Raw genomic sequence first — 57103 nt, forward strand, 5'->3', positions numbered from 1 at the left:
CGTCGTTCGCTCGCGCTCTCAACTACGAATAGGCAGACGGCGTCGACTATCGCGGACTAACCGCCTTCGCTTCGCTATCCATGGCGGTCAGCGTGTGAGGTTTTTGTTTTCTCTTAATTAGGCATGGAGACAAGTTTAGCCTCACAGCCATCTCAGTCGACATATCCCCTACACCCGCAGTTTTCACACACTCTCTTCTACTCTCATCAGATCGAGTTGGCCTGAATGAGGCCACATAGAACACGAAAAATTAACTCTGGCTTCATGCTTGAATGAGCAGCTCCGCATTGGCATGTATCAATATTGCACTGATGTTGCAATATTGATACTCTTGCCAACGAATACAATTTTCTCAAGGAATCATAATTCATGAATAGGAAGCTACTCTCACTGCTAGTCGCCAGCCTGGTATCTGCACCAGCCATCACATCTGCGGACGTCTCAATCTCTGGAACGATGCACATGTCTATCGATTCCACCGATGACGGAGGAACCTCCGATAGCGACAACTCATCTGTCTCAAGCAATTTTTCAAACATTGTTTTCAGCGGTGATGAGGATCTTGGCAGCGGTATGAAGGCCGTTTGGCAGGTTACCAGCGTCACTACTCTTGATGAACAGAGTGGTGACACATGGGCTACTGGACCCTCTTATCTGGGACTCTCCGGCAACTTCGGTACTGTTATTGCCGGTAAAGCAGACACCCCATACTTCACCTTCCAATCACAGTTTGACGTTTTCGACGGCACACTAGCCGACCTTGCCACCATAATGGGCACCGACGCAGAAGGTAATGAACTGTTCAGGGACGATTACGCCGACAATTTCAATTTAACTACCCCTAACACTGTCGCCTATATTTCGCCTGACATGGGCGGCTTTACAGTGGTGGGCGCTTATGTGACCGATTGGGCAGTTCCCGGTGATGAAGACAACAACAACCTTGATGCCTTCAGCATCAGTGGTACATATATAAGTGGTGGCCTGATGATTGGCGCAGCTTTTGAGCGTCATAACCACGATGCCTCGCTCTGTAGCAATGCGGACTATTGGGATAACGACCATTGGTCAGGCTGTACCGACGCTGTTAGTAACGACGCCATCCAGATTGGCGCCTCCTTTAACGCTGGTGACACGGGCGTTGGTCTCCTGTGGGAAAATATCGATGGCGCAGCCCCAATAGACCGCGATGCATGGGCCGCCTATATAACTCAGGGCTTCGGCAACAACACCGTGAAGGTGCTCTACACTACAGCGACACAATCCAGCTTGCCTGCGAGTGGCGAAGATCTCGATGAAGCCTCCATGTGGGCCATCGGCCTCGATCATGCACTGAGTCAGCGCACTACCGTTTACGGCATGTATGCATCACTTGAGAATGACGATGATTCAGAACGTTATCTCGGCGGTGTCGATCATGGCGATCGACTCGGTGATGGTGGTGGTCGCGATCAAAGTGGTTTCTCTCTAGGCATTGTTCACAGCTTTTAATATACCGTTGTAGTTATGCTGCGCAGAAGGCCCCTAACGGGGCCTTTTTTATGCCCATAACAAGTTGATGGTACTTCGGTAATAATCAGGTGCATCTGGAAATCTGGACAGGAGTTCAGCGCGACAGAACCAGAGAACAAGGAAGCTCGGTTCTGGTTCGACCAAAGATCGGCTTCGATGCTAACAAACCCTTAAACGTTAACTCAGAATAGAATCTGATCAGTTCACTCATCCTCAAGAGTTAAGCACAATATCCCTTCAACTCAGGTATCTTCAACTAGATTCCAATGAGTAATAACCTTTCATCCACCGTGACAATACAGAGTTGGTAATCACGGTTGTTCATATACCAATCTAATCTGCAATGACTACACTTAGTTCAGAAGGGCGTGTCTATGACATCTGCTTTTCTGTGGTATTTGGCTGGTGAGGGGTTGTAGCTGTTGTTGACGATTCCGGCACCAATGTTCAACGACCAGATACACAAAGGAGAGAATCATGAAGAAATTAGTCTCAACTGTTCTTGCCGTGTTCATGCTCTTTGGCTCTCTTCCACTCTACGCCTCAGAGGCTGGTCCGGCTCGAGTTAGCGGCACCCCAGTCACACAGGCTCACTCCTTGAGTGGCAGCGAATTGAATGCTCTCGCATCTCTGGAGCGAAAATCTCAACAGGCAGCTACCGTTAAGGCCGGCGAGATGAGCGACGAGGCGATCATCGCCGTTACGGTCATTTCTGTCGCCGTACTGGTGTACGCTATCTCCGAGTAGCAACCATTAAATATCTTCACTATTGGCCATCGTGTTGAGTCTCACCACGATGGCCTTTTTCAATCCACCACCCGAGTAGCCAGATCACGCCCATGACATTACGCACACTCACCCTTCTGCCCATCGTGTTGATCAGCCTGCTAATGAGTGGCTGCATCAATATGCCAATCAAAGAGAGCGGCGAGAGGGCGTTTCAGAGAGAGTTTGCTGGCATGACCTATATAAAGGTCCCTTACGTCGAACAGGAGAGCGCTGTGACCTGCGGTGTTGCGGTCATCCAGAGTGTTTCCGACTTCTGGGGCTCGCCCATCGATCAGCAGACCATGCTTGTGGATCACCCCCCTGCCGACACCGAAGAGGGTTACTCTCTGGCCGAACTCAAGACAATTGTTAAGAGGCACTCGCGTTTGAAGGCCTTTGTACTGAAGGCAAATGGTAAGTTGCTCGAACAGATGATCGCCAAGGGTCGCCCGGTCATAGTCGCCGTGCGCACCGAACCGAGACCATATATCGAGACCCCTTTCGAATTTACGCGCAGGCTGGTGCGCATTCTCGCCGAGGAGTACAACCACTACATTGCGGTGATAGGGATTAACAAGGAGAAGGTCGCCATCATGGACCCTGCGCAGGGCTTCTACGTGATGAAGCGTGACCGATTTAACACCATCTGGGCCGAACTCGGTAACGCCTCACTATTGATTGCGAAGTAGCGATAGTTTGATCTGCATATTATTAAAATCGCTCTAATAATCAGCAAGAGACTCACTCTCAACGACTCAATAAATAATACCTATGCAATCACGCACTCGAATCAAAATATAATAATCGCCTTCGCCAGCAAATCGACTGAAGATCAACTGCAAAGTTTGATAATGCTCTTTCTTGCCGACCACGGTAACGATGATAGTCGGTAGGGTGAAGGCAGGCGAAGCTCACCCTTGACACTCTCAAGATACTCAATGACACGCAGCCCCTTATCAAAGGCCTTTGCATTTCTCGCCAACATTAATTCCGGGGGTGATTCAGACAAACTTTTATAGGCGCCGTTTTTATAGGTGTAGGGATACTCTCTTCCCTTTTGATGGAGTAGGAATAATACCGAACCTCCAAAATAGGGAAGAATGTTTGCTCCACCACCCTGCACCGCCACATACACCTGTGCATCGGCGAGCAGGTTGAGTTTTGTACGATTGTAATCACCGCCAGACTCCAGCGTTGATTGCTCAAGGTCGGTCACATGATTATATCGATTTATAATCTCACGATCCGGATAGTGACAGGCCGAGTTATGATCATCGGAATAACCCGAAAGGGGAATTCTAGGACAACTATAGATCACTTGATAACGATCGGCAGTGAGATCCATCAATCGTTCAAGCGCATATAGCGGCATGTAATTTATCGGGCCAACATCCCACTCAACCGTGAATTTATTCTGAACAAACAGTGTCGGCCGCTCACCCCGGGATTGACTACTTCGGTAATGCCCTCGGTAATCGATATAGACTTTCCAGGGATTAACTACGCCATCAAACTCATTACAGTAAGGCCAGTATCGCTCGTGCACGGGCAAGCACCGACGGGGCTCATCCTTCTCCTCAAACTCATCCTCATCGAGAAAGAAATAGTATGGACGCATTCCATTGTAGGAAACTATTCTCCGCCCCCTGAGATGCCCCTCCTGCTTCAGCCAAGCGACAAAGGGGACAAACGTCATCATCTCAGAGCCATACTCACCTACATACTCAAGTCTCGACTCTTTTTTTAGTAGACCCAATGCATGATCAAGCAACCTATCATTGATACGGCGGTTATCTCTATTTTTCATTCGCAAATGCTTTACTCGTAGAGAGGCGTATCGGAATCAAAGCGTAGACGCCAGCTTCAAGGCTCTGGCGACAACCTGATCCATATTGTAATACATGTAGTCACCCAGTCTGCCCGCAAACAGCACAGACTCACTGATCTTTTCTGCCTCATCTTTATAGCGACGCAGCAGCGATCTATTTTCCCTGATTGGCATCGGGTAGCAGGGGGTATTCATGCCAGGTTCATGTTGAACTGGATATTCATACAACAGCGTAGTGGATGTGGATGATTGTCCCGTCAACTGGGTAAACTCTGTCACCCGCGTGTAGTCATGATCATTCGGATAGTTGACCACTCCAGCTTTTTGAAATCTGCTTATCGGCAGTGTTTGATATTTAAAGTCGATGCTCCGATAAGGCAGCCGTCCAAACTTGTAGCCAAAATATTGATCAATCGAGCCGGTAAAAACCAGCCGCTTATACTCAACCCTACTTTGTATCTCTTCCCATTCAGCCCCTAACATTACTTCGATATTCGGATGATCGAGCATATTATTAACCATCGCGGTATATCCACCCACCGGAATCGCCTGGTAGGTGTCTTGGAAGTAACCATCATCACGAGAAAGCGAGACTGGAACACGCGCTGTAACCGATGGCAACAACTGCTCTGGCTCCACCCCCCATTGTTTGAGTGAGTATTGCTCAAACACACGCTGATAGACCGATTCAGCGAATGCCCTAATATCCGAATCACTACTCTCCATCAACTGAAGAATCGGTACCCTTTCACCATTGCAATATGTGTTTAACAGCTTTTCGATGTAACGTTGCGACATCTGTTTGGGAAACAGCTTTTCTATACTATTCAGATTTACAGGTAACGGCACATACTCACCATCAATAGAACCAAGCACATGGTGCCTGTAGCTATGCCATTCAGTAAATTTCGAAAGATAGTCCCACACCACACGGCTATTTGTGTGGAATATGTGGGGGCCGTATCGATGCACGGTTATCCCACACTCATCCTCTTCATCAAAGGCATTTCCAGCCACATGATTGCGCTGATCGACAACCAGCACAGACTCTCCACGCCTGGTTGCAATCTGCTCTGCCAATGTCGCACCGGTCAAACCCGCACCCACGACAAGCCACTCTGTCTTCATCTGCCGTCCTCAACCGGATAAAAGATCATATCCACATCAAGCCCAGTCCGTTCTCGCCTTTTCCGACTCAGCAACTCGTTTCTGGATATCGGCCATTTGTTCGCCAAACTTCTCAACCAGTAACTTATGATTCGTAATTAGCTGCTGTTTACGCCTATCCAGATTGCCAAAGCTCTCTGTACCTCTAGCTCCGGCCTGACGAAATCCCGCGTCATACCATGCCACCTGGCCGCCCTGCAGCCATACCTGTAAAGAGAGCGCGACGTCAAAATGGATACCCGGCCAACCCACTTGAGAAAAATCCAGATCGAAACCCCCCATATCAACAAACGCCTTCCGGCGTATAAACACGGGTCCTACATTGATCGCCTCGACAAACCGGTGCATTGGTCCTCCACCTTCGCTGTGTAACGCCTCTTTTTTGTACTGGTTAGTAAGATCACCAGCAGACCAATACTGCTTCTGTTCAACACTATCTGACTCAATACCTTGAAAACCGAGCCAGCCACCGAGCACGATCAGATCTGGATAGCGATTGAATAACGATACCGCTTCATCGAACCAAGCGGACGTTGAGGGCGGGGCGTCATCATCCTGCAACAGGCAGACAAGCTCACCATTGGCATAACGAAGCGCACGGTCATAGGTTCTAATCTCGTGCAGATCGTTTGAGTGAATGACAAAGTCGTTCGGGCGGTTGAAATATTTCAGCCACTGCCGAAGGGAACCATCAACCGAGCCATCCTCACAGACGATGCACTCCTGATAGGGAAGACTCTGTAGCCTTTCGGCCAACATCTTAATATTGTCACAGTGGTTGAACGACTGGATAACGAAGGTGACTTTCGGTGCCTCAATGTAACGCTCCTCACTCTCACTTCGCTTTCGTTTCTTCTCTCTTACTTTGAAATCAAACCACAGTTTTTTTAAATTAAGCCATTTCTTAACCGTTCTAATCATTCAGTCTTACTCTTTCGGTAGCTCAGAAAAGAGACTCGGCCATGTTTTCGGTGCCACTTATCCCACTTACGAAGAATCTTGTATCTCTGTTGTGCCCAGTAGTGGCGAATCTTATCTACGAACGAAACGCCCATCATTTCATGATTCAAGTCGATGCAAGGCAATTCTGGATTAAAGTAGATTGCAAACTCTCCAACCGCAGAACAGCACTTCAACAAAAAGTCACAGCGCGACAGAAGCAGGCAATCTAGCAACACCTCTTCACCCTTGATGTAGCCACTCCCCTGCTTGCGTTGCTGGAATGCATTTATAGAGCGTCTTGAGCGCGACACATCGAGCGAGAGAACGCGATCACCATATCGCGTACGCATCTCATCTAGATATTGAACCTGATCGGTTGCAACAAATATTTTACATTCTGGATTTTCCAGGACATATCGATCGATATATGGAAAATATTGCTTAGGTGGAATGATTTTCATCAACTGCGTTGCAGAGTCAGCCGTGCCTTTATCGGTACCACGCATATGTATACCTAGCACTTTGTGACCCGCAAACAGCCGCTCTACGAACGACTCGAGCAGTTCAACCAGATGCGGCTTGAGATGGATGTATTTCTGAATAACAGCATGAGCCCGCTCTCTGTTGTCCCGATACCACGCCTCATCAAGCTCGACCTTATCTTTGAAGACTCCATACGGATAGGCAAAAACGCTTCGCTCATCGCCTGCATGCAGATGCCATAGCTCACTGTTCGTCAGCCGATGCAGATCACCACCCTGCAAAGAGTCATCCGGATCAACCAATCGCCGCTCAACATCCTCATAGGTAACGCCTGCCACCGGCTCGAAATAGTAGTCCCATGTGTTTTCGCCATACTCAGGATCGTAATAGGCATTGCTACCATTTTCAGACCATGAGCCAAAATGGACCACAGGCGTATACCCCTCACGTTCACAGTGGAGTAACTGGTTAATAACAAAAGTCACATACGCAAAAAAACCCGCATTAGCATGATTAATACGGATCTCGAACAAGCCCTGCTCGCAATCTTCCTGAATTTCACTACCACCCTTCACTACGGCACCTATCATAACGACTCATTGTTGCTTGCACTTGGAGCTGATATCACTTGCGTTGATCACTATACCGATCACGCGCCAAGTTACCACGCACTCTGAAACAATCATCTTATCTGTATCAAAACCGTGATATCAGTTAGGCTATCCGCTCGAAAAAAAAACATCATCCCATCTAAAATCGGAATAACAACATATGAAGAGTGCTCTGGTGTGCGGTGCTGGCGGATTTATTGGCAGTCATTTAGTCAAACGCCTTAAACGAGAGGGTTTTTGGGTTCGCGGAGTCGATCTGAAATTTCCTGAATTTGCAGCAACAGAAGCCGATGACTTCGTCGTCGGCGATCTACGCGACCCACACCTCTGCAGTCATGTAATTGATCGGCCTTTCACCGAGGTATACCAGCTTGCTGCCGACATGGGAGGGGCTGGCTTCGTTTTTATCGGCGACAACGATGCCGACATCATGCACAACTCTGCCATGATCAACCTCAACGTGCTCGAAGCCTGCCGTAAGCGCAACAATAAACACATCTTTTATTCATCATCAGCCTGCGTTTATCCGGAATTCAATCAGGAGACTGCCAACGACCCCACCACCGAGGAGAGCACGGTCTACCCAGCCCAGCCTGACAGTGATTATGGTTGGGAGAAGCTCTTTAGCGAACGCCTCTACCTCGCCTACCAGCGAAACTATGACATGCAGGTTAGAGTCGGCCGATACCACAACATCTTTGGCCCCGAGGGTTCATGGAATGATGGTCGCGAAAAGGCACCCGCCGCACTGTGCCGCAAGGTTGCCGAGGCTGATGATGGAGGTGAGATTGAGATATGGGGCGACGGGGAACAGACACGTTCATTTCTATATATAGATGAGTGCCTTGAAGCAACCACACGTTTCATGCGCTCAGACTGGGCGGGGCCAGTCAATATTGGCTCCGAGGAGATGATCACTATCAACGGTTTAGCTGAGATGATTATGGCGGTCGCTGGAAAATCATTAACGCTACGTCACATCGAAGGCCCTCTTGGAGTACGTGGACGCAACTCAGACAACCGACTCTATGAAAAAATGATTGGCTGGAAAGTGAGTGAACTGCTTAAAAAAGGCGTTGAACTGACCTATCCGTGGATTGAAGAGCAGTTACAAACCTCGTCATAACCGTGACGACAATAGAGACGCCACTCAGATCAAGAGCCTAAAGAGGCAGAACCGCTCAAATGAATGACTGGCATCGCTATTAATCTACCACCTCAAACGAGTACAAACTCACTGACATCATCCTCAAGGTCGCTGTAATCCAGGCTGGTTAAACCTAGCGCTTCCAACACACCATCCTTTACCCACAGCCACTCCGAATTCGAGTGAAAACGACGGGTTCGCTCAACAATATTCTCTGCCATCTTCAGAATGGAGTACATCGTGACAAAAGCCTCGTCACTCGACTGATCAAGCGCATCCTCTTCATGGTGTCGGAGGATCAGTTCGCAGAGTCCACGCGGTAGATCCCATGAATTAGCGATGAAGTAACCAACGACCGCATGGTTGGTATTATATCGCTCCTCCTCCAGCTCAGAGATCGTCGCATCGTGCTTCTCATTCGCCTCAATCAATAGACTCTTGTAGTCATCAAACCTGTTTGCCATTGCTGGGATACCACAATCATGGAAAAGCCCCACCGCATACAGCTCCTCGAATTGCACTTTTTGATCGGTCTTTTTGCCAATGTAAACCATGGTCTTTGCAACATCTGTCGCCTCATCCCAGAACCGCTCATGGGAGATGCACGACTTTTGATTCATTGCATGTCTGATCTCGTGGGTCGCAACCAGATTGGCCACTGAACGTGTACCCAACAGCATGACCGCCTGCTGGATATCGGAGATCATGCGTGAGAGTCCATAGTAGGGTGAATTAATAGTCTTCAGGATCGCGGCAGACAGGCCCACGTCACTCGCCACACACTCAGCCACCTTCGCTGACCGCCATGGATAGCGAAGCGAAGGCGGTTAGTCCGCGATAGTCGACGCCGTCTGTATATTCGTAGTTGAGAGCGTGAGCGAACGACGTAGATGCTTGGGCTTGGATGCCCAAAACAAACTTTCGCAAAAATAGCGACTCCCCGGGGATGGATCGGGGTTTCTTCATTCGCAAGCCGCTGAATCTGACTCAACACCTCGGGTTTTGCTGGAATATGGAAACCACGAATAATCTCTTCAGCCGTCTTGTCATCAATCAGCATTGCTGTCCTCCAACCTATCAAACAGAGCCACCCGTACGGCCCATGGCATCACGAATAGCGTGATAGAGAGCTGACCACAGTATTGGTCGCTCTAAATTTCACATGAAGATTTTACAACCCAGACAATCAACAGGTTGTAAACAAGCGTTACAATCCGCGCCCCGACAAATAACGCCTTACCAAACAATGCGTTGCAAACATCCATCTACCAGCAGCCTTTTACTTCTCACAGGGGTACAATCAGCACAGACATTTTTGGAAACACAACAATCACCATGAATCAGACATCTGAAATCTTGCGAAAACTTGGGAACTTACCCCAACTACTCACATACAAATTACATCGCAACTATCTACATACCAACCTTCAAGACATCATCGTAAATGAGTATCCAAGAAGCGGAGGTACATGGATAGCAAAACTAATATCTACCAGTACTCGCATTAATAAACTCACTCCATTCTCGCTCAAGAGGAGCGTACTTCACGAACACCTAATTGATTCATCCAATGCTAAACAGATATATGTATTGAGAGATCCTCGTGATGTAATCATCTCGAACTATTTTCACTGTTTTTTTACAAACGAAATGAACAACGCAGGTCGCGTTATAAAGATGAAGGAGGAGTTTTCGTTTGATAACTACGACAATGTAAAAGACAATCTCAAACAGTTCATTAGTCGTATGCTTACCAAGCCTTTTGCACCACCACTTCTCTTACAGGACTTTATTGACGCTGCACTATCCAACCCCAACGGCTTAGTCATCCGTTATGAGGATATGAAATTGACTCCGTTAGAGACAATGAGGCAGATAGTAGACTTTTATGAAATTGACCTTTCAGACGAAACACTGACAAGCGCTATTGAACAACATGACATTTCACATCATGCTACCGGCCGTCGTGATAGACATATTAGAAAGGGAATTATTGGAGACTGGAAAAACCACTTCAATGCAGATAGCGCCCAAGCATTCAATAATTTAGCTGGGAGACACCTAATCAAGCTAGGGTATGAAGAGGATGAATCATGGCTAAACCAAATTGAATAATACCAACCCGAACAACCCTAACCTCATCTCTATGCGACATCAAAAAAGGCTGCCGAAGCAGCCTTTTTTAACATTGAAGATGTAACTATCGTTCGAGCTGGAATCCCCAAATAGGATCGAGAAGCTCGCCAACACCGTCATAATCATCCTCGCTGGCCGCGACGAAGTTCTTGCGCTTAAAGGTCTCCAGCAGACCCGCGGCCTTTGCCAGACCCTCTTCACTCAGAAGCGCCGTGGTCAACTTTTCGTGAAGCTCCTCATCAACCTCATCGGTAATGGAGATGGTGCGTTCTGGGTAGCTGCGTTCAGGTGCGTAGAGCAATTTGAAGCCAGCCTGATCCATCTTTTCCCAGTGTTTATCACGAAGTACTGCTGCCTCGGCTTTGCCCGCCTTGAGACACTCGACCAGCCCCTTGAAGCCCTTCACCGAGAGCATTACTGGCTGACGCACCGGATTATCGAACTGTTGTAGGAAGGCCATAGTAAGCATGTTGGGTGATGCGAAAGAGCAGACCTTCTTGCCGCTCAATTTTTTGATGTCAGTAACACTAGAGCTCTCAGGCACCACCACTACGATTCGGATTGCGCCCGGCAGACGTACCAACGGTGCATGACCCAGCATCTCCATGCGCCAACCGACAAAGTGAGGACCATCAAAGACGATATCGTACTCACCCTCACGCATGTTATTGGTGTATTCGAGGTAGTTGCGAGCCGGTTCGATAGCGATCTTCTGTCCAGAGACCTCGCTCAGGTAATTAACCAGCGGCGTGTAGAGCTGCACCGTCTTCTCCGGCGAATGGGTCGGTGCGGTCGAGAAGACCAGCGCCTCCTCATCCTCCGCCTGTACGCCCTGTGAAACGGTGACAGCTACCGAGAGAAGTGCAAGAGAGAACCAGCGCGAGAAAAAGCTTCTTATCATTATCATCCCCATCCATCTTTATCTATTTTTATCGTGGTATCCGCCATCATTCAAAGACCCAATCCATGGCGGCGATTCCTATCAAATCGCGCGACATAGAACTGATACCGAGCGAGTTGTACACTTTTACCAATAATCGCTGTCCAAGGAAAGAGATGATTGCTACGCTCCCGGTAATAAGAAGAACCACCAGCCCTATGCAACGACTCATATACCTACTCACACTCTCAACAGCATTGCTGATCACTGCCTGCGGTGATCAGCAGGCCAATGGCGACAAAAAACGCCCCAAACAGGCGCATCTGGTCGAAACGATCGATGTCAGCCTTGAGACGGCGGGGCACCGCACCACCCTCACCGGCACCCTGCAGGCGCGCCGCCAGGTTGAGATACACAACCAGGAGGATGGTCGTATCGTTGAGCTACCTTTCTTTGAGGGTGATCAGATCAGCGAAGGCGATCGCCTCGTTAGCATGGAGCGCGATCTCCTCAAGGCACAGCTCGACAAGGCGAGCGCTACTCGCCGCCAGGCTGAACTTGATCTGAAACGCATTGAACGACTGGTAAAACAGAAGCTTGCCGCCGATGACCAACTGGCACGCACACGCACTGCGCTTGATGTCGCCCGCGCCGAGGAGCGAGTACTCGAGACACGCCTGCAGTACACCCTGATCAGCGCCCCCTTTGATGGCATTCTCAGCGCACGCCTCGCCTCACCCGGCGACATCGCACCTCGCCACACCCACCTGTTGACCCTGATCGACCCCGCCTCGCTGATTACGCGGGTAGCCGTCTCCGAACTGATGCTACCCGCACTGCAGACCGGCGATACGCTCGATGTACGCATCGATGCACTTGGTGAGCGCACCTTCCCCGGCACTATCCTCCGCATCCACCCCACCCTTGATGAGCAGAGTCGTCAGGGCATTATAGAAGTTGAGATCAAACCCGTTCCCGCTGGTGCGCGTGCCGGTCAGCTCTGTCGTATCACCCTCAGCACCAATCTCGCCGAACGACTGCTGCTACCAGCCACCGCAATCCAGAGTGGTCGTAGCGGCAGTTTCGTCTACCGTGTCGATGGCGAAGGCAAGGCTCGGCAGGTTGAGGTGGTCACGGGAATTCATCTCGGCAACCGTATCGAGATTCTCGACGGACTCGGCGCGGGCGACCAGATCATCACACGCGGTTTTCTCGGTCTACGTCCCGGCAAGGCAGTCATCGAACCCGGCAAATCGAAACCAGAGAAGGGTAAGGCAGCAAACTAGTGGCTACCATTCAGCGCGCCATCTCTGAACGAAGCGGCGGTCTCGCTGCCTGGGCGATACGCCATCCGATCGGCATCATCATGCTGGTATTAGCGCTAGTGGTTCTGGGCATGACCGCCCTGCAGCGCCTTGCCGTCGATCTGTTGCCGCATCTGATCTACCCCGAAGTAAGAGTACGGATTCTCGACAGCGGCGTCCCCGCCAAGGTGATGGAAGACCGTGTTACCCGCCAGCTTGAAGAGCAGCTGGCAATCACTGAGGATGCGATCAGCGTCCAGTCGCGCACCACTGAGGGACGCTCCTCAGTCGACCTCACCTTCCCCTACGGAAAAGATATCGACCTGGCGCTGCGCGATGCCAGTACCCGTCTCGACCGAGCCAAACGCTTTCTGCCCGATACCATCGATGCACCGGTGATCTACAAACGCGACCCGGCGCAGATCGCGATACTCGAATTCATTATCAGCTCCAATGAACGCAGTACCGTCGAGCTGCGCAGCTGGACCGACTACACCTTCTCCAAGTGGTTCCTCAATCTGCCGGGGGTCGCGGCGGCTGAGGTCGGTGGTGGACTGGTACGCGAGATCCAGATACTGCCCGACCAGGGACGTCTTGAAGGACTGGGGCTAAAACTCGACGACCTTATCGGCACCCTCGAGGAGGGCAACCTGGAGGCACCGGGGGGGCGTCTCTACCTACCGCAGCGTGAACTGCCGACCCGCACCAGCGCACGCTTCACCTCCATCGAGCAGATCACTGCCCTGCCGATAAGTCTGCCCGATGGCAGCACCATTCGCCTCGATGAGGTCGCTCAGGTGGTCGACAGCCACGAGGATGAACGACTACGGGTACGCCTCAATGACCGCCCTGGCCTCAAGCTCTCAATTCAGAAACAGCCCGGCGCCAATACCCTTGATGTCGCCGAGATGGTCCACACACGCCTCGACTGGCTCCGCTCGCAGCAGCTAATTCCCGAGGATATCGTCATCGAGGCGGTCTCCGATCAGAGCATCTACGTCAGTCAGGCGGTCAACAATACGGTCATTGCTGCTAGCAGTGGTGCGCTGCTGGCGATGATTGTCGTCTACCTCTTTCTTGGCAGCCTGCGCCGCACCCTGATCATCGGCAGTGTGATTCCAATTGCCGTCTCAGCAACTTTTATATTGATGGACGTCGGTGGACTGACCCTCAATATCATGACCCTGGGTGGCCTGACCGTCGGTATCGGAATGCTGGTCGATAACACCATCGTGATGCTGGAGAACATCTACCGCCATCAGCGCGAGGGGGAGCGGTGGGATGAGGCAGGCCGCCATGCTGCCGGTGAAATCAACAGCGCCATCGTCGCCTCCACCTCAACCAACCTCGCGGCGATCCTCCCCTTTCTCTTCATTAGCGGTCTGATCGGGCTACTATTTCGCGAGCTGATCTTCACCATCTCGGCGGCGATCTTCGCCTCACTACTGGTAGCACTCACGCTGGTACCCTCACTTGCGGTGCGGGTGCCCCTCGGTCAGATCAGTCCTCTGCGAAAACACATCGATACCCTGATCAGGGCGCTGCAACTACGCTACGGCAACACCCTGGAGCGAGTCATCGCGAGCACTGGACGCAGAGTGTTCATGGTCGCACTCTTCTGTTCCGCCCTCTTCATCTCGCTGCAGGGCATCCTTGGCGAGAATCAGACCTTCCTGCCGCGCCTTGATGATGGCAACGTCAACATCCACATCACCGGTGACAGCGGCATCACCATGACTGAGATGGATCAGCAGGTCGCCACCATTGAGGCGCTACTCAATGAGCAACCCGAGGTGGTCTCAATCTTCTCTACCGTCGGTGGTTTTATCTTTGGTCGCTCACAGTATGAGTCGAGTAATCGCGGCAGCCTGGTGGTACAGCTCACACCACGCAGTCAACGCGACAGCAACACCGATAGCTGGGTGGCGAAGATGCGCAAACTGGTCGCCAAACAGCAGCTGCCCGGCATTAAGGTGCGCATCCGAACCCGAGGGGTACGCGGCATCCGCATCAGCAGCGGCGATGACGACATCAGCATGCGCCTGCAGGGACCCGACCTTGATCGACTCGATGAGCTCGCCTATCAGATCGTAGATCAGCTGCAGGGGGTTGAGGGTATCAGCAACCTGAGCCACTCCTCTGAGGAGCTGCGCCAGGAGCTGGCAGTCACCATTGATCGTGACCGCGCTGCTACCCTGGGGCTAAGTGCCAAAGAGATCTCCGATGCGATCCAACTCGCTATCACCGGGCGTATCGTCACCGACTATCTTGAGGGCGACCGCAGCTACGATATCCGCGTACGACTTCCACGCAGCGAGATCAGCGGTATCGAATCGCTTCAGCAACTCCTGCTCTACACCAATAATGGCGAACAGCAGGCGATCCATCTGCGTGAGGTGGCACAGATCGCGCTGGTCCCTGCCGCCGCTCAGATCATGCGCGACAACCAACAGCGCATCGTCGAGGTAAGCGCATCACTAAGTGGCAGCGCCACGCTGGGCGAGGTGTTGCAGCATATCGATTCACGACTCAGCGAACTTCAGCTACCCGAGGGTTACGTGATCTACGAAGCGGGCGCCTCTGAAACCCTTAAACGCGGTCAGACAACCACCACCATGCTGCTCGGTCTGGCGCTATTTCTCGTCTTTGTGGTGATGGCGGTCCAATATGAGTCGCTACGTAATCCACTGATCATCCTGCTCGCCATCCCCTTCACCCTGATCGGTGTCGCCACCGGCATCAATGCGCTTGAGCTGCCCCTTTCAATGCCGGTCTGGCTCGGGGTGATCATGCTGGTCGGTATTGTGGTCAACAACGCCATCGTGCTGGTGGAGACCATTGAGCTGTTGCGGCAACAGGGAAGCCTGCTGCTGGAGGCGATTGTTGAGGCGGCTCGCATCCGCCTGCGCCCTATCCTGATGACCACCCTCACCACCATAGTCGGCCTGCTTCCGTTAGCACTCGGGCTCGGTGAAGGGGCTGAGATGCTACGCCCTCTGGCGGTCTGCATCGTCTTTGGTCTCTCCTTCTCGGCACTTGTAACCCTCTTTCTGCTACCTGCTATCTATCACATACTGCACAGCGACAACGAGGCTGCATACCAGCGCTGAGGATCGTGCTATATCTATAGTCAGCCACACCTATTGAGAATGGAGATCACATGAGTACACCCGAGATACGAGACGATCCACTCTACCAGCTACTACGTCACGGTAAGGTCGAAGAGTTCAATGAACAGATCCGTGCCGGTGCAACGTGTGATCTCACCGGCGCAGACCTACGCGGACTCGATCTGCGGGGAATGATTGCCGACGGCCTTGATCTCTCTGACAGCTACCTGCGCCAGTCGGATCTGCGCGGCATCGATTTCCGAAACTGCAACATACGAGGCACCAGTCTGTTTGGCGCCAAAATCTCCGGTACCTACTTCCCCAAGGAGCTACGCGCGGAAGAGATTACCCTCTCTCTGTTACACGGTATTCGCATACGTTACGAGGATCAATCGGAGCGGTAATTTGCCAGCAGGTCGATTTGGCTTGCATACCAGAAGGGCGAACCTTTCATCTCACCGTAACCCTTTCCAAGGGCCTGCTCTGCACGCTGTAGTAACGCTCGACTCTTTAACCGTTTGGCGACCTGTAGCGTCACCTTTAGCAGCCGCGATGAGGGTGATCCGATCGGTCCATCACTCACCACCTGTTCTGCCACACCGAATGGGACCAGCGCTTCCGCCTGCAACTGCCACCCCTGCTCGGTCATGAAGTCACGCCATGCTCGACGCAACACTCTTTCCGCCAGTTTTAGATAGCGCTCTGAATGAGTCACCTTCGCCCATGAGGCCAGTCCCTCAGCGACTGCGGCGTAATCGCCCAGTACCGCGCGACCAACACGCTGCTGGCGCGAAGCCATCCTGAAGAGCTGCTGACCATCCCACTGGCGTGTTGCCAGGAACTCGGCCAACCCCTCGGCCGCTGCGCGATACTCTTTGCGGTCACTCACCATGACAGCTCGACTCAGCGCCGTCAGCAGCAGCCCATTCCACTCCGCAATCTGTTTAACATCACGTGGAAACTGTTCCAGGCGACGATGTTTTATCAGTTTGCTACGCGCACTCATCAACCGTTGTTGTGCCTGCCGCTCACTGAGCCCAAGACTGATTGCCGCTACGGTCAACATCACTGTCTGACGTGGAAGCTGTTCGGCCGCACCACTCAGATCGACGCCCCAGTAGCGCTTTAACAGCTGCCACTCATCAGCACTCAGCAACCGCTGCATCTCCTTACGCCAGAAGTAGGCACCACCCTCCTCGCCTAGCTCATCGACCGCCGAGAGGCTGGCGATGTAGGCACCATCACCCGCCATCTCACGCAGCACAAAATTGAGTGTATCGAGCCCTACCTCGCGATAGTACGGCTCTTCTAACAGCACCGCTGCCTCAAGATAGAGGTCGGCCAACTGCGCATTATCGTAGAGCATCTTCTCGAAGTGGGGTATCTGCCAACCGGGGTCTACGGTGTAACGGAAAAAGCCGCCACCGACCTGATCACGCAGACCCGCAGCAGCCATCTGTTTAAGTGTCAGATGGAGAAATGCCTCAAGCGCTGAGTCAGTGGCCTTTGCATTGGCGTGCAGAATGGTCCGTAGCTGGGGTACCGAGGGAAACTTGCTCTGATTTCCAAAACCGCCCTCAAACTCGTCCCAGTGGTCATCCAGCTGCTGCAGGAATCGCTGCTGCAGCTCTGCAGCCCCATCCTCAGGCATCGGCTCTTGCGCCTCACTGGCCTCGGCCTGCATTGCCCTGGCAGCTGTTTCAGCCATTCGTGCCAGCGATTGATGTTCACTCACCCAACGTCCCTGCAATCCCTCAAGCAGCCGTTTGAAGGTGGGCTGCGGCTGGTAGACAGTACCGACAAGTGGATTGCCCGCAGGGGTGATAAAGACGTTAAGCGGCCAGCCACCGCGCCCTTCGGTGCGCTCAACAAAACCCATCAACCACTCATCCAGCGCCGGCTGCAGCTCTCGGTCGACCTTCACGGCAATGAAGTAGCGGTTTAGCAGCGCAGCCACGGCGGGATCACGGAAGCTCTCCTTCTGCATTACATGGCACCAGTAGCAGGCGAAATAGCCCACTGAGACAAACAGCAACTTATTCTCGCGACGCGCACGCTCAAGCACCTCTGGCCCCCACGCCTGCCACTCAACAGGGTCTTCAGCGTGCATGGCTAGATAGGGAGAGGGGTGACCGGCCAGGGTGTTGGCCGCGTTAAGCAGCGGTAGATAGAGCAGGAGTAGTAGAATTGCGATCAGACGCATGGCGCGGCCTCAATGAAATAGCTCGATAGGGTGAGCCTAGCAGCTGGGTATGCGGGGTGTGAGGAGCGTGGGGTGGGTGGAGTGCGCCCTGAGCGAAGCGAGAAAGTCTCCTTGGTGTAAAGAGAAACCCACCAAGGGCGCAGCAGTTAAGTTCTTGGGCATATATTGGGTATCACTTCGTTCAACCCAAGCTACGACTAACTCTTCTTTGGCGTCTCTTCCTCATCGTCGTCGTAAAACGCCTCTTCGGCCTCAATGCGGTCGAGCTCTTCGTCCATCTCTTCGTCGCTCATCGGTGTAAAACGCGCCTCACCGGACTCATCAACGTCGCTCTCCGCCTCTGGATCGATCAACCCCTCATCAATCTCACGTTTACGTTTGCGCTTGACCAGGATGCGTGAGTACCAGACTCCGACCTCAAACAGAATCCACATCGGAATCGCCAGCAGGGTCTGAGAGAAGATATCGGGCGGGGTGAGCAGCATGCCAAAGATAAAGGCGAAGACGATCACATAGGGGCGTTTCTCGGTCAGACTTTCCGGGGTCGTCATACCGGTCGTGACGAGCAGAATGGTGGCAATCGGCACCTCAAAGGCGAGACCGAAGGCGAAAAAGAGCTTCAGTACGATCTCCAGATAGCGTCCAATGTCGGGCATCATCTGCGCCCCTTCCGGTGTGTAGCCAACCAGGAATGGGAACATGATCGGGAAGACGACAAAGTAGGCAAAGGCCATGCCAGCATAGAAAAGCAGCGAGCTAGAGGCCATTAGTGGGAATACCAGCTGGCGCTCGTGCGTATAGAGGCCCGGTGCGATGAAGCCCCAGACCTGGAGCAGGATGAAGGGCATCACGATGTAGATCGAGAGAACCAGGGTCAGCTTCATCGGCGTAAAGAAAGCGTCGATCGGGCCGGTGACGATCATCGTCGAACCGGTCGGCAGACTCTCCAGCAACGGTCCCGCCACAATCACATAGATATCGTTAGCAAAGGGAAAGAGGCCAAGAAAGAGGACCAGTATCGCTAATACAACCCGTAGTAGGCGATCGCGTAGTTCAAACAGGTGGGAGACGAAGGGTTGTTCGTTGACCTGGTCGTCAGGCGTAGCGCTGTTCTCACTCATTTAGCGCTCGACTCCTCACTCGTAGGCTCTTTTGTCTCAGGGCTGTTGCCGCTCTTATCGTCCGACTTGGACGATATATCGGCCAGGGTATCGGCGATCTCATCACCATCGAGAATCTCAAGATTCTCATCCAGTGCCGCCTCATCGAGTGCGGTGCTGGTCTCATCGTAGATCTCGTGCAGACCACTGCTATCGGCCTGCTCCTTCATCATGCGCTGTAGATCTTCCGCCTTAATCTCACGATCGATATCGGCCTTCACCGAGGAGACAAAATAGCGTGCCTTGCCGAACCAGTGACCGGCGGTACGCGCCACTTTGGGCATGCGTTCAGGACCGACGACCAGCAGCAGTACGACGCCGATCAGAGAGAGCTCCATGAAACCGATATCAAACATGGTCTAGTTACCCAGCGAGGAGTTTATTGGTGGATATAACGCGCAGCAGCTGCTTAGGCGTTTTTATCCTTCTCCTCTTCGGTGACCTCACCCTCGATGATGTTATCGGACTTCTCATCGATCTTGGCCTGCTTAGCCTCGCCCTCCCCATCCTTCACCGCGCTCTTAAAGCTCTTGATCGCACCACCGAGATCGCCACCCACATTACGCAGCTTCTTGGTACCGAACAGCAGCAGTACGATGACCAGAACGATAACCAGTTGCCAGATGCTAAAACCCATAATTAATTTCCTTCAGTTGTGTCAGAAGCCCGGCAGGTCGTCGCCGCCAAGCAGGTGAATATGGAGATGGAAGACCTCTTGGCCACCACCCTTACCGGTGTTGATAATGGTACGAAAACCGGTCTCTAGCCCTTCGCGCGCCGCCAGCTCTGGCAGCAGTCGCAACATGTGCGCCATCAGCGCATCGTGCTCACTATTAATACCATTTAAACCCGTAACATGAATACGGGGAATTACCAGAAGATGCACTTTCGCCTTCGGGTTGATATCACGAAACACCACCACCTGATCGTCCTGATGGACAATATCAGCCGGTATCTCACCTGCAACGATCTTACAGAAGAGGCAGTCGCTCATTTGTTACCCCGACTCGCCTTCTCTTCAATCCCTGAGAGTCCGAAACGGCGATCAAGTTCATCGAGTACGGCGTGGTGGTCGATATCGAGATGTTTGAGCATCACCAGGGTATGGAACCAGAGATCAGCCGTTTCATAGACCACCTGCTGTTCAACCCCATCCTTGGCGGCGATCACCGTCTCGGTCGCCTCCTCACCCACCTTTTTCAGGATCGAGTCGAGGCCCTTGGCGTAGAGAGAGGCGACATAGGAGCTATCGGGCTCCGCCTGCTTGCGTGCCTCTAGTACCTCGGCGAGTCGATCGAGTACGTCACTCATGCTATTTACCGTAGATATCCTTGGGATCTTTAAGCACCGGATCGGCCTCAGTCCAGTGTCCTGCATCGAGTCGTTTATAAAAGCAGCTGCGTCGTCCGGTATGGCAGGCGATATCACCGATCTGATTCACCTTCATCAGCAACACATCACTATCACAGTCGACACGAAACTCTTTGACCTGCTGCACATGGCCCGACTCTTCGCCCTTGCGCCACAGCTTGCCGCGTGAACGTGACCAATAGATGGCACGTCCCTCTTCAACTGAAAGCGCCAGCGATTCACGGTTCATCCAGGCAAACATCAGGATCTCGCCCGTCTCAGCATCCTGGGCAATTGCGGGTAGCAGACCGTCACTATCCCACTTAATCTCGTCGAGCCAGGCGCTGCTCATCTAGAGTCGCACCTCGATACCGGCGCTCTGCATGCGATGCTTGCACTCCTCAACGGTGTGCTCGCCGAAGTGGAAGATACTTGCCGCCAGCACCGCATCGGCGTTGCCTTCGGTCACCCCCTCGACCATGTGGTCAAGGTTACCGACACCGCCCGAGGCGATTAGCGGCACGCGCACCACACGACTGATGGCGCGGTAGAGCTCATTATCAAAACCAATCTTGGTGCCATCGCGATCCATGCTGGTGACCAGCAGCTCACCGGCGCCAAAGTCGACCATCTTCTCGGCCCACTCCAGTGCATCGATTCCGGTTGGCTTGCGACCACCGTGGGTAAAGATCTCCCAGCGTAGCGGCTCACCCTCTGCGCTAACACGCTTGGCATCAATCGCCACTACGATGCACTGCGAGCCAAATTTCTCGGCCGCCTCTTTAACAAATTCAGGGTTAAACACCGCTGCGGTATTGATACCGACCTTGTCGGCGCCGGCGTTAAGCATGCGACGAATATCGTCGACGTTGCGAATCCCACCACCGACGGTTAGCGGAATAAAGACCTGTCCGGCCACCTGCTCGACCACGTGTACGATCGTCTCACGGTCATCGGAAGAGGCGGTAATATCGAGAAACACCAGCTCATCGGCACCCTGCTCGTCGTAGCGACGAGCAATCTCGACCGGATCACCCGCGTCACGGATTTCGACAAACTGTACGCCCTTCACCACACGACCATTGTCGACATCGAGACAGGGGATAATGCGTTTTGCGAGTCCCATCTGAATTAGTCGGCCGCCAGCTCATCGGCGAGCTGCTGACCTTCAACAAAGTCGAGCGTACCTTCATAGATGGCACGGCCGGTGATCGCACCAGTAATACCCTCATCAGCGACCTTGGCCAGATCACGAATATCATCGAGATTGGTGATACCGCCCGAGGCGATCACCGGAATATGGATCGAACCAGCCAGCTTGGCGGTCGCCTCAACATTGACACCGTTCATCATGCCGTCTCGGCCGATATCGGTATAGATGATTGCTTCAACACCGTCTGACTCGAAGTGCTGCGCCATGTCGATCACATCGTGGTGGGAGAGCTTCGACCAGCCATCAATCGCCACCTTGCCATCTTTGGCATCGAGGCCGACGATGATGTGGCCGGGGAAGTCGAGACAGAGATCGTTGACAAAATGCGGCGCACTGACCGCCTTGGTGCCGATAATCACATACTGCACACCAATATCGAGGTAGGACTGTACCGTCTCCTCATCGCGAATACCGCCGCCAATCTGGATCGGCAGATCGGGGAATGCCTCGGCAATGCGGCGCACCACATCTCCGTTAACCGGCTTGCCGGCAAAGGCACCGTTCAGGTCGACCAGGTGCAGGCGCCGTGCGCCCTTCTCCACCCACTGCGCGGCCATCTCCACCGGATCATCGGCAAAAATAGTCTCATCTTCCATCTTGCCCTGACGCAGGCGCACACACTTACCGTCTTTGATATCGATCGCGGGAATTAAAAGCATCTCAACATCCTCTCCAACTTTTGAAGATTATCATTATGGGTCTCAGTCACTCTCACCATTCCAACGCAGGAAGTTGGCGTAGAGCTGCAGTCCGGCGTGCTGACTCTTCTCTGGGTGAAACTGTACTGCAAACAAATTGCCACGCGTTACCGCTGAGGTAAATTGGGTACCGTAGTCAGAACTCGCGGCCGCCAGCGACTCATCGGCCACCTCTACATAGTAGCTGTGTACGAAGTAGAAGCGGCTATCCTGGGCAATCTCACGCCACATCGGATGCGCTACCCGCTGGTGAACCTGATTCCAGCCCATGTGGGGAATCTTCAGCTCCGCGGTAGCAGTTGCATCGAAGGCATCACCAAAGTAACGCACCCGACCCGGCAGCATACCGATACACTCAACGCCGCCGTTCTCCGCGCTCTCATCAAGCAGCGCCTGCATACCCACGCAGACACCAAGCAGTGGTTTATTCTCAGCCACCTCGCGCACCACCTGATCGATGCCGAGACGTTTGATCTCACCCATACAGTCACGGATGGCACCAACACCCGGCAGAACCACGCGGTCGGCTTTGAGGATCTGCGCGGGGTCGCTTGTAACCAGCACACGCTCGCCATCGGCGACATGCTCCAACGCCTTGGAGACGGAGTGGAGGTTACCCATACCATAATCGATGACTGCGACGGTGCTCATAACGGGTCCAGAGATATTGTGGCTTAGAGACTGCCCTTGGTCGATGGCAACTGGTCACCCATGCGGCTATCTGACTCAATCGCCATGCGAACTGCACGCCCAAACGCCTTGAAGATCGTCTCGGCGATGTGATGACTGTTCACACCACACAGACTATCGATGTGCAGCGTTACCAAGGCGTGGTTAACAAAACCCTGGAAGAACTCGTGGAAGAGATCGGTCTCAAAATCACCGATAGAGGCACGCGGAAACGAGACCCCGTACTCCATGCCGGGTCGGCCTGAGAAGTCGATTACAACGCGGGAGAGCGCCTCATCGAGCGGCACATAGGCGTGACCATAGCGATAGATACCTTTTTTATTACCCAGCGCCTGGGCAAAGGCCTGGCCGAGGGTAATACCGATATCTTCAGCGGTGTGGTGTCCATCGATGTGCAGATCACCCTTGGCTTCGATCTCGAGATCGATCAGACCGTGGCGTGCCACCTGGTCGAGCATATGCTCAAGGAAAGGGAGTCCAGTATCGAACTGTGACTTTCCGCTGCCATCCAGGTCGATCTTGACCGTAACCTGGGTTTCGAGCGTCTCGCGATTTACGGTGGCCTTACGTTCAGCCATAGCTCTCTTCTCTGCGCTAGTAGGGGCAATCTGCCCCGAGGAAAAATTAAAGCGTAAGCATACCCGGAACCGTCGCGGCGGGAAACACACTAACCTATATTATGAACCACAATTGATTAACCCTGCTGCATCTGTTGGAATGTGTGCAGCAGAATCGAGCAGAAACCCCACATCATGAGCGCACCCAAAGAGAAAAAAGTCGTTGATCTCACAGGTCTGAATGTCGCTTGCAAGGATTGCAGCCTGCATCAGCTCTGCCTGCCGACCGGTATCAGTAAAGATGATATGGATCGCATCGACGAGATCATCCGTCGCCGTCGTCCGATCGCCCGCGGTGAGACGCTGTTTCGTGCGGGTGACTCGTTTCACTCCATCTACGCAGTGCGCTCCGGTTCGATCAAGACCTATACACCCAACCGTGACGGCCTCGAGCAGGTGACCGGTTTCCATCTCCCAGGTGAGATGGTCGGACTCGATGCCATCAGTGACGGCGCCCACCCCTGCACCGCCAAGGCGCTGGAGACCGCCAGCCTTTGTGAAATACCGTTCGATGAGCTGGAAATCCTGAGTCACGGTATCCCCAGCCTGCAGCGCCAACTACTCAAGATCATGAGTCGCGAGATTCTGCACGATCACAACCTTCTAATGTAAATCGGCAAGAAGAGCGCCGAGGAGCGCCTTGCCAGCCTGCTGCTCAGCCTCTCTGATCGACTGCAGCAGCGCGGCTTCTCCGCCCACAAATTCAACCTCAGCATGTCTCGCAACGATATTGGCAACTATCTCGGCCTCGCGGTTGAGACCGTCAGTCGCCACTTCAGCCGTTTTTGCGATCAGCACCTGCTGACGGTCAATCGTCGCAGTATTCAGATCAACGATCTTGAAAAACTGAAAGAGACGGCGGGTGAGCTGCTGCCCCAGTCAGAGCCCACCTTCCCAGTGCACACCCGCTAAAGCCTCGCCATGAGCAAGCATGCTAAACCCCTGATTCTCGACCACTGTAACCATAAACACACCTCCAACGAGGTTGCCTGTGATCTCTGCGCGCTCTATGGCATCTGTCGTGTAGCTGGCCTGGAAAGCGACGACCTGGAGCAGCTAGACAAGGTCGTTAAACGCCGTGAAACAGTAAAGCGCGGGGCGGTCCTGTTTGAGGAGGGTGAGCCCTTCCACGCCATCTACGCGATCAAGTCTGGATCGTTCAAGAGCAGCTGCGGCAGCCAGGATAAACGACCTCGCGTTACCGCCTTCCACTTTTCCGGTGAGTTGATCGGGCTCGATGCAATACAGGCTGGCCACTACACCTACAGCGTCACCGCACTGGAAGCGAGCAGCATCTGTCGTCTCGAATTCGACCAGCTAGAGCAGCTCGGCGAACAGCTACCCGCCTTTCAGCAAGAGCTGATTGCCACCCTTAGCGGTCAGCTTTCGCAGCTACAGATCACCGCGCTGATTAATCAGCAGATAGCCAACAAACGCCTCGCCACCTTCCTTCTCGATCTCTCAGTCCGTTTTGCAGAACGAGAGATGCCCGCCTCCACCTTCCGTCTCAGCATGTCGCGCAGCGATATCGGCAACTACCTTGGTCTCGCCGTGGAAACAATCAGCCGTCTCTTTTCGCAACTTCAGGAGCAAAAGGTGCTCGATGTAAAAAACCGCATGATCGAGATCCTCGATCCGGCGGCACTAAGAAAGATCGCCCTCTAACTACCCCCTTCTGAATAGACGTATGAACGACCGGAAACGGTCGATGACACCCTTTATTGTTGTAAGTTCGCAACAAAATAGGGCAAATAGCCAGTTAATTGACAAATATCAATGTTCTGATATCTTTCCAGTCGCTATTATCCCCTTCCGGTATATGGGATAGTTACCACCATAGGTATACAATACCGCGTGCATTGGGTAGGGGCAGCGCAATATTCCTTTTGCAAAATCACGAAACACCCATAGCAGAACAAGAAGTTACAAGGGAATACTCATGTCGATTACTCCATGTAAGCTCACTCGAAAAACGAGGCTACATGGAGTGGTCGATAGAGCGGCCTGAATTTCTTTGAGGCGACCTGAATAACGCATCATTTTGGTGCGATTTCCGTTCGAAGCTAATCTCGAACGTCATTCTGGGAGCCAACACCATTTATTTAAGTAGTACTAGGCAGTAAATCAGCAACACAACTTTTAGTAGCAACAACCTGTAAAGGAGGCATCTCGTGGAAGCGACGCAAGACCAGAAGTATAACTTCGAGGTCGTCAGATGGTTCACCGTCATGGCGATCGTCTACCTCGTCGTGGGCACCCTGGTGGGTGTTTACGTAGCATCAGAGCTGGCATGGCCAGTTCTTAACCTGGATATGGCTGAATTGAGCTTTGGGCGTCTACGTCCTCTGCACACCAATGCCGTTATCTTCGCTTTCGGTGGCTGTGCCCTGATGGCGACATCGTTCTATAGCGTACAGCGTACCTGTGGCGTTTCACTGTTCAGCAACAAGCTGGCATGGTTCGTCTTCTGGGGCTGGAACCTGATCATCGTTTCTGCAGTTATCACCCTGCCACTGGGCATCACCCAGGGTAAGGAGTATGCAGAGCTGGAGTGGCCAATTGACCTTGCGATTGCCGTTGTCTGGCTGGTCTATAGCTTCAACTTCCTGATGACCATCCACCAGCGCAAGAGCAGCCACATCTATGTGTCGAACTGGTTCTTCCTCGGCATGATGGTGATGATCACCTACCTGCACGTGGTTAACAGCCTCGCGATCCCTGTCGGTCTGTTCAAATCCTACTCGGTATTCTCCGGTGTACAGGATGCGATGATCCAGTGGTGGTACGGCCATAATGCCGTAGGCTTCTACCTCACTGCAGGCTTCCTCGGCATCATGTACTACTTCGTACCGAAGCAGGCTGGTCGTCCGGTCTTCTCATACCGCCTCTCAGTTATCCACTTCTGGGCACTGATGTTCGGTTATGTATGGCTGGGTGCTCACCACCTTCAGTACACCGCTCTTCCAGACTGGACCGGTTCTCTGGGTGCGGCTGTCTCACTCGCGATGATCATTCCTTCTTGGGGTGGCGCGGTGAACGGTATGATGACCCTCTCCGGAGCCTGGGATAAGCTGCGTACTGACTACGTTCTGCGCTTCCTGATCATGTCTCTCGCCTTCTATGCCATGTCGACCTTCGAGGGTCCGGTCATGTCATCGAAGACCGTTAACGCCCTCTCTCACTACACCGACTGGACCGTTGGTCACGTACACTCCGGTGCACTGGGTTGGGTTGCAATGGTTGCCTGCGGCGCGCTTTACCATATGGTAATGAAGCTGTGGAACACCGATATGTACTCCTCCAAGCTGGTTAACCTCCACTTCTGGCTCGCCACCATCGGTGCCGTAGTCTACATCATCGCGATGTGGGTATCGGGCATCATGCAGGGTCTGATGTGGCGTAGCTACGACGAGTTCGGCACCCTGACCTACACCTTCGCCGAGTCAGTAGCAGCGATGCACCCCTACTACGCGATGCGTGCCATTGGCGGCATGATCTACTGGTTGGGCGGCGCCATCATGCTCTACAACGTCGTTATGACCATCCGTCAAGCAGCAGGCGCACGTGACACCAGTGCAGCCCCCGCTAACGCCTAAGCCGGAAAGGAGCGAATAACAATGGCAAATCAGATTCATTCAACCAAGCTGCAGGATACGATCGAACGTAAAGTGTTCGTAATGCTCGTATTCCTGCTCGTCCTGCTCTCTGTCGGCGGTATCGTCGAGATCGTGCCCCTCTTCTACCTGAAGGACACGATGGAGCATAACAAGAGCCCTGAGATCGCATGGGAGCGTGGCGACAAGTCATTCAACGACTGGAAGGCAGGCGACGGTGTTCGTCCCTACACTCCGCTCGAGCTGGCTGGCCGTGACGTCTACATCCGTGAAGGCTGCTACACCTGCCACTCACAGATGATTCGTCCCTTCCGTGATGAAAAGGAGCGTTATGGTCACTACTCACTCGCTTCCGAGTCGATGTATGACCACCCCTTCCAGTGGGGCTCTAAACGTACCGGTCCTGACCTCGCCCGCGTTGGTGGTAAGTACTCCGACGACTGGCACATCCGCCACCTGCGCGCTCCGCGTTCTGTGGTTCCGGAGTCGGTCATGCCCAACTACCCGTGGTTTGATGAGAACATCATCGATGGCGATGCTCTGGCAGCCAACATGGGTGGCCTGAGAATGGTAGGTGTTCCATACACCGACGCCGACATCGCCTCTGCAGCCGCTGAAGTTCAGGGCAAGACAGAGATGGATGCGATGGTCGCATACCTGCAGGTCATGGGCACCATGGTCAAGTTCGACGAGACCAAGGACTATCGTGAGTAATCTGAGCGAATATTTTGATACGGACTGGGCGTCGATGACGCTCAACGACTGGGTCGGTTTGATCGTCACAGTCGGTATCTTCCTCCTTATGATCTGGGCCTACGTCTATACGTTCCACCCAGCGAATAAGGAGAAGCTTGAGTCCCAAAAACATATTCCGCTTGATGACGACCGTTTTGATACGGAGGAAAAGAAATGAGTGAAAATAACCCGTTCCCAGGTGAAAACAACACCGGGCATATCTGGGATGACAATCTGCGCGAGCTTCTGAATGAACCACCAGGATGGTGGCGTATCGGTTTCCATGCCAGCTGGATCTGCGTGGTGCTATACACCATCTGGTACCCCTCATGGCCACTGATCGACGGCCACTTCAAGGGTGTCAGCGGCTGGACTTCAATTGGTGAGTACAAAGAGGATCTCAGCGCCATCGAAGAGATTCGTGCTCCCTACGAGGCGAAACTGCAGGGCATGTCAGCAGCCGCTATCCTGGCCGATGACGAGCTCTCCAGCTACGTCAGTGCATCTGCCAAGGTACTGTTCGGTGACAACTGTGCAGCCTGTCACGGCAGCGGCGGCCAGGGTGGTCCTAACTTCCCTGTTCTGGCCGATGATGACTGGCTCTACGGTGGTAGCATCGATGCCATCCAGGCCAGCATCAGCAATGGTCGCCAGGGCATGATGACCGCCCACGGCAAGACCCTCAGCAGCGACGAGGTCGATTCACTGGCCCAGTCTATCGTTGATGGCAATGTCACCGGCAATGCGCTCTACATGGGCAAGGCATGTTTCGCCTGTCACGGTGCAGATGGCAAGGGTATGGCCGCACTCGGCTCTGCCAACCTGACCGATAGTATCTACCGCTTTGCTGGCGATCAGCTCGAGAGCGTCAAGTACACCATCAGCCACGGTGTTAACGACCCTTCAGATGCTGAGACCCGCAACGCTGTAATGCCGAAGTTTGGTGACAAGCTGAGTGAGACCGACATCAAGAAGCTGGCAGTCTATGTCCGTAAGATGGGCGGCGGTCAGTAAGAGCCAAGGATTGGGGCTACGGCGGCTAACGCCCTGTAGCCCCACTTCTCAACCTGATATTTGGGAGTGACAAACTATGAGTGATTGGGTAGCAATTGGTTCCTACATCAGCGTAGCTGTATCTATCGTCGTCTTCGTATTTCTAGTAGTAAAAGTACGTAAGCTGATGAATACGGACAAATCCGACGACTAGTAACCGGAAAGGGGGCTTCTAGCCCCTTTTCTTATTAAGTACGTGCTAATATACCTAGGTCGGGATATCCCGTTTGAGTTAGCACGTAGTACGACCTTTCAGCGGCATGCTGAAAAGCCCTCAAGGGGGTTTTCCACCATTCTGTTGTAACCAAATTCCCACGCTGCAGTCCATTCGGTGCTGCGGCTTCTGGAGGCGACTGTGAGCGAGCAAGAGAAGCGAGTTGATCAGGGCGGTGTCGACGCCCTCTATGAGGAGTCGACCCACTGGCACGTCAATACCGGCGAAGAGACGATCCACGCCAAACGCATGCCCGGCATGTGGCGTAACCTGAAGTGGCTCAGCTCCACGGTCTGGATCTTCTTCTTCCTCGGCCCCTATCTGCGCTGGGATGATCGCCAGGCGATTCTGCTCGATATCCCCAACGAGAAGTTCCACATCCTCAACATCACCATCCTGCCACAGGATGTCTGGATGCTGGCACTGGTACTGCTCTTTTTCTCCATCCTACTCGCCGCCGTCACCTCGGTTGCCGGACGCGTCTACTGCGGCTTCTTCTGCTTCCAGACCATCTGGACCGATATCTACACCCTGATTGAGGAGAAGCTTGAGGGTGGACCTGCCAAACGGCGCAAGCTGGAGAAGGCACCGTGGGATCTGAACAAGATCCGTATCAAGACGATCAAACACACCCTGTGGCTGCTGATTGGCGCACTCACCGGCGTCACCTTCGCCGCCTGGTTCACCGATGCCTACGACCTCTGGATCGGCTACTTCACCTTCACCGCACCGACGGTGGCCTGGACCGTGCTGGGCCTGTTCACTGTTGGCACCTACGTACTTGCCGGATTTATGCGTGAACAGACCTGCTTCTGGCTCTGTCCCTACGCCCGCATTCAGGGCGTTATGTATGACGAGGAGACAGTGCTGCCCACCTACGATCTCAACCGTGGTGAGCCGCGCGGCAAGCTGAAGAAGGGGCAACACGTCGAGGGCATGGGTGATTGCATCGAATGCAACCAGTGTGTGGCCGTCTGCCCAACCGGAATCGACATTCGTGAAGGGCAGCAGGAGGGGTGTATCACCTGCGCACTCTGTATTGATGCCTGTGACTCGGTGATGGACAAGATCAATCGACCTCGTGGCCTGATCCGTTACGCCTCTTATGATGAGATTCAAGGCAAACCGACCCTCCCACTGCGCAAGCGCCCACGCGTACTGGTCTACTTCACCATCATGACCCTGGCGGTTGTTGGGCTGGTCTATGGCCTGACCCATCTCGGTGCGATCGAACTCAAGGTACTGCACGATCGCCAGCCGCTGTTTGTGCAGCAGAGCGATGGTTCGATCCAGAACAAATACTTCATCAAGCTGTTGAACAAGACCGACGCCGATATGAAGATCCGGATCAGTGCAACCGGCCCAGAGCAGATGGTCGTGGTTGGTGCCGACAAGACACTGGTGGCACGTAAGGGGCGCCTTAACAGCTATACCCTCTTTGTTCGTGTACCATCACGACTGCTTGAGAGCGCGAGCACCCCAATCGTGTTCAAAGTCGAGCAGGTCGATGCCGAAGAGATCACGGCGGAATACACCAGCATGTTCATGGGACCGCGCCGCTAGGCGTGCATCGAGCCAGAGACAGAGAGAACTAACCATATGAGTGGAGCTACCGAGATGGGCCTCTTATCACAATCGAGTAAAAAAGCCTTTCGCAACCCCTGGGTTATCGGTTGGATCACGCTGATCCTGATCGTACTGGGCGTCAATATCGCATTTATCTCACTGGCGGTGGTCACCAACCCCGGACTGGTCTCAGACGACTACTACGAGCGCGGTCAGGACCACGAAAAGAATATCAACACTCGCAAAGCCGCACGTAGTGCGCTTGGCTGGCAGGTCAGCCTCGATGTTCCTACAGACACCACCCTTGGTCGTGAGACACCCTTCCGCTTCACCGCCGTCGACAAGGTAGGCCGTCCGCTGGTCGATGGCTCCGCCACCCTGCACGCCTACCGCCCCTCCGACGCCGCCGCCGACTTCGAGGTCGCAATGTTCGAGAAGCGTCCCGGGCAGTATGTCGCACCCGTCGTCTTCCCACTGAAGGGATACTGGCGCGTCATCATCACACTGCAGCGCGGTGAAGATAGCTGGGAACTGACCGAGAAGGTCAACGTCCTCGTCCCCTGAATCTAACCGTTACCGAAGATGAATGACCGGAGCGTCGTAGCCGACGATTCCCAATGTTACCACTGCGGCCTGCCGCTTCCCGAACCGCCGTTCGAGGAGGCCATTGAATCGCTTCCCCGACAGTTCTGCTGTATCGGCTGCCAGTCGGTCTGCAAAGCGATCTACGACGCCGGCCTTGAGGGTTTCTACCAACGTACCCCCGACGGCACCCTGCTCGCACCACCCCCGCCACCGCCTCAGGACTCCGCACTCTACGATCTCGACGATGTGCAGAGCGAGTTTGTCACCACACTCGGCGATAGCCGCGATATCCATCTGCTGGTCGAGGGGATCCACTGTGCCGCCTGCGTCTGGCTGATTGAACACACACTCAGCCGTGTTACAGGGGTAGTTGAAGCCAAGGTCAATCTGGCCGGGAAACGTCTCCATCTGCGCTGGGACAACAGTGCCATCCCGCTCTCAAAGATCATCGACAGACTGGCACAGGTTGGCTACAAGGCGGTCCCCTACGATCCGGAGAATGCCGAGGGAGCATTGGCAAAGCAGAACCGGTCCCTGCTCTACCGTATGGCCTTTGCCGGTTTTACCATGATGAACCTGCTCTGGATCTCGATCGCCCTCTACTCGGGGGCCGATCAGGGTGAGTTTCGTGGCATGTTCCACTGGATCGGTTTTGCCCTGGCCACCCCCACCCTGCTCTACTCCGGCTGGCCCTTTCTCAAGGGAGCCTGGACCGGGTTACGCAGTCTCCACCTCACCATGGATCTACCGATCGCCATCGGCGCCTCCACCACCTACAGCTACTCACTCTATGTGATGCTCAGCCAGAGCAGCGTGGGTGAGGTCTACTACGACACGGTGGTCAACTTCATCTTTGTCATCCTGGTGGGGCGCTATCTCGAAGCGATCTCCAAGAAACAGGCGGTATCCTCAACCCAGCGATTACTCGATCTGCAGCCACGTGTCGCCACTCTGCTGCGCGACGGCGAGCCCCATATCGTACCCATTCGCACCGTAAAACCGGGTGAGATCGTACTGGTAAAGGCGGGCGACAAGATCCCCGTTGACGGCACCATTATCGATGGACGTAGCCGGGTCGATGAGTCGATGCTCAGCGGAGAGTCAGAGCCGGTCGCCAAACTGATCGGCGACAGCGTCTCTGCCGGTACGGTCAATATCGAGAGTGCCCTGACCCTCAATATTGAAGGCACCCTCAAGGACACCGCCCTGGGCCGCATCATCCGCCTGGTTGAGGATGCACAGGCCTCCAAGGCGCCGATCCAGTGTGTTGCCGACCGCATCGTGCCCTGGTTTGTTGCTATCACCCTGCTACTGGCAAGTCTCACCTTCGCCTTCTGGCACTCCACCGACTTCGAGATCGCGCTGATGGCCGCCACCGCGGTGCTGATCATCACCTGCCCCTGCGCCTTCGGGCTCGCCACCCCGATGGCCATCGCCGTCGCCTCAGGACTCGGCGCACGCTACGGCATTCTGGTGAAAAATGGTGCCGTGCTCGAGACACTCTCCGATATCGACCACTTCATCTTCGACAAGACCGGCACCCTCACCGAGGGGCGTATGGGACTGGTGAAGGTGGTCAGCTACGGCAACATCGACGATCAGCAGCTGCTCGGACTCGCAGCGCGCGTGGAGCGCTTCTCCGAGCACACCACCGCGAGGGCGATTGTTGCCGCTGCCGATGAACTGGAACTCAACACCCCCGGTGAGACCTCCGATTTTGAGAGCAAACCCGGCTTCGGTGTCCGTGCGCGGGTCGACGGTATCGAAGTCATGCTCGGCACAGAGGCGTGGCTCACCGAGGCAGATATCGAGATGGGTGAGACCTTCTCCAATCAGATTGAGCAGCTCGAGGGGGACGGGGTGACCTGCATCCACATTGCGGTTGGCGGCAAGCTGCTCGGCTTTATTGCACTGGCCGATCGTCTGCGCCCCGATGCCGCCACCCTGATCGAGAATCTGCGCCAGTCGGGAGCCCACCTGACGCTGCTAAGCGGCGACCGTCAACGTGTCGCCGAGGCGATCGCCAAACAGCTTGGCGGCATGGAGGTTATCGCAGAGGTGCTGCCGCAGGATAAGGATCGCGTGATCCAGGAACTGCAGCAACAGGGCGCACAGGTAGCGATGATCGGTGACGGTGTTAACGACGCCCCGGCACTGATTCGCGCCGATGTCGGCATTGCCGTCGGCTCAGGTACCGATGTCTCGATGGAGAGTGCCGATATCGTCCTGATCAGCAGTGAGCTGGAGAAGGTGGCACTCGCCAGCCGCCTCTCGCGCCGCACCCTGCGCACCATCCGGCAGAATATCGGTATCTCGATCACCTACAATGTCATCATGGTGCCGCTAGCGATGATGGCCTTTGTCACCCCGCTGGTAGCAGCGGTCTCGATGCCGATCAGCTCGCTACTGGTAATCGGCAATGCAGCCCGAATCCGCACCCTCTTTAAGGGGTTGACCTCGAAGCGCTGAGCGGTGAGAGTGGCGATCAGTTCAAGTTAGAGTGATAGAACGATGGATGTAATCTACGGCCTCATTCCCCTGATGATCCTGCTCGGCCTGTTCATGGTCGGACTTTTTATATGGACCGTGCGTAACGGCCAGTATGACGATCTTGACGGTGACGCCAACCGCATCCTAATGGATGACGACGACCCCCTTCTGCCGACTAAAGGGAAAAAACAGTCCGGCAAAGAGGATGTTGAGAAGGGAGAAGACGCGCGAAACTGGCCCGACGCCGATTAACTATCGTATGGATGACGGTTAGTTAACGACCTCACCCGCCGTCTGCAGTGGTGCCATCACCCGGTCGAATTGCGAGGGTGGCAGGTATTGCAGCACCTCCTTCGCCTCTTCACTGAGCACCACATCGACACCCAACTCAGGGTAGAGCCAGTGGATCGCACCACCCTCCGGATCACGGATACGGGCCGCAGGCTGACCAAAACGCTGAGCGACCAGTTCACTCTCCAGATTGATTGATGGGATGTAGGTCAGGGTGGCGATGGCACTCTTACGCAGTTGCTCATAATCATCCGGATGCAACGTCACCTTTCGCGTGCCGCTGCCAAGGGTGCTGATGCGAATGCCGCGATCATACATCTCACGCACCTGTGTCTGCTCAAGATCGAAGGTGAACACCATCTTCGCCTTCAGACCACTGAGACGCGTCTCATTGAAATAGGCCTCAATCGTGTAGTCACCCTGCTCGGGGGCGAAAAGCGTCGCCTTTGAGGGCTCACGGAAGGCCAGCTCAGCCTCACCCAGAGTCGTATGGGCCAGCTCAATTCCGAAGACCCGAATCGATCCCCTCTCGGTCTGTTCAATCTGCCACGGCAGTCCGACGGGCCGGTCGACCTGACCGGAGGGGAGCATAATGCCCACCGCGAGCAGCACCAGGGTGAAGATCAAGACACTGAGAAAGGTATGGCGTTCCATAAATATCAACTAGTTAAGCAGGTAAAAGTGCGTCTGCCATGAGGCAGACAGGGGTGCGACAGTTACTCTTCGATCGGTTCTAGTGCACCCTCGGGGTAGCGCTCCGCAACCGTCTTCGAGACCATGCCCTGATTAGCCTGATGCATCGCATCCGACTCCATCACGATCAGCACCAGCACCGTAATCATCGTCGGTAGTGCACCAACACCAGCTAGCGCCCAGTGCTGTGGTTTGAGATCCCCTCCAGACCAGAGATAGACGATCACCATAACAACGAGCATGATCGCGAGCATGGTTAAAAAACCGAGGCTACGACGTGCACAGATCTGCCAGTGACACTTCACAAACCAGGGATCAATCTTTAGCGAGCGACGTGCACGATAAAAGGTATAGGTGAGCACGGTCACAGAGAAGATCGGTACGATTAGTAGCAGGAACTGCAGTGACTGTGCGGTGAGGAAGGCGACAAAGAGGAGGACATGGTTAAAAACCAGATTGATCAGAAAGATCTCATGGGGGGTTTTCGCCCGCTTGATATCCTCTGCGGAGACCTCGTATTTCATCGTATTACCTGCCTCTAGCTGTGAACTGGCCGCACCGAGTGGCACGGTGGCGACAATCTACCACCTACGGGGTATAAAATCCATGCAAATCGGCTGGTTACACCGGTTTAACCTGCAACCAGAAGGTCACCGGGCCATCGTTGGTCAATGAGACCTGCATGTCGGCACCAAAGCGCCCTGTAGCCACATCGGGATGATTGTTTTCCGCCTCTGCAACAAGATAATTGAACAGCCGTTCGCCCTCATCGGGGGAGGCAGCCGGAGTGAAGCTGGGGCGCATTCCCTTTTGCGTATCGGCTGGCAGGGTGAACTGCGGCACCAGCAGCAGGCCACCATCGATATCGGTCAGCCCCAGATTCATCTTTCCATCATGATCAGGAAAAACGCGATATCCGAGCAGCCGCTGCAGGAGTCGATCGGCCTGCGCTTTGCTATCGTTCCGCTCCACGCCGACCAGCACCATCAGACCCCGTTCAATCACACCCACCGACTCTCCCGACACCACCACCTCAGCCTGGCTAACACGCTGCAGCAGTCCGATCACGCCAGCATCCCCGCCATCGCGTCGCTGGCTCGAATCAGTGCGTCGACAATGCCAGGCTCTGTCGCAGAGTGACCGGCATCAGCGATGACCTCAAGCTGCGCCTCAGGCCATGCCTGGTGCAGCGCCCACGCCTGTGACAGGGGGCAGACGAGATCGTAGCGCCCATGCACGATCACACCTGGAATACCGGCCAATTTACCTGCATCTCGGAGTATTTGATTGGGCTCGAGAAAACTGTCATTTACAAAGTAGTGCGCCTCAATCCGCGCCAGACTGACGGCGGTATGGGGATCGCCAAAATGGTCAACCACTGACCGCTTCGGCAGCAGCGTCGAACTGTACCCCTCCCAGAGTGACCACGCCTTCGCCGCCGACATTGCCGCTACTTCATCATCACCGGTCAGGCGACGGTAGTAGGCGTTAACCATTTCATGACGCTCCACCTCAGGGATCGGTGCAATGAACTGTTGCCACTGGTCGGGACAGAGACGGTCAGCCCCTGACTGATAAAACCAATCGATATCCTCGGGGCGACAGAGAAAAATCCCTCGAAGGATCAACCCTGCTACCCGATCGGGATAGGTCTCGGCATAGACCAGCGCCAGGGTCGAACCCCAGGAACCACCAAATACCATCCAGCGCTCGATACCAAGCTGCTGTCTAATCGTCTCAATATCAGCCACCAGCGCCTGAGTCGTATTACCCTCGAGCGCGGCATGTGGCGTCGATTTACCGCAACCTCGTTGATCGAACAGCACTATACGATAGCGCTCCGGATCGAAAAAACTACGGTGGTATTTCTCACAGCCAGACCCAGGGCCACCATGCAGGAAGAGCACCGGTATACCGTCAGGATTGCCACACTCTTCAACGTGTAGCTGATGGGGTGAATCCACTGTCAGCGTATGGGAAACATAGGGCTGCAGTGGTGGGTAGAGTTGTCGCATTGAATTCCCTGTGGCACTGGATATCTATCAAAGGATACGTCTGCACCCAGACAACGACAATCATTAAAGCGTGGAACAATTCCAATACGTAAGAAAATGCTTACACAAGCTGTCGTCTCTACCTGACTGTATCGGGACGTCCCCTGTGCGAATATTCACTTGCACCAGGTAAGGATGCTCGGTGTGAAGCAGGAAGCTTACTGAGGAATAATAATTTCAGGTAACAGGGATGCCAGAAGTTAACAAAACCTCAGCGGCCAGGACGGCCACTCATCAATCGCCTTCCAGCCAAGAAAGGCAAATGATTACCCCCGGCTTTAGTCGGGGGTTTTTTTTGCCTCTCATTCAGGAACCAAGCCCACAAGCGCCTGCATCCAACCTGTGTCACGCCAACGGCAACTGGCAGCCTCCCATGTGCTCATGGGATTAGACGGACACAAAAAAGGCGCACCCACACCCATTGTTGAGTATGCATACGCCTCTACGATTCGACTATCGACTAAGGACGGACGTAGGCGTAACCGGCCTCCTGAAGCTCCATAATCCGCGCCACACCGGCGGGGACGATCTGCACACCCTCAGCCAGCGCCACCTGCTTGCCTGATTTCTTCTCCATCTTCGACTTGGTATTGCCGCAGGCGCTGAAGGTTATATCCTGCATCGCCAGGCTCGAGACACGCGACTGATGTGCGCTCGACTGGGTCAACATACCGAGACCGGGTCCGTAGGCAACAATCTCGACATCGACATTATCCATACCATAGTGTTTCTGTAGATTGACCGCGTTGTTCATCGCAATCGTCTGTGTCTTGGCATCGTTACTGCTGACCTGGATGACAATTTTATGTTTCGATACTGCGGCCTCAGCCATTGCCGCATCTCCACTCTTACCCTCCGGGGTACAGCCCACCAGCCCAAGTATCAAGCCAGATAACAGCGCGAGCAGGCTAACTTTCAATTTTTTTCCAAACATATAACTAACTCCTTTGATCTCTTGTAATAGTCATGGATGAAATAGACCTATAAGGATCGGTCACTTCATAGCACCATTTCAGACGCAAAGGGCAAGTTGAACCATTGGGAATTACCCCAACGATTTAGTCGGACATTAACTTGGTTACTGTTGTGGAGCGAGACACGGCCGTCCCGCTCCGACAGGAAGTTTAGCCGCGTGATGCGCGCTTGCGCTCGTTTTCGGTCAGCAGCTTCTTACGCAGACGGATGTGGTTGGGGGTGACCTCAACCAGCTCATCATCGTCGATGAACTCCAGCGCCTGCTCCAGTGTGTGAACCACGGGAGGGGTGAGCACCTGAGCCTCATCGGTACCGGAGGCACGCACGTTGGTCAGCTGCTTACCCTTGAGGGCATTAACCACCAGATCGTTATCACGTGCGTGCAGACCAATAACCATACCCTCATAGACCTCAGCACCGTGGCCGATGAACATACGACCACGCTCCTGGAGATTGAAGATGGCGTTGGTCAGCGCCTTACCCGGAGCGTTGGCGATCATTACACCGTTCTTGCGGGTACCGTAGTCACCACGCTTGAAGGGACCATAATGGTCGAAAACGCTGTAGATTAGACCTGAACCCTGGGTCGCGGTGAGGAACTCGGTGCGGAAGCCGATCAGACCACGCGCCGGCATGATGTAGTCGAGACGGACGCGACCGTGACCATCGGGCACCATGTTCTTCAGATCACCACCACGAACACCGAGCTTCTCCATTACGCCACCCTGATGTTGATCCTCGACATCGATGGTGACCTGCTCGAAAGGCTCCTGCGGCTCGCCGTCGATGGTACGAATAATAACCTCGGGACGCGAAACACCCAGCTCGAAGCCTTCACGACGCATATTCTCGATCAGAACCGAGAGGTGCAGCTCGCCACGCCCTGAGACGCGGAACTTGTCGGGATCAGAGCCCTGCTCAACACGCAGTGCCACGTTGTGCACCAGCTCCTGCTCCAAGCGCTCTTTAACCTGACGAGAGGTGACGTACTTGCCATCCTTGCCAGCGAAGGGAGAGTTGTTGACCTGGAAGGTCATGCTGACAGTCGGCTCATCGACACTCAGTGGTGCCAGCGCCTCGACCGCTTCAGGATCACAGAGGGTATCGGAGATGTTGAGCGGGTCGAGCCCGGTAAAGCAGACGATGTCACCCGCCTGCGCCTCATCGACCTCAACACGCTCCAGCCCCATGAAACCGAATAGCTGTAGTACACGCCCATTACGGCGCTCACCATCCTTATCGACGATGGTTACCTGGGTGTTGTTCTTAACGCGACCACGGGCGATGCGGCCGATACCGATAACACCGACATAGCTGTTGTAGTCGAGCTGCGAGACCTGTAGCTGGAAGGGATCTTCAGGTTCTACCTGTGGCGGATGGACATGATCCACAACGGTCTGCAGCAGTGGGGTCATATCACCCTCACGCACATCGGACTCCATAGAGGCAAAACCGGCCAGACCAGAGGCATAAACCACAGGGAAATCGAGCTGCTCATCGGTGGCACCGAGACGGTCGAAAAGATCGAAGGTCTGATCCAGCGCCCACTCAGGACGCGCCGCCGGACGGTCAATCTTGTTCACCACGACAATCGGGTGCAGACCACGCGCCAGCGCCTTCTCGGTCACAAAGCGGGTCTGAGGCATCGGACCCTCTACCGCATCAACCAGCAGCAGCACTGAATCGACCATTGAGAGTACACGCTCTACCTCACCACCGAAGTCGGCATGTCCGGGGGTGTCGACGATGTTGATACGGTAGTCGCCCCACTTGATCGCAGTCGGCTTGGCCAGGATGGTAATACCGCGCTCACGCTCCTGATCGTTGGAGTCCATGGCACGCTCTTCGAGCTTATCGCGCTCACCAAGGGTGTCAGATTGCTTAAGGAGCTCGTCCACCAGGGTCGTCTTACCGTGGTCAACGTGGGCGATGATGGCGATGTTGCGAAGATTCTCAATCACTGGGGTAATCCATATATAAGGTCAAAATAGGGCGCGATTGTACCCTAAAAACGGCCATTACGATCACATCTAGCCACAACCCGGTAATTCACCCAGCTTTCGTCAGCTACACCAGGCTATTGCCGCTTTTACACCCGACAAAATCTCACTAGGATAAAATATTAGAATAAACTGATATATCAACTGCTTAGGCCAAACAGATCCGTTGACAAACAGACTCGTCAGGGGACAATCGATACAGACTGCATTGATGATTGCATCAAATCCAACAACTTATAAAAATTGTTAGATCTCATATTCCACCACCGTTTTGGCGCTGTTTGGGATCAATCAACACCATTTTCACCGACTGAGCGCCGACTGTTATTGAATCAATGGGGCCGTTTTAACGACTCTTCATGCATCGCAGCCGCATCCGCCGGAACCGCCTCGGCCTGCTCTGCCCAGTCGAGTCCCTCAGACTCGTCGCTGCTCGGTTCAGCCGCCTCGACCGCCGCGGCATCGGGAAGCTGTTCATTGGGCTCGTCCGATGAGTCGCTCTCCTCCGGCACTTCACTGCGTTGGTCCTCGATAATTCGTCCATCGGGCTGCTCCATCGCCAATCGGGTGGTATCCATATCGGCCAGCGTGTGAGCCCCTTCAACGATGTGACTAAAGACTGCGCGGTAACTCGCCGTCATCTCATTGACCAGACCAGCGGTCTTGATAAAGTGATCACCGACCTCAGCACGATACTCATCGTTACGCTGACGGAGCGTGTGGAGTTCGCTCTCCAGCTCCTCGACCTTACGAATGGCGGGGCCGGTTGCACGACCAACCCAGAAACCGAAACCACCACCAGCCAGCAGCGCTGCCACTGCCATTAACACCACCCACTGCAAGGTCATTGATCAAAACTCCAAAAGCGATTCAAAAAAGTTGGCCTAATCTACCACTCTCCGAAGAAGACCGTGCAACTCTTTCCCTGTCGCTTGGCTCGATACATCGCCTGGTCGGCCATCACGATCAGCGCATCGGCTTCTTCGGCATTTTCTGGGTAGAGCGCCACTCCTATGCTCGCCCCAACCGACACCTCTTCGCCCTTCACCGCCACCGGACTTGAGATCGCCTTTAGCATAGAGATTGCGAGTCGCTCCACCACCTCACGTCCAGCTCCCCCCTGCAGGATGACAACAAACTCATCACCCGCATAGCGCGCCACCGTATCGTTCTCTCGCACACTCCCTTTCAGCATCCTGGCCACATGTACCAGCAGGTCGTCGCCAGCGTCATGATCCAGGGTATCGTTAACCTCTTTAAATCCGTCGAGATCGATCAGCAGCACGGCCATTGGCTCTTTATTACGATCTGACTGCGCAACCGCCATCTGCAACCGCGCGTAGAGCAGACTACGATTGGGCAGATCCGTCAGAGCATCATGATGAGCATCGTGCCAGAGCGACTGCTCATTTGCCTTGGCGGCCGATATGTCCCGGAAAAGTGCCACATAGTTACTGAGTCGATCACGCTCATCCTTGACGACATTGATAGTCATATTAAGCGGAATCACCTCACCCTCTTTATTGCGATCCCAAATTTCACCCTGCCACTCGCCGTGGGTTTCGAGATTGCTCCATAACAGCTGGTAGAATGCATTATCATGCTGCCCCGACTGTAAAATTTTCGGGTCCTCGCCCAGCACATCCTCCAGCTCATAACCGGTAATGCGTGTAAATGCCTCATTAACATCGAGGATGCGATTATTGCGATCAGAGATCATCACCCCATCGCCTGCATTCTGGAACACACTGGCCGAGAAGCGCAGTCGCTCCTCCATCGCTTTGCGCTCAGTAATATCGAGTACCGTGCCCAGCATCCGTAGCGCCAGGCCAGCGCTATCCCGATAGACCACACCCCGTTCGTGCACCATGCGCACCTGCCCATCGGGCTGGAGAATACGATGGTCGATACTGTAATCTGCCGTACCCGCCACAGCAGCCTCAACGGCGGCGACCACCTCATCACGATCATCGGGGTGTACCGACTCGAGAAATAGCTCGTAGCTCGGCTCAATCTGCTCTGCATCCACGCCAAACATACGGAAAATCTCATCCGACCAACGCAGCGCACCGGTAGGAACGATCCACTCCCAGTGACCAAGGCGAGAGATCTTTTGTGCCTCGGAGAGCAACTCACTCTTCTCGCGTAGTTCGCGCGTCCGAAGTTCGACGGCTCGCTCCAACGTGTCGCGTGCATTCTGCAGATCCTGTTCGATCTCGATCCGCTCATCGATCTCATGAAGTAGCACACGTCGATCAGAAGAGATGCGGCGCAACACATAGATGGCAATGGCCAGAATCATCACCAGCACACCGCCGCCCAACCAAACCACGTTTTCTCGCCAACCGTGCTGCACCTGCTGAGCATCTTGAGACTGCTTAGAGACCAGCCCGGTGTAATAATCGACCAATAGGTCGCTCTGTGCCATCACCCGCTCTTGCAGCGGCATCACCTGCTCCAACAGTAGCTGGGTCGCGGCTGCCTGCTCACCCTTTCTAGCCAGCTCAACCGCAGTCTCAATAATCGGTGTCCCCTCAACCGTCAGCGCACGTAACCTGACTAACCTACGATGCTCATCATCATGCTCAATATGCGACTCAAGCTCACGCCGCTTCAACACGTAACGATTACCAAGATTGAGAAAATCGATATAGAGCTCTTCAACCCTGAATGGGTCGGGTTCGATCAGCATAGTGTTGAGGGTGATCACGCGCTCACGAACAATATTGCGCAGGTCGTGTACGCGTCTCACCTTATTATTATGGGTATCGACAATTAGTTCGATGCGCTCTTGCAGCTCATCTGCGTGGTAGAAATCGAGTAGGAACTCGGCGGCGACCAGTACGACGATAATCGTAAAACCGAGCAATAGATGCCGCATGGGATGACGCAGAGACATGAAACCTCAAAACAAAGTAAAAGTGCTAGATCAGATACTACCGCGAGTCATCGAAATTCTACCGTACAATCTGCGCTGATATCTGACGCAGGACTTACTTAACTTTCAGCGCCTGCAGTGCCCGTACGGCATCACTCTGCCCACCACGAGCCGCCTGTGAAAACCAGCGATGCGCTACGCCAAAGTCAGGCTCAACACCCAGGCCATCCCGATGGATTACACCGAGCAGATAGGCCGCATCCACCACGCCCTGTTCCGCGGCACGCTCAAGCCACTCAGCCGCCGTCCGGTAACTCTGAGGCACACCAAGTCCACTGGCATAGAGGTGACCAAGATTAAACTGCGCTTCTGCCACCCCCTGCTCAGCCGCCGCCCGGTACCAGTAAAAAGCCTGCTCATGGTCTCGCCTCACACCGAAGCCATTATCAAAGGCAGCACCCAAATTGAGCTGAGCATAGGCATCGCCCGCAATAGCTTGGCGTTGGAGTTGCTCAATTTGAAATTCGGGTTCGCCACCGGCGTGGGCGAACGAAGTCAGCAACAAGCCGAGTAAGAGGAGGTAACGCATCTCAAGCGGTACGCCCACGGTTGGTGCGACGCCGCCCACGTTGAGCCATTGGTCTACGGGGATTGGGATTGGGTTTGCGTTTCGCCCTTGGTGGGGAGTCGATCTCTCGCCATTGACCTGGCGCCAGACCGTTCAGCGTCCAATCACCAATTGAGTAGCGCACCAGACGCAGGGTGGGGAAACCGACGGCTGCGGTCATACGTCGCACCTGACGATTGCGTCCTTCAGTAATGGTCAGCGCAAGCCACGAGGTAGGAATCTCCTTGCGAAAACGCACCGGTGGATTACGCGGCCAGAGCTCAGGCTCTTCGATATGTTCCGCCTTCGCCGGGCGTGTCTTGCCATCCTTCAACAGCACGCCCTGGCGCAGCTGTTCCAGCGCTGCCGCGTCGACATCGCCCTCGACCTGCACCCAGTAGCACTTCGGTTTTTTATATTTGGGATGACTGATCTCAGCCTGCAGCGGCCCATCGTCGGTCAGCAACAGCAGGCCTTCACTGTCTCGGTCGAGACGACCAGCTGGATAGACACCTTTCAGATCGACATAGTCGGCGAGCGTTTCACGCCCCTCTCTGTCGGTGAACTGGGTCAAGACGCCATAAGGTTTGTTAAGCAGAATCAGCACGGCACCGAGTTAACCACTCCGGGCCACCATGCATCAAGAGGTAGCTACCACTCGGGCACGCCTTCCATGTGGTTACGCACCCGCTCCATCCCATCGATACCACCAACTATCATCACCTCAAGTGGCGACTGGTTGTTGAAACGTTCACTCGGTGTGGTCACCCACATATCACCCAACACCGGATTGTAGGAGAACATGACAGAGAGGTACTGCTGGATCGCGATCAGATGGGTAATGCGCGCCATGCTGTCACCCTGCTCCGGCAGCGGAGTCGACTCTGTATATCGCTTCAGTGCACGCGGTTTGGTCTTCTCCGGCAGACCGAGCAGTTTGACCTGATCGGCAGGATCGACCTTCCACTCACTCAGGATACGCATCACGGTATGGGTCAGATCAACACTAATTTCTGCTGCGGTGGAAGACATGGGGAAAACCTCTTCGGGGATAGACTGACGCACCCTGCGGAGAGGATGCAATTACTGAAAAACGAGCATACCACAGTAACACCCTCAACATTTCCACGCCGATTAAGCGGAAAGCAGCAGACCAGGCAGCTCAGCAACGGAAGCGACCTCATAATCGACATGCTGTCGACGCTGCTCGACCGCCTCCGTCGTGTATGAACGCCCCAGATACTGGGTCGTCAGCACCGGGCGCATCCCCACCGCCGCCGCACCGCGGTGCTCATCGCTACCGCCATCACCGACAAACAGACACTGCGCCGCCGCCACCCCCAGCCGCTCACTGGCGAGATGGTAGATCTGTGCATCGGGCTTGGCATGGCCACACTCGCAACTGAAGAGCGCCACATCAAACAGCACTGCCAACGGTGAATCGGACCACGCCGCCACCTCCGCCGTGGAGGCGTTTGAGACCAGCGCCAGCGGTAGCCCCGCCGCTTGAAGACGCGCCAATGCCGCCACGATCTCACCATCGACCTGTTTGAGGCTGTAGTCGAAGCGGCGCTGACGCGCCGCACTCGCCTCCTCGATCAGACCCATCGGGATCTGCGGATCGAGGTGGTGGGCCATCTTCCTGATCACCTCCAGCTGGGTGGTGGTGCGACAGATATCGTGTGCACCGCTAAAACATGCACCGTTCCAGGCGCTACGATCGAGACCTAGGATATCGGCGGTATAGCCGCCAACAGATGCGGGCACACTGCCGACATCTACCAGGGTATGGAAAAGGTCGAAGCAGACCGCCTCCACCCCAGAAAACAGATTCCGATCCATTTGTGAAACACCACCTTGACTAAACGGGCCGCTATTATCGGTCGACGCAGGCGATCTCGCCAGAGCCGTCTTTGGCCCTATAATGCCCAATCGCATCTATTTGGAGCCTGGCCCTGATGTCACGAGGCCGTTTTATTCTTACCCACCTGGTCGCCACCCTGCTGCTACTGGCGACCTTTCTCGCAATCGCGCTAATCCAGTGGTATCCACACCCCTACGACGAGATCGAATCGATCCACCAACTGCTGTCGATCATTGCTCTGCTGGTCGTGGTGCTTGGACCCGGCCTCTCCTTTGTACTCTTTAAACCGGGCAAGCGCGGCCTCTGGTACGACCTGTTGCTTATCTTCGTCTTACAGAGCGGCTTCTTCACCGCAGCGATCTGGCACACCTACCGTGAACGCCCGACCCTATTGCTCTTCAGCATCGACCGCTTCATTACGCTACGCGACGATCAGTTCGATCCACGGAAGCTCGATCCGACGCTCACCCTTGCCGAGCACGGTCCCAGCCAGCTCTATGTGGCGCCACCTAGCAGCGATGCGGAACGGGCTGAGCTGGTTCAACAGTGGGCCTTCGAGGGTGGCGTCGATTTCACCTATGCAGCTGAGCGCTATCGAAACTATCACCCCCACCTGAACAGCGTGCTGGCTCGTGAGCTCGATATCGTCACCGCCGTGACCCGGCAGCCCCAGCTTGCCGCTGCCGTTGAGGAGAAACTGCAGCAGTTGGGCATGACCCTTGATCAGCTCGCCTTTCTGCCGCTCGAGAGCCGTGGCCACTTCGTCACCGCAATCATCGACCGTCACGACGGCAAACTGCTCGGCCAACTGAAACTTGATCCCTGGGATAGCGGCATAATGGATAGCGAAAATGAGTGAGGCGTGTCCCTGTGGTTCCGGTCAGCCCTATGAGCGCTGCTGCGGCCCCATTATTGAAGGTCAGCGCGAGGCAGAGAGCGCCGAGGCACTGATGCGCTCTCGCTACACCGCCTACACACGCGGCGATAGCCACTATCTACTCAAGAGCTGGCACCCCGATACACGCCCCGAGCAGCTCGACCTGACGAGCGAACCACAGCCCAGGTGGCTGGGACTTAAGATCGTGCGAACCGAAGCAGGAACCATTAATGACCAGGAGGGTCGCGTAGAATTTATTGCGCGATATAAATCATCTGGGCGCGCAGAGCGCCTCCACGAGGTAAGTCGCTTCATTAAACTAGCAGGGCAGTGGTTATACCGCGACGGCGTTCTAAACCAGCATAATTAATCATCATAATCAAAAACGGTATCTACCCCTGCGAATGGTGCTTTAAATATAAATGGTGCTGCGTTGTCAGCAATCAAGACCTCGTATCACTGACTGAAATCAATCTCCGTTCAATGCGCCCAACAGCGTCGACCTCACCTGCTCACGATGTGCGATCAATCGCTGATGCAGCGACTCGAACAGAGCTCCCTTCTCGATCAACTTGAAGTAAGAGTCACAGAACTTGGAAAAATCTTCATCGCGCCGCACAGCTTCGTGAAGCTCCTCAAGATAGATGTAATAATCGCTAGCCAGATGTTGCCTGAAAAAGACCTCCTTTTTCTTATCAGAGAGCGACCCATCCACCCTTCCACCGCCTTTGCCAATGCACAACACAGGGACACCTTCTCGCAAACTGTTCACTGAAACATGGTAGATATCGGTCACGACAAACTTGGCGCGTTTGATAACAGAGAGTCTGTTATGGAGCGCCTCCACCCCCATCGGCTTACCAAACCAGGCGAGATCGATCAGCTGCACACCTGCCAGACGAGCCAGATGTTTGGCGAAAACTTTCGACAACTGCTTGGCCCCCGAGCGACCGAATGAACAGAGCGCATAATTTTCGGGAAGCTCAGGATTCGCTTGATAGGGCAAATTTGTTACATTCTCGTAGAAGAGCGCGCAATCACAACCAAATGTCATTACTGGTTTCTGAGTTAGTTGTGAGACAAAACCTGCTGAGAAGACATCTCGCATCAACACCAGCGTCGATTCTCGATACAGAGAACTGAGTGCCTCATGATAACGACGATTCGATAACTGCTCCTCACGCAGCCCATAGATAGTCCCACCGAAGCAGACCACTCTCCTTTTTAACTCAAGCGGCGCACCTTCAAGCAGTAGCAACTTGTACCACTGATCAAGGATTTCACTATAACTTTTCTCGGGATCACGCCTTCTACTCCTTCTGTAAAAGTCGCTATTTGCATAGGTTATCCAGTGGAGAAAATCCCCCCAGAAGATAACCCTGTCGAACTCAACCAGCTGATCGACACTCTCATAGAGCTCATACCGATGCTCTCCGCCGGAATAGGTGTACTGTACAGTTTGCTCCGTACAGAAATAGGCCACCTCTACTTCACCCTCAACGCCCGACAGCACACCGCTTGTCGCCAGATCAACCGAGAGCATCCCCGGGTTAGACCTAGGCGGAAATGCGCAGACAAAAGCAACTCGCTTCACAACCAACTCACTTTTTTCCAAAATAGCACTACCTCATTCTCCCCTGGCAGATTCAACAAGCACGCCAATGCTTAGCAGCCTGCCCATAATCTCTACAACCCTCATGCGCTCTTTAGTTAATATCGGCATATAGAGCGGCCCCGCTAATAGCTGCTTCAAATTACTATTTGCGAGCACTTGGCTCTCGAATCCTTCACAACCATCTCGACCGCGCCCATCTACACCACTGGCCAATCCAAGCACAGCAGATAGCTTTGCCATAACGCGTCCAAACTCTTCATCACCTCGCGGTGCGATCATCCTGATCAAGCGCCTTAGCAGCAGATAAGAGTAAGCCTCCATCGTCTGCCCCCCCTGACAACCCCCCAATGCGACGATCAAATTCTTCTCGGCTGCACTCAGTTCTACACGCTCAGCACCCTTTTCTAATCTAACGAAAAAGGTCTCCCCATCCTTTTCAATATCCACCTCTCCCAGCTCAACCAGATTCCATGAGAGATTGAGCAGTGTCCGGTGCATGGCACTCATCTCTATTCTTGATTGATCAAGATGCTCAGCTACCGCAGTAAAGATATCCCTGTTAGCAGCGGCCATCTCATCCTGACTGATATTCTTCGTCTCCTGTCCGGATGACCAGTTGTTATAGATCGACACAGCACCGGGTGCGTAACGAAACACCGCTCCTACAGCTGCAACCAGCGAGATAGAAAGGCGGTCTTCATTAATCTTGATCTTGTGCTTAATATATTCGGGATAGACCGCCGCCATCACCTTGCGACGGGTCAGAAAACAGATCGGTGGCCGCCACTCATTAGCCAACAAGCGCAGCAGATAGTCGGAGTAGTTATCCGACTTGAAGTGGAGCGCACTGTAGCTCCCATCATCTCGCAGGAAACGCCACTCCCAGTCGCCATAGATCACATCGACGCCGACCGACACTTCAAACTGCGCCATCTGCACGGCGATCTTCTCCGGCAACAACTCATCATCGGCATCGAGCAGCTGAATAAACTCGCCCTCTGAGTGTTCAAACCCCATTACGCGTGATGGCATCGAACCCTGCTCTGTGCAGCGAACGATCTTCGACCGAATAGCATTCGGCTCTAGTAGTCTCGAGGCCTCTTCAATACTGCCATCGGTAGAGTTGTTATCGACCAGAATGATCTCGAGGTTTTCGTAGCTCTGCACCAGACAGCTCTTGATACACGGCACCAACCGTGCACCGGCGTTGTAACTGGGAATAATTATTGAGACGAGTGGTTTCACGCTAACTCTCTATACAAGACTGGCGCCGCTTACCCAGGCGGCGGCACTTTATTAATGGACTATTGATCGGAGAGTCCGAGGTAACAGAGATACTCACTGCGCAGGCGGGCATTTAACTCATTTGCCTGCCGCTTTAGCTGCTGCTCCGGCACCGGCACACTCTCATCGACACCGATCAAGGTAAGCACCCTTCGCGACTCGCCCTCGTAGTCGGCTACCAGCTCTTCATAGCAGATCGACTCATAGCTGAGTTTGTGACGTTGTAAAAACTCAATCCACATGCGCTCTTGCCAGACCATCCATTTCAGCTCGTTGGTAATCGCAATCGGATCGAAGAGCACTTCCACATCTCTGGTCGAATTCTGCCCATTGCTATCGTGCGTAACCATCCACTCATCGGTCTTCATGGCGATAAAGTTTGAGATTGCCTGAGAGAGCTTATCCCGGCGATAGAGACGAATCAGAACATCCATCTCCTGCAGAAAGTCTAATCCCTCCTGGATTATCACCTTATCCTTGTTACTAAAGACATCTGCAAACTGATCCCAATGAAGTTTGAGACCGAAGGTACCGTTGGCCGAGGTTCTGCGCCGCTCAAGCTCCTGCAGGTACGATTTTATTACCACATCTTTGATGCTATTGATGTTGGCATAGGCGCGGATATTTCTGATATTCAGATACTCATCGGGCGCGCCCGCCAATCCAGTCCGCTCCATCATCTTGCTCAGCAGCCAACTACCCGAGCGGGGTACCGTCAGCAATGCAAAGCGATGGCTTGTCTCCACCCCTGTATTCAGGTCGTGCGATGCTGACATCGCCTCAACAATCTTTTTATCTGTGGTATCCGACATCGCAATATTTCTCGAAGAGAACGTTATAGCTGTGGAGCAGCCGCACCAATGTAGTCGACGTACTCCTGCTTCAGACGCTCATTCAACTCATTCGCCTGTTTCTTCGTAGCAGGCTCTGGAATGTCGATCGATTGCCCATCAAGGCCCATCCAGCTCAATACTGTTCTGGAGCTCTCCTCATACTCACCCGCCAGCTGCTCATAACTGATCGAATGGTAGGGAATATTGCGCCTCTCAAGATATCGCTTCCACATCTGCTCCTCTCTGACCAGCCTGAGGAGACTTTCGGTAATGGCCAGTGGTGCGAACTTGATCGACTCCATATCAAACGAGTCCTCTTCCACATCGTCATGATCGACACGCCACTGGTCGCTCTGCTCGGCGATATAATGGGAGACGGCCTGTGCGACTTTGTCCTGGCGATAGAGGCGAATCAGACAATCCATTTGGGACAGGAATTGACGCCCCTCGTCACGAATACCCTGATCTGTACCGTAGACATTCAAAAACTGACTCCAGTGCATCTTCAGGCCGAAGACACCGTTCTCCGATGTCCTGCGCTGCTCAAGCTCGGAGAGATACTCATTGACTCGAACCCCATCCACCCCTGCATGAGCACCGTACGCCCGTAGGTATCTGACATTGAGATACTCCATCGGCAACCCACACAGGCCGGTATTGCCCAACATCTTGCTCAATAGCCAGCTACCCGACCTCGGTACCGTCAGCAGGCAATAGCGGTAACTCGTCTCGACACCACTATTCAGATCAGACGCTTTAGACATCATCTCTATGATTTTTTGGTCAGTTCTATTCATCTACACATCCAATCTGTAACTCGGTCACCCCAAACATGTGCTACCGCATCCATCACTCAATCCTACCCAGATCCAATCGCCTGGCCTGCGTGATCTCAATAGTGGGGCGGCGGTGCCTCTTCCGACTGCGCTGCCAGTGGCGTGTTTGCCAGCGACTTAATGCGCTCCTTCAGCTGTTCGACCATCAGTCGCATCATCTCCAGCTCCTGCTCCTGACGGTGGACGGTATCGGAGAGAGACTCTATAGCCGCCTCCTGCTCAGTAAAACGGATCTCGAGTTCAGTCAGACGCGACTCCATAACAACCTCAGACAAAATAAAGGCCACATTGTAGAGATTTGTGTCGGCCACGTCCTGCCTGCGCCAAGGCGTAGCGTTCACGACAATTCATCAAGATTCGTCTCGTTCAGAGTGTGATGATTATCGGGAGCATCTGGGGAAAAATGGGCGGGACGGCAAAGGGGAAGCGCCGCCCCACCATCTGGGGATAACCCCGGAAGAAATATAGGAACTCATACCAATGCATCTCCTATAAACTTGAGTCTATAGGGCAAAGTATGATTAAAAAGTTCAAAATTCTGCTCATAAACATCTAAATAGCTGACATATCGATAGATTAAATAATTAAATCATACAGATACAACCAAACAAAAGATTGTCTCCAGCCCACCTGGAGATAAAAAGGCAAGAAAGACATAGAATTATTCGATTGTTTTAGACACAATCCTGCGAATTAATCACCAACAAACGGATAGATCAACGATGCAAGCACCCCGCGTAACCCTTGAGCAATGGCGTACCCTTCAAGCCGTCATCGACTGCGGTGGCTACGCCCAGGCCGCCGAATCACTCAAACGCAGTCAGTCCTCGGTCAGCTACGCCATCGGCCGCCTGCAGAAGCAGCTCGGTGTCACCCTGCTGCGCATCAAGGGGCGCAAAGCAGTGCTCACCGAGGCGGGGGAGGTGCTGCTACAGCGCTCTCGCCAATTGCTGGCCGATGCCGTCAACCTCGAGACCCTGGGGCAGACGCTGGAGTCGGGCTGGGAGCCGGAGATTCGCTTAGTAGTCGATGAGGCGTTCCCTGCCCCGCTGCTGATGAGTGCGCTCAAGTCGTTCGAACCACTCAGTCGCGGTACCCGCATCCAGCTACGCGAGGTGGTCCTATCCGGCGCCTCCGAGGCTCTGCTTGATGGCGCCGATCTGGTCATCGGTTATCAGGTACCGCAGGGGTTTCTCGGTGACACCCTGCTCAACATTGAGTTCACCGCCGTTGCCCACCCCGACCACTCGCTGCATCAACACAACCGCGAACTGAGCGCTAACGATATCGGCCATGAGATGCAGGTGGTGATTCGCGACTCCGGCAGTCGCCCTCAGGATGTCGGTTGGCTCGGTGCCGGCCACCGCTGGACCGTCTCCAGCATTGCCACCGCCATCACCACCATCAGCAGTGGACTCGGCTTCGGCTGGTTACCAAACCACGCCATCGAGCGACAGCTGCAGGAGGGCACGCTGAAACCGCTGCCACTACGCGGCAATCAGAGTTACAGCGCCCAGCTCTATCTCATTTTCGGACGACAGGAGGGGATCGGGCCCGCCACCCGCAAGCTGGCAGAGATCCTCTATCAGGCATGCGGCAACACCCCCACTGAGCAGCCTCCCACCGAGAGTAAATAACGGCTGCATTCCAATTGCGAAGATTGTGTGAAGAGTCTCGCTAAACGGGTGTGCTGATTGAGAAAAAGTGAGATCGTACCCTTCACAACATTCGGATATCAGATGAGCGAATCGCGTTGAGACTTGGATTCACCCACAAACTGTTACTGGCACTGCTGGCGGCCAATATCGTCCTGATCACTATCATGGCCACGGCCAGTCAGTGGAACTTCCAGCGCGGCTTCCTCAACTATCTACGCCAGGTGGAGTTGCAGGAGCTCGACGGTATGCCGGGGCGCTGACCGATGCCTATCGGCAGGAGCAGAGCTGGGGCTTTCTCGAACGCAACCACACGCTCTGGCATAACCGTTTTCTTCTACACCTCTCCAACACCCCAGAACTGACCGAACCGCCACCACCCTTAAGGGCTCGCCGTCCTGACGGCCGTGACCGGCAACTGACCCCGCCACCACCACCGGCAGCGCGTGGCGGCGACCGCAGTAGCCTCGGCAGCCGGATCAGCCTCTACGATGCAAACGGCACGCATATCATCGGCCCTCCCAGCAACAGCAACGAGGCACTCGAGCGCCCGATTACCCTCAAAGGAGAGACCGTTGCCTGGCTGAGACTCACCCCACTGCCGTGGCTCGACGACAGTCTTGAACAACAGTTTCGCGATCAGCAGCGCAACGCGCTCTACCTCACCGCTATCGCCGCACTGCTGCTCTCGCTGCTGGTCTCGATCCCACTGGGTCGCCACCTGCTACAACCGGTCAAGCACCTCATCACCGGTGCCCGCGCACTCGCTGCAGGTGACTATGAAACGCGCATCGACATTGCGCAGAGTGATGAGCTGGGTCAGCTAAGTCACGACTTCAACCTGCTCGCCGAGGCGCTTGAGCGTAATGAGCAGTTACGCCGTCAGGGGATGGCCGATGTCTCCCACGAGCTGCGCACACCGCTATCGGTTCTACGCGCCGAGATCGAAGCGATGCAGGATGGGGTGCGGCCGATCGCCAGCGAACAGCTTGCCACGCTACACGACACCGTAATGGGGCTCAGCCGCCTGGTCGACGACCTCTATGAATTGGCGCTCTCCGACACCGGTGCACTCGACTATCACAGGCTGGATCTCGAGCTAACCACACTGCTCGAGCAGTGCATCGAGAGCGCCACACCGATGCTGACTGAGAAGGCACTGTTGATAGAGTCCGAGATTGGCGGAGAGATCGCGCTGCTGGCTGATGAACGTCGCCTGCGCCAGGTCTTCGCCAATCTGCTGAAAAACTCCGCCCGTTACACCGATGCAGGCGGGCGCGTTTCGATCAGCTGCCAGCAGCTCGGCAACCGCGCCGTGATCGACATTCAGGACTCCGCACCACGAGTTGACGACAAACTCCTGCCACGTCTCTTCGACCGTTTCTATCGGGTTGAGAGCTCTCGCAATCGCGCCCGCGGTGGTGCTGGACTGGGGCTGGCAATCACCAAGGAAATCGTCGAGGCGCACGGTGGCAACATCACTGCACAGCGCTCACCCCTCGGTGGTCTCTGGATTGAGATCACCCTGCCTGTCAGCTCGTAGTGCATAAGATCCAACGCTACCCAGAGCCAATAACCATCCCGATATTCTGTTACCTTATCTCAGATGAATCAGGGCAAGCAGATCATGGTCGTCGAGGATGAGGCGAAACTCGCCGATGTGCTGATCGACTACCTTCATAGCGCCGGTTACACCACCACCCATTTTGATCGGGGGAGCGGCGTGGTCGAACAGGTTAAAAGCGATCCACCCGACCTGATTCTGCTCGATCTGATGCTGCCGGGTCCGGGGAGTCGCTATTTTTGCGGAAGCTTGTTTTGGGCGTCCAAGCCCAAGCAAGCGGCAAATACTTAACGCGACCGTTTATGCCTACGGCGCCCCGATCAGCGAAGGATGGCATGGATATCTGTCGCGAGATCCGCGCCTTCTCCAACGTTCCGATCATCATGGTCACCGCCAAGGTGGAGGAGATCGACCGACTGCTGGGACTGGAACTGGGCGCCGACGACTACGTCTGCAAACCCTATAGTCCGCGCGAGGTGATGGCACGGGTCAAAGCGGTACTGCGACGTACCGACACATCTCTACAACCCAACGACAGTTCAGGTCAGGGTCTGGTTCTCGACGAGACACGCTTTCTCGCCAAGCTCAATGATCAGCCGCTCGACCTCACCCCAGTGGAGTTCCGGCTTCTCAAGGCACTCACCGCACTTCCTGGACGCGTCTTCTCGCGTGCCCAGCTACTCGAACACCTCTACACCGATGGGCGGGTCGTCTGTGACCGAACGGTCGACACCCACATAAAGAACCTGCGCAAGAAGTTGGAAGAGAAGCTGCCTGAGCAGGAGATCATCCACTCGATCTACGGTATCGGCTACAAGCTCGAGATTGAGCTCTGATTCAGCCGCCTAGAGCAGCGCCGTCAACCGCTCAGTCAGCAGGCTCGACATTCCGCCTCGATCAAAATCGCTGTACTTTTCTGCAAAGGCCATCGCTGCCTGTTTGTAGCGACCATCTTCGCAAAGCGCCTTGAGTTTCAGCTTCATCCCATCGGGGTGGAGTTTGGGCGCGCTCAGTCCCGCACCCAGCGCCTGCACCCGCTCACCGACCATATACTGCTCATGGTGGCGCGGCAGCACCAGGCTCGGTACACCGTGCAGCAGTAGCGTGGCAGTCGTGGCGTGGTTGCCATTGGTCAGCGCCACATCACACTGCTGACAGACCTTGCCCATATCGAGTGGCCGTTTAACGAAATGGAGGTTCTTCGAGCCGAACTTTTTCATCACCTTGTGCGAGATCCCATCGGGGTAGATCAGTGTTGGCAGCTCATTCTCGTTGATCACCTTGAGCAGATCAGGCAACGTCTTAAACGGTTTCAGGTAACCGAACAGACGCCTCCCCGGCATCTTGGGCCACTTCGGGTCGGCACCAACCGGATCGGGTCCAACCCCGATAAACTCCATACCGTTACGTTGACCATAGTGGTCGAGCTCTCTGAAGGTGCAGAGCAGTTTCAGATCGACCTCAAAAATCTGACCTACCCGCTCAACTGATTGCATGCCTGCAGCCGTAAGCGACTGATTGATCACATTAAACACCTGCGCCTCATCCTTGCGTGCTGCTGCTTCATCCACCTTGTTCCAGAAGGGCATCAGGGGCATCGGATCATCCTCAGGCGGAATCTGGAAGCCAGTACCAAACACGGCACGTTTCACACCCAGTTCACGCGAGGCGAGCTGAGCAACCGGCGCATGGTCGAACACCATCAGATCGGGTTTAATCAAATCGAACAGGCCACGCCAGGCGTTGATCAGCGAGGTGGTAATATCGACCGAGCTGAAGCCACAGTTATGGAGAATCTGCGCATAGAGCGCCGAGGTCTTCAGTCCCTCACGGAAATCGGGGTGGCAGGGTGCCTGCAGATACTTGACACCAGTACCATGGAAAAACCGCTCCGCACGCTGTAGCTCCTTCATCACGAAGAAGACCTCGTGCCCGGCACTGACTAGCTGTTTTGCCGTCTCCAGATAGGGCGCGATATGCCCCATGCCAGCGCCCATCTCCCAGTTAAACAGGATTCTTGCCAAGATCATCTTCCTTTGAATACGGTGGGGGAGTTACCCTGCCACTCTTAGTTGAATAGTTAGTCCGCGAACCTGGTGGCTATCTCATCAAATTCGCTCTGCAGCGCAGCAAAAGCGTCCACCACCAGAGGATCGAAGTGTGCGCCACGCTCTCTGAGAATCATCTCTGCGGCGATCTCATGTGAAAATGCATCCTTGTAGACACGCTTGTTGATCAGGGCGTCGTAGACATCGGCCAGCGCCATTAATCGTCCAGAGATCGGAATCGCCTTCCCCTTTAGACCTTCCGGATAACCACTGCCATCCCACCGTTCGTGGTGCGTTAACGTTATCTCTTTGGCGATGTAGAGGAATGTCGTGGTACCGATATCTTGCTCTGCCCTGACCAGCGCCTCGTAACCGTGCGTGGTGTGACGCTTCATCTCATCCCACTCGTCGGCATCCAGCTTCCCGGGTTTAAGAAGAATATGATCGGGAATGCCCACCTTTCCGATATCGTGAAGCGGTGCCGAGCGGTAGAGGCGATTAATCGTCTCATCAGTCAGATAGTCGCAATAGTCGGGATGATCCTTCAGGTGCTCAGCCAGCAGCTTCACATAGTGCTGGGTCCGTTTGATATGGTTTCCCGTTTCGTTATCGCGAGTCTCGGCGAGCGATGCCAGGCAAACAATGGCCACATCCTGCGTCTTCAGAATCTCATCCGTTCTACGCATGACACGCTCTTCAAGAACCCGGTTCTGATCGCTCAAAACACACTTGCTCTGTGCCAGTGCAATATGATTTTTAACACGACTACGAACAATCGGCGGACTGATCGGCTTGGTAATGTAATCGACCGCGCCGAGTTCGAATCCCCGGACCTCATCATCGACCTCACTCTTTATCGTCAGGAATATCACCGGAATATCGGCCGTCGATGGATTCTCCTTCAGCTTACGACACACCTCCAGACCGCTTATCTCGGGCATCAGGATATCGAG

Annotated in this window: 62 protein-coding genes and 1 pseudogene (1 of these 63 cut by a window edge); 26 read left to right on the forward strand and 37 right to left on the reverse strand. The window is 54.3% G+C overall.

What is annotated here, in order from left to right; genetic code table 11:
* Nucleotides 1–369 precede the first annotated feature (369 nt).
* The 3 genes from BOW52_RS05245 (at nucleotide 370) to BOW52_RS05255 (ending at nucleotide 2969) form a co-directional block, all read left to right on the forward strand.
* Nucleotides 370–1491, forward strand: a complete 1122-nt coding sequence (locus BOW52_RS05245; protein WP_078483044.1) for a porin — start codon at nucleotides 370–372, stop codon at nucleotides 1489–1491.
* Nucleotides 1492–1989: 498 nt separating this feature from the next.
* Nucleotides 1990–2259 (forward strand): hypothetical protein, encoded by a 270-nt coding sequence (locus tag BOW52_RS05250; protein ID WP_078483045.1) that lies wholly within the window; start codon nucleotides 1990–1992, stop codon nucleotides 2257–2259.
* A 92-nt stretch (nucleotides 2260–2351) separates the two neighbouring features.
* Nucleotides 2352–2969, forward strand: coding sequence for a cysteine peptidase family C39 domain-containing protein (locus BOW52_RS05255; RefSeq protein ID WP_078483046.1), 618 nt, complete (start codon nucleotides 2352–2354; stop codon nucleotides 2967–2969).
* Between the two features lie 143 nt (nucleotides 2970–3112).
* Here the strand turns inward: BOW52_RS05255 and BOW52_RS05260 are convergent, their stop codons facing one another.
* From BOW52_RS05260 to BOW52_RS05275, 4 genes are read right to left on the reverse strand one after another with little or no spacing between them, the layout of a single operon-like run.
* Entirely contained in the window at nucleotides 3113–4087 is a 975-nt protein-coding gene (locus BOW52_RS05260; protein WP_078483047.1) for a hypothetical protein, read from the reverse strand.
* Nucleotides 4088–4123: 36 nt separating this feature from the next.
* A complete protein-coding gene (glf, locus tag BOW52_RS05265) occupies nucleotides 4124–5236 on the reverse strand; it encodes a UDP-galactopyranose mutase (protein WP_078483048.1) in 1113 nt (370 codons plus the stop codon).
* 36 nt (nucleotides 5237–5272) lie between these two features.
* Nucleotides 5273–6196, reverse strand: a complete 924-nt coding sequence (locus BOW52_RS05270; protein ID WP_078483049.1) for a glycosyltransferase family 2 protein — start codon at nucleotides 6194–6196, stop codon at nucleotides 5273–5275.
* Nucleotides 6193–7290, reverse strand: coding sequence for an O-fucosyltransferase family protein (locus BOW52_RS05275; RefSeq protein WP_078483050.1), 1098 nt, complete (start codon nucleotides 7288–7290; stop codon nucleotides 6193–6195). The genes BOW52_RS05270 and BOW52_RS05275 overlap by 4 nt, the downstream gene beginning before the upstream one ends.
* A 181-nt stretch (nucleotides 7291–7471) precedes the next feature.
* Here BOW52_RS05275 and BOW52_RS05280 point away from each other — a divergent pair, with 181 nt between their 5' ends.
* On the forward strand, nucleotides 7472–8437 hold the full coding sequence (locus BOW52_RS05280; RefSeq protein ID WP_078483051.1) for an NAD-dependent epimerase/dehydratase family protein: 966 nt from the start codon (nucleotides 7472–7474) through the stop codon (nucleotides 8435–8437).
* A gap of 92 nt (nucleotides 8438–8529) precedes the next feature.
* Here BOW52_RS05280 and BOW52_RS05285 read toward each other — a convergent pair whose 3' ends face one another.
* Nucleotides 8530–9237, reverse strand: coding sequence for an HDOD domain-containing protein (locus BOW52_RS05285; RefSeq protein WP_172840179.1), 708 nt, complete (start codon nucleotides 9235–9237; stop codon nucleotides 8530–8532).
* A gap of 4 nt (nucleotides 9238–9241) precedes the next feature.
* Nucleotides 9242–9385 (reverse strand): hypothetical protein, encoded by a 144-nt coding sequence (locus tag BOW52_RS16960; RefSeq protein WP_172840181.1) that lies wholly within the window; start codon nucleotides 9383–9385, stop codon nucleotides 9242–9244.
* Between the two features lie 408 nt (nucleotides 9386–9793).
* Between BOW52_RS16960 and BOW52_RS05290 the strand changes: the two genes are divergently transcribed.
* Nucleotides 9794–10573 (forward strand): sulfotransferase domain-containing protein, encoded by a 780-nt coding sequence (locus tag BOW52_RS05290; protein ID WP_135622066.1) that lies wholly within the window; start codon nucleotides 9794–9796, stop codon nucleotides 10571–10573.
* Nucleotides 10574–10658: 85 nt separating this feature from the next.
* Here BOW52_RS05290 and BOW52_RS05295 read toward each other — a convergent pair whose 3' ends face one another.
* Nucleotides 10659–11495 carry a phosphate/phosphite/phosphonate ABC transporter substrate-binding protein gene (locus BOW52_RS05295; RefSeq protein ID WP_172840183.1) on the reverse strand — a complete coding sequence of 279 codons (837 nt, stop codon included), beginning with the start codon at nucleotides 11493–11495 and terminating at the stop codon, nucleotides 10659–10661.
* A 197-nt stretch (nucleotides 11496–11692) separates the two neighbouring features.
* On the opposite strand from BOW52_RS05295, the gene BOW52_RS05300 reads away from it, so the two are divergent.
* From BOW52_RS05300 to BOW52_RS05310, 3 genes are read left to right on the forward strand one after another with little or no spacing between them, the layout of a single operon-like run.
* Nucleotides 11693–12760, forward strand: a complete 1068-nt coding sequence (locus tag BOW52_RS05300) for an efflux RND transporter periplasmic adaptor subunit (protein ID WP_078483056.1) — start codon at nucleotides 11693–11695, stop codon at nucleotides 12758–12760.
* Nucleotides 12760–15888 (forward strand): efflux RND transporter permease subunit, encoded by a 3129-nt coding sequence (locus BOW52_RS05305; RefSeq protein ID WP_236725648.1) that lies wholly within the window; start codon nucleotides 12760–12762, stop codon nucleotides 15886–15888. The genes BOW52_RS05300 and BOW52_RS05305 overlap by 1 nt, the downstream gene beginning before the upstream one ends.
* 50 nt (nucleotides 15889–15938) lie before the next feature.
* Complete coding sequence (locus BOW52_RS05310) at nucleotides 15939–16292, forward strand: pentapeptide repeat-containing protein (RefSeq protein WP_078483057.1); 354 nt, start codon at nucleotides 15939–15941, stop codon at nucleotides 16290–16292.
* Here the strand turns inward: BOW52_RS05310 and BOW52_RS05315 are convergent.
* The 11 genes from BOW52_RS05315 to hisB form a co-directional block, all read right to left on the reverse strand.
* Nucleotides 16277–18091: a thioredoxin domain-containing protein gene (locus BOW52_RS05315; RefSeq protein ID WP_078483058.1), complete on the reverse strand. Its 1815-nt coding sequence runs from the start codon at nucleotides 18089–18091 to the stop codon at nucleotides 16277–16279. The two genes, BOW52_RS05310 and BOW52_RS05315, sit on opposite strands and share 16 nt — an antisense overlap.
* 197 nt (nucleotides 18092–18288) lie before the next feature.
* Entirely contained in the window at nucleotides 18289–19212 is a 924-nt protein-coding gene (gene tatC / locus BOW52_RS05320; protein WP_078483059.1) for a twin-arginine translocase subunit TatC, read from the reverse strand.
* Nucleotides 19209–19607 (reverse strand): Sec-independent protein translocase protein TatB, encoded by a 399-nt coding sequence (gene tatB, locus BOW52_RS05325; RefSeq protein ID WP_078483060.1) that lies wholly within the window; start codon nucleotides 19605–19607, stop codon nucleotides 19209–19211. The genes tatC and tatB overlap by 4 nt, the downstream gene beginning before the upstream one ends.
* Nucleotides 19608–19660: 53 nt before the next feature.
* On the reverse strand, nucleotides 19661–19888 hold the full coding sequence (gene tatA, locus BOW52_RS05330; protein ID WP_078483061.1) for a Sec-independent protein translocase subunit TatA: 228 nt from the start codon (nucleotides 19886–19888) through the stop codon (nucleotides 19661–19663).
* 21 nt (nucleotides 19889–19909) lie between these two features.
* Nucleotides 19910–20245, reverse strand: a complete 336-nt coding sequence (locus tag BOW52_RS05335; protein ID WP_078483062.1) for a histidine triad nucleotide-binding protein — start codon at nucleotides 20243–20245, stop codon at nucleotides 19910–19912.
* Nucleotides 20242–20562: a phosphoribosyl-ATP diphosphatase gene (locus BOW52_RS05340; RefSeq protein ID WP_078483063.1), complete on the reverse strand. Its 321-nt coding sequence runs from the start codon at nucleotides 20560–20562 to the stop codon at nucleotides 20242–20244. Before BOW52_RS05340 ends, BOW52_RS05335 begins: the two co-directional genes overlap by 4 nt.
* Nucleotide 20563: 1 nt before the next feature.
* Nucleotides 20564–20953 carry a phosphoribosyl-AMP cyclohydrolase gene (gene hisI / locus BOW52_RS05345; protein WP_078483064.1) on the reverse strand — a complete coding sequence of 130 codons (390 nt, stop codon included), beginning with the start codon at nucleotides 20951–20953 and terminating at the stop codon, nucleotides 20564–20566.
* Nucleotides 20954–21727, reverse strand: a complete 774-nt coding sequence (gene hisF / locus BOW52_RS05350) for an imidazole glycerol phosphate synthase subunit HisF (RefSeq protein ID WP_078483065.1) — start codon at nucleotides 21725–21727, stop codon at nucleotides 20954–20956.
* Between the two features lie 5 nt (nucleotides 21728–21732).
* Entirely contained in the window at nucleotides 21733–22473 is a 741-nt protein-coding gene (hisA, locus tag BOW52_RS05355) for a 1-(5-phosphoribosyl)-5-[(5-phosphoribosylamino)methylideneamino]imidazole-4-carboxamide isomerase (protein ID WP_078483066.1), read from the reverse strand.
* A 42-nt stretch (nucleotides 22474–22515) separates the two neighbouring features.
* Nucleotides 22516–23163, reverse strand: a complete 648-nt coding sequence (gene hisH / locus BOW52_RS05360) for an imidazole glycerol phosphate synthase subunit HisH (RefSeq protein WP_078483067.1) — start codon at nucleotides 23161–23163, stop codon at nucleotides 22516–22518.
* 23 nt (nucleotides 23164–23186) lie between these two features.
* Nucleotides 23187–23780 carry an imidazoleglycerol-phosphate dehydratase HisB gene (gene hisB / locus BOW52_RS05365; protein ID WP_078483068.1) on the reverse strand — a complete coding sequence of 198 codons (594 nt, stop codon included), beginning with the start codon at nucleotides 23778–23780 and terminating at the stop codon, nucleotides 23187–23189.
* A 174-nt stretch (nucleotides 23781–23954) separates the two neighbouring features.
* Between hisB and BOW52_RS17865 the strand changes: the two genes are divergently transcribed.
* From BOW52_RS17865 to ccoS, 11 genes are all read left to right on the forward strand, one after another.
* On the forward strand, nucleotides 23955–24431 hold the full coding sequence (locus tag BOW52_RS17865; protein ID WP_320416259.1) for a cyclic nucleotide-binding domain-containing protein: 477 nt from the start codon (nucleotides 23955–23957) through the stop codon (nucleotides 24429–24431).
* A 60-nt stretch (nucleotides 24432–24491) separates the two neighbouring features.
* Entirely contained in the window at nucleotides 24492–24731 is a 240-nt protein-coding gene (locus tag BOW52_RS17870) for a helix-turn-helix domain-containing protein (RefSeq protein WP_320416306.1), read from the forward strand.
* A 9-nt stretch (nucleotides 24732–24740) separates the two neighbouring features.
* The gene (locus tag BOW52_RS05375; protein WP_078483069.1) at nucleotides 24741–25484 is read left to right on the forward strand and encodes a helix-turn-helix domain-containing protein; all 744 of its coding nucleotides are present in this window, start codon (nucleotides 24741–24743) and stop codon (nucleotides 25482–25484) included.
* 506 nt (nucleotides 25485–25990) lie between these two features.
* Nucleotides 25991–27415 (forward strand): cytochrome-c oxidase, cbb3-type subunit I, encoded by a 1425-nt coding sequence (gene ccoN, locus BOW52_RS05380; protein ID WP_078483070.1) that lies wholly within the window; start codon nucleotides 25991–25993, stop codon nucleotides 27413–27415.
* A 21-nt stretch (nucleotides 27416–27436) separates the two neighbouring features.
* Nucleotides 27437–28147, forward strand: coding sequence for a cytochrome-c oxidase, cbb3-type subunit II (gene ccoO, locus BOW52_RS05385; protein ID WP_078483071.1), 711 nt, complete (start codon nucleotides 27437–27439; stop codon nucleotides 28145–28147).
* Nucleotides 28140–28346, forward strand: a complete 207-nt coding sequence (locus tag BOW52_RS05390; protein WP_078483072.1) for a cbb3-type cytochrome c oxidase subunit 3 — start codon at nucleotides 28140–28142, stop codon at nucleotides 28344–28346. The genes ccoO and BOW52_RS05390 overlap by 8 nt, the downstream gene beginning before the upstream one ends.
* Nucleotides 28343–29182, forward strand: coding sequence for a c-type cytochrome (locus BOW52_RS05395; protein ID WP_078483073.1), 840 nt, complete (start codon nucleotides 28343–28345; stop codon nucleotides 29180–29182). The genes BOW52_RS05390 and BOW52_RS05395 overlap by 4 nt, the downstream gene beginning before the upstream one ends.
* Before the next feature lie 394 nt (nucleotides 29183–29576).
* Nucleotides 29577–30998, forward strand: coding sequence for a cytochrome c oxidase accessory protein CcoG (ccoG, locus tag BOW52_RS05400; protein WP_078483151.1), 1422 nt, complete (start codon nucleotides 29577–29579; stop codon nucleotides 30996–30998).
* Nucleotides 30999–31052: 54 nt separating this feature from the next.
* On the forward strand, nucleotides 31053–31565 hold the full coding sequence (locus BOW52_RS05405) for a FixH family protein (RefSeq protein WP_135622092.1): 513 nt from the start codon (nucleotides 31053–31055) through the stop codon (nucleotides 31563–31565).
* Nucleotides 31566–31583: 18 nt separating this feature from the next.
* Complete coding sequence (locus BOW52_RS05410) at nucleotides 31584–34055, forward strand: heavy metal translocating P-type ATPase (protein WP_078483075.1); 2472 nt, start codon at nucleotides 31584–31586, stop codon at nucleotides 34053–34055.
* Between the two features lie 42 nt (nucleotides 34056–34097).
* Nucleotides 34098–34328 carry a cbb3-type cytochrome oxidase assembly protein CcoS gene (gene ccoS, locus BOW52_RS05415; protein ID WP_078483076.1) on the forward strand — a complete coding sequence of 77 codons (231 nt, stop codon included), beginning with the start codon at nucleotides 34098–34100 and terminating at the stop codon, nucleotides 34326–34328.
* A gap of 18 nt (nucleotides 34329–34346) precedes the next feature.
* On the opposite strand, the gene BOW52_RS05420 is transcribed toward ccoS, so the two are convergent.
* The 12 genes from BOW52_RS05420 to BOW52_RS05475 all read right to left on the reverse strand — a co-directional run bounded on the left by BOW52_RS05420 (nucleotide 34347) and on the right by BOW52_RS05475 (nucleotide 45416).
* Complete coding sequence (locus BOW52_RS05420; protein WP_078483077.1) at nucleotides 34347–35021, reverse strand: hypothetical protein; 675 nt, start codon at nucleotides 35019–35021, stop codon at nucleotides 34347–34349.
* A gap of 62 nt (nucleotides 35022–35083) precedes the next feature.
* Entirely contained in the window at nucleotides 35084–35584 is a 501-nt protein-coding gene (locus BOW52_RS05425; protein ID WP_135622070.1) for a hypothetical protein, read from the reverse strand.
* A 97-nt stretch (nucleotides 35585–35681) separates the two neighbouring features.
* Nucleotides 35682–36128 carry a D-aminoacyl-tRNA deacylase gene (dtd, locus tag BOW52_RS05430; RefSeq protein WP_078483079.1) on the reverse strand — a complete coding sequence of 149 codons (447 nt, stop codon included), beginning with the start codon at nucleotides 36126–36128 and terminating at the stop codon, nucleotides 35682–35684.
* Nucleotides 36125–37075, reverse strand: a complete 951-nt coding sequence (gene pip / locus BOW52_RS05435) for a prolyl aminopeptidase (protein ID WP_078483080.1) — start codon at nucleotides 37073–37075, stop codon at nucleotides 36125–36127. Before pip ends, dtd begins: the two co-directional genes overlap by 4 nt.
* Nucleotides 37076–37574: 499 nt before the next feature.
* A complete protein-coding gene (locus BOW52_RS05440) occupies nucleotides 37575–38048 on the reverse strand; it encodes a DsrE family protein (RefSeq protein WP_078483081.1) in 474 nt (157 codons plus the stop codon).
* 190 nt (nucleotides 38049–38238) lie between these two features.
* Nucleotides 38239–40050, reverse strand: coding sequence for a translational GTPase TypA (typA, locus tag BOW52_RS05445; protein WP_078483082.1), 1812 nt, complete (start codon nucleotides 40048–40050; stop codon nucleotides 38239–38241).
* Between the two features lie 371 nt (nucleotides 40051–40421).
* The gene (locus BOW52_RS05450) at nucleotides 40422–40937 is read right to left on the reverse strand and encodes a YhcB family protein (RefSeq protein ID WP_078483083.1); all 516 of its coding nucleotides are present in this window, start codon (nucleotides 40935–40937) and stop codon (nucleotides 40422–40424) included.
* A 41-nt stretch (nucleotides 40938–40978) separates the two neighbouring features.
* Nucleotides 40979–42988 (reverse strand): diguanylate cyclase domain-containing protein, encoded by a 2010-nt coding sequence (locus BOW52_RS05455; protein ID WP_078483084.1) that lies wholly within the window; start codon nucleotides 42986–42988, stop codon nucleotides 40979–40981.
* Nucleotides 42989–43082: 94 nt separating this feature from the next.
* Nucleotides 43083–43556, reverse strand: a complete 474-nt coding sequence (locus BOW52_RS05460; RefSeq protein ID WP_135622072.1) for a tetratricopeptide repeat protein — start codon at nucleotides 43554–43556, stop codon at nucleotides 43083–43085.
* Between the two features lies 1 nt (nucleotide 43557).
* Nucleotides 43558–44181, reverse strand: a complete 624-nt coding sequence (locus BOW52_RS05465) for an rRNA large subunit pseudouridine synthase E (RefSeq protein ID WP_269087633.1) — start codon at nucleotides 44179–44181, stop codon at nucleotides 43558–43560.
* A 44-nt stretch (nucleotides 44182–44225) separates the two neighbouring features.
* Entirely contained in the window at nucleotides 44226–44606 is a 381-nt protein-coding gene (locus BOW52_RS05470; protein ID WP_078483086.1) for a DUF2384 domain-containing protein, read from the reverse strand.
* Nucleotides 44607–44708: 102 nt separating this feature from the next.
* Complete coding sequence (locus BOW52_RS05475; protein ID WP_172840185.1) at nucleotides 44709–45416, reverse strand: HAD family hydrolase; 708 nt, start codon at nucleotides 45414–45416, stop codon at nucleotides 44709–44711.
* A gap of 116 nt (nucleotides 45417–45532) precedes the next feature.
* On the opposite strand from BOW52_RS05475, the gene BOW52_RS05480 reads away from it, so the two are divergent.
* Nucleotides 45533–46297, forward strand: coding sequence for a hypothetical protein (locus tag BOW52_RS05480; RefSeq protein ID WP_078483088.1), 765 nt, complete (start codon nucleotides 45533–45535; stop codon nucleotides 46295–46297).
* Entirely contained in the window at nucleotides 46290–46685 is a 396-nt protein-coding gene (locus tag BOW52_RS05485) for a YchJ family protein (RefSeq protein WP_078483089.1), read from the forward strand. Before BOW52_RS05480 ends, BOW52_RS05485 begins: the two co-directional genes overlap by 8 nt.
* A gap of 99 nt (nucleotides 46686–46784) precedes the next feature.
* On the opposite strand, the gene BOW52_RS05490 is transcribed toward BOW52_RS05485, so the two are convergent.
* The 5 genes from BOW52_RS05490 to BOW52_RS05510 all read right to left on the reverse strand — a co-directional run bounded on the left by BOW52_RS05490 (nucleotide 46785) and on the right by BOW52_RS05510 (nucleotide 51194).
* Entirely contained in the window at nucleotides 46785–47858 is a 1074-nt protein-coding gene (locus BOW52_RS05490; RefSeq protein WP_078483090.1) for a polysaccharide pyruvyl transferase family protein, read from the reverse strand.
* An 84-nt stretch (nucleotides 47859–47942) separates the two neighbouring features.
* The gene (locus tag BOW52_RS05495) at nucleotides 47943–49175 is read right to left on the reverse strand and encodes a glycosyltransferase family 2 protein (RefSeq protein WP_078483091.1); all 1233 of its coding nucleotides are present in this window, start codon (nucleotides 49173–49175) and stop codon (nucleotides 47943–47945) included.
* Between the two features lie 59 nt (nucleotides 49176–49234).
* The gene (locus BOW52_RS05500) at nucleotides 49235–50026 is read right to left on the reverse strand and encodes a Stf0 family sulfotransferase (RefSeq protein ID WP_078483092.1); all 792 of its coding nucleotides are present in this window, start codon (nucleotides 50024–50026) and stop codon (nucleotides 49235–49237) included.
* Between the two features lie 23 nt (nucleotides 50027–50049).
* A complete protein-coding gene (locus tag BOW52_RS05505) occupies nucleotides 50050–50814 on the reverse strand; it encodes a Stf0 family sulfotransferase (protein WP_172840186.1) in 765 nt (254 codons plus the stop codon).
* Between the two features lie 125 nt (nucleotides 50815–50939).
* Nucleotides 50940–51194, reverse strand: a complete 255-nt coding sequence (locus tag BOW52_RS05510) for a SlyX family protein (protein ID WP_236725650.1) — start codon at nucleotides 51192–51194, stop codon at nucleotides 50940–50942.
* Nucleotides 51195–51605: 411 nt separating this feature from the next.
* Here BOW52_RS05510 and BOW52_RS05515 point away from each other — a divergent pair, with 411 nt between their 5' ends.
* From BOW52_RS05515 to BOW52_RS05530, 5 genes and pseudogenes are all read left to right on the forward strand, one after another.
* Complete coding sequence (locus BOW52_RS05515) at nucleotides 51606–52520, forward strand: LysR family transcriptional regulator (protein WP_078483094.1); 915 nt, start codon at nucleotides 51606–51608, stop codon at nucleotides 52518–52520.
* A gap of 116 nt (nucleotides 52521–52636) precedes the next feature.
* Complete coding sequence (locus BOW52_RS16965; RefSeq protein ID WP_172840188.1) at nucleotides 52637–52801, forward strand: hypothetical protein; 165 nt, start codon at nucleotides 52637–52639, stop codon at nucleotides 52799–52801.
* Nucleotides 52723–54081 (forward strand): ATP-binding protein, encoded by a 1359-nt coding sequence (locus BOW52_RS05520; RefSeq protein WP_078483095.1) that lies wholly within the window; start codon nucleotides 52723–52725, stop codon nucleotides 54079–54081. The genes BOW52_RS16965 and BOW52_RS05520 overlap by 79 nt, the downstream gene beginning before the upstream one ends.
* Nucleotides 54082–54144: 63 nt before the next feature.
* Nucleotides 54145–54393 carry a response regulator gene (locus BOW52_RS17670; protein ID WP_078483096.1) on the forward strand — a complete coding sequence of 83 codons (249 nt, stop codon included), beginning with the start codon at nucleotides 54145–54147 and terminating at the stop codon, nucleotides 54391–54393.
* Nucleotides 54394–54428: 35 nt separating this feature from the next.
* Nucleotides 54429–54938 (forward strand): annotated as a pseudogene (locus tag BOW52_RS05530) (winged helix-turn-helix domain-containing protein); the annotation flags it as partial.
* 9 nt (nucleotides 54939–54947) lie between these two features.
* Here BOW52_RS05530 and BOW52_RS05535 read toward each other — a convergent pair.
* Nucleotides 54948–56126, reverse strand: coding sequence for a glycosyltransferase (locus tag BOW52_RS05535; RefSeq protein WP_135622074.1), 1179 nt, complete (start codon nucleotides 56124–56126; stop codon nucleotides 54948–54950).
* A 56-nt stretch (nucleotides 56127–56182) separates the two neighbouring features.
* Nucleotides 56183–57103, reverse strand: partial view of a response regulator gene (locus tag BOW52_RS05540; RefSeq protein ID WP_236725651.1) — the 3' portion only. 177 nt of this gene lie beyond the right edge of the window; 921 of the gene's 1098 nt are visible here — the last part of the coding sequence; its start codon lies beyond the right edge, outside the window; its stop codon occupies nucleotides 56183–56185.

The sequence above is a fragment of the Solemya pervernicosa gill symbiont genome (assembly GCF_002020875.1).
Classification (GTDB): Bacteria; Pseudomonadota; Gammaproteobacteria.

Excerpts from the sequence above, each read along its gene's own strand:
- BOW52_RS05245 (WP_078483044.1), top strand. The coding sequence starts at position 370 with ATGAATAGGAAGCTACTCTCACTGCTAGTCGCCAGCCTGGTATCTGCA.
- BOW52_RS05250 (WP_078483045.1), top strand. The coding sequence starts at position 1,990 with ATGAAGAAATTAGTCTCAACTGTTCTTGCCGTGTTCATGCTCTTTGGC.
- BOW52_RS05255 (WP_078483046.1), top strand. The coding sequence starts at position 2,352 with ATGACATTACGCACACTCACCCTTCTGCCCATCGTGTTGATCAGCCTG.
- BOW52_RS05260 (WP_078483047.1), bottom strand. The coding sequence starts at position 4,087 with ATGAAAAATAGAGATAACCGCCGTATCAATGATAGGTTGCTTGATCAT.
- glf (WP_078483048.1), bottom strand. The coding sequence starts at position 5,236 with ATGAAGACAGAGTGGCTTGTCGTGGGTGCGGGTTTGACCGGTGCGACA.
- BOW52_RS05270 (WP_078483049.1), bottom strand. The coding sequence starts at position 6,196 with ATGATTAGAACGGTTAAGAAATGGCTTAATTTAAAAAAACTGTGGTTT.
- BOW52_RS05275 (WP_078483050.1), bottom strand. The coding sequence starts at position 7,290 with ATGATAGGTGCCGTAGTGAAGGGTGGTAGTGAAATTCAGGAAGATTGC.
- BOW52_RS05280 (WP_078483051.1), top strand. The coding sequence starts at position 7,472 with ATGAAGAGTGCTCTGGTGTGCGGTGCTGGCGGATTTATTGGCAGTCAT.
- BOW52_RS05290 (WP_135622066.1), top strand. The coding sequence starts at position 9,794 with ATGAATCAGACATCTGAAATCTTGCGAAAACTTGGGAACTTACCCCAA.
- BOW52_RS05295 (WP_172840183.1), bottom strand. The coding sequence starts at position 11,495 with ATGATAAGAAGCTTTTTCTCGCGCTGGTTCTCTCTTGCACTTCTCTCG.
- BOW52_RS05300 (WP_078483056.1), top strand. The coding sequence starts at position 11,693 with ATGCAACGACTCATATACCTACTCACACTCTCAACAGCATTGCTGATC.
- BOW52_RS05310 (WP_078483057.1), top strand. The coding sequence starts at position 15,939 with ATGAGTACACCCGAGATACGAGACGATCCACTCTACCAGCTACTACGT.
- BOW52_RS05315 (WP_078483058.1), bottom strand. The coding sequence starts at position 18,091 with ATGCGTCTGATCGCAATTCTACTACTCCTGCTCTATCTACCGCTGCTT.
- tatC (WP_078483059.1), bottom strand. The coding sequence starts at position 19,212 with ATGAGTGAGAACAGCGCTACGCCTGACGACCAGGTCAACGAACAACCC.
- tatB (WP_078483060.1), bottom strand. The coding sequence starts at position 19,607 with ATGTTTGATATCGGTTTCATGGAGCTCTCTCTGATCGGCGTCGTACTG.
- tatA (WP_078483061.1), bottom strand. The coding sequence starts at position 19,888 with ATGGGTTTTAGCATCTGGCAACTGGTTATCGTTCTGGTCATCGTACTG.
- BOW52_RS05335 (WP_078483062.1), bottom strand. The coding sequence starts at position 20,245 with ATGAGCGACTGCCTCTTCTGTAAGATCGTTGCAGGTGAGATACCGGCT.
- BOW52_RS05340 (WP_078483063.1), bottom strand. The coding sequence starts at position 20,562 with ATGAGTGACGTACTCGATCGACTCGCCGAGGTACTAGAGGCACGCAAG.
- hisI (WP_078483064.1), bottom strand. The coding sequence starts at position 20,953 with ATGAGCAGCGCCTGGCTCGACGAGATTAAGTGGGATAGTGACGGTCTG.
- hisF (WP_078483065.1), bottom strand. The coding sequence starts at position 21,727 with ATGGGACTCGCAAAACGCATTATCCCCTGTCTCGATGTCGACAATGGT.
- hisA (WP_078483066.1), bottom strand. The coding sequence starts at position 22,473 with ATGCTTTTAATTCCCGCGATCGATATCAAAGACGGTAAGTGTGTGCGC.
- hisH (WP_078483067.1), bottom strand. The coding sequence starts at position 23,163 with ATGAGCACCGTCGCAGTCATCGATTATGGTATGGGTAACCTCCACTCC.
- hisB (WP_078483068.1), bottom strand. The coding sequence starts at position 23,780 with ATGGCTGAACGTAAGGCCACCGTAAATCGCGAGACGCTCGAAACCCAG.
- BOW52_RS17865 (WP_320416259.1), top strand. The coding sequence starts at position 23,955 with ATGAGCGCACCCAAAGAGAAAAAAGTCGTTGATCTCACAGGTCTGAAT.
- BOW52_RS05375 (WP_078483069.1), top strand. The coding sequence starts at position 24,741 with ATGAGCAAGCATGCTAAACCCCTGATTCTCGACCACTGTAACCATAAA.
- ccoO (WP_078483071.1), top strand. The coding sequence starts at position 27,437 with ATGGCAAATCAGATTCATTCAACCAAGCTGCAGGATACGATCGAACGT.
- BOW52_RS05395 (WP_078483073.1), top strand. The coding sequence starts at position 28,343 with ATGAGTGAAAATAACCCGTTCCCAGGTGAAAACAACACCGGGCATATC.
- BOW52_RS05405 (WP_135622092.1), top strand. The coding sequence starts at position 31,053 with ATGGGCCTCTTATCACAATCGAGTAAAAAAGCCTTTCGCAACCCCTGG.
- BOW52_RS05410 (WP_078483075.1), top strand. The coding sequence starts at position 31,584 with ATGAATGACCGGAGCGTCGTAGCCGACGATTCCCAATGTTACCACTGC.
- ccoS (WP_078483076.1), top strand. The coding sequence starts at position 34,098 with ATGGATGTAATCTACGGCCTCATTCCCCTGATGATCCTGCTCGGCCTG.
- BOW52_RS05420 (WP_078483077.1), bottom strand. The coding sequence starts at position 35,021 with ATGGAACGCCATACCTTTCTCAGTGTCTTGATCTTCACCCTGGTGCTG.
- BOW52_RS05425 (WP_135622070.1), bottom strand. The coding sequence starts at position 35,584 with ATGAAATACGAGGTCTCCGCAGAGGATATCAAGCGGGCGAAAACCCCC.
- pip (WP_078483080.1), bottom strand. The coding sequence starts at position 37,075 with ATGCGACAACTCTACCCACCACTGCAGCCCTATGTTTCCCATACGCTG.
- BOW52_RS05440 (WP_078483081.1), bottom strand. The coding sequence starts at position 38,048 with ATGTTTGGAAAAAAATTGAAAGTTAGCCTGCTCGCGCTGTTATCTGGC.
- BOW52_RS05450 (WP_078483083.1), bottom strand. The coding sequence starts at position 40,937 with ATGACCTTGCAGTGGGTGGTGTTAATGGCAGTGGCAGCGCTGCTGGCT.
- BOW52_RS05455 (WP_078483084.1), bottom strand. The coding sequence starts at position 42,988 with ATGTCTCTGCGTCATCCCATGCGGCATCTATTGCTCGGTTTTACGATT.
- BOW52_RS05460 (WP_135622072.1), bottom strand. The coding sequence starts at position 43,556 with ATGCGTTACCTCCTCTTACTCGGCTTGTTGCTGACTTCGTTCGCCCAC.
- BOW52_RS05470 (WP_078483086.1), bottom strand. The coding sequence starts at position 44,606 with ATGTCTTCCACCGCAGCAGAAATTAGTGTTGATCTGACCCATACCGTG.
- BOW52_RS05475 (WP_172840185.1), bottom strand. The coding sequence starts at position 45,416 with ATGGATCGGAATCTGTTTTCTGGGGTGGAGGCGGTCTGCTTCGACCTT.
- BOW52_RS05480 (WP_078483088.1), top strand. The coding sequence starts at position 45,533 with ATGTCACGAGGCCGTTTTATTCTTACCCACCTGGTCGCCACCCTGCTG.
- BOW52_RS05485 (WP_078483089.1), top strand. The coding sequence starts at position 46,290 with ATGAGTGAGGCGTGTCCCTGTGGTTCCGGTCAGCCCTATGAGCGCTGC.
- BOW52_RS05490 (WP_078483090.1), bottom strand. The coding sequence starts at position 47,858 with ATGCTCTCGGTTGATCTGGCGACAAGCGGTGTGCTGTCGGGCGTTGAG.
- BOW52_RS05500 (WP_078483092.1), bottom strand. The coding sequence starts at position 50,026 with ATGTCGGATACCACAGATAAAAAGATTGTTGAGGCGATGTCAGCATCG.
- BOW52_RS05505 (WP_172840186.1), bottom strand. The coding sequence starts at position 50,814 with ATGATGTCTAAAGCGTCTGATCTGAATAGTGGTGTCGAGACGAGTTAC.
- BOW52_RS05515 (WP_078483094.1), top strand. The coding sequence starts at position 51,606 with ATGCAAGCACCCCGCGTAACCCTTGAGCAATGGCGTACCCTTCAAGCC.
- BOW52_RS17670 (WP_078483096.1), top strand. The coding sequence starts at position 54,145 with ATGAATCAGGGCAAGCAGATCATGGTCGTCGAGGATGAGGCGAAACTC.